General features: G+C 68.4%; 56 protein-coding genes and 2 pseudogenes (2 of these 58 cut by a window edge). 23 read left to right on the top strand and 35 right to left on the bottom strand.

Annotation, left to right across the window (positions count from 1 at the left end):
- The 3 genes in view from M4960_RS19875 to M4960_RS07430 are tightly spaced (at most 5 nt apart) and all read right to left on the bottom strand, a layout consistent with a single transcriptional unit that may run on beyond the window.
- A protein-coding gene (locus M4960_RS19875) for a DUF6527 family protein (protein ID WP_374202917.1) crosses the window boundary here: on the bottom strand, window positions 1-312 show its 5' portion. 36 nt of this gene lie to the left of the window's left edge; the window shows 312 of its 348 coding nt (coding positions 1-312); it begins with the start codon at window positions 310-312; its stop codon lies off the left edge, out of view.
- A 5-nt stretch (window positions 313-317) separates the two neighbouring features.
- Complete coding sequence (locus tag M4960_RS07435) at window positions 318-1,514, bottom strand: ThiF family adenylyltransferase (protein WP_248703905.1); 1,197 nt, start codon at window positions 1,512-1,514, stop codon at window positions 318-320.
- Window positions 1,489-2,142, bottom strand: coding sequence for a multiubiquitin domain-containing protein (locus M4960_RS07430; RefSeq protein WP_248703904.1), 654 nt, complete (start codon window positions 2,140-2,142; stop codon window positions 1,489-1,491). Before M4960_RS07430 ends, M4960_RS07435 begins: the two co-directional genes overlap by 26 nt.
- A 114-nt stretch (window positions 2,143-2,256) precedes the next feature.
- On the opposite strand from M4960_RS07430, the gene M4960_RS07425 reads away from it, so the two are divergent.
- Both M4960_RS07425 and M4960_RS07420 read left to right on the top strand, forming a co-directional pair.
- The gene (locus tag M4960_RS07425; RefSeq protein ID WP_248703903.1) at window positions 2,257-2,613 is read left to right on the top strand and encodes a hypothetical protein; all 357 of its coding nucleotides are present in this window, start codon (window positions 2,257-2,259) and stop codon (window positions 2,611-2,613) included.
- Window positions 2,614-2,623: 10 nt separating this feature from the next.
- Complete coding sequence (locus M4960_RS07420) at window positions 2,624-3,748, top strand: ImmA/IrrE family metallo-endopeptidase (protein ID WP_248703902.1); 1,125 nt, start codon at window positions 2,624-2,626, stop codon at window positions 3,746-3,748.
- Between the two features lie 487 nt (window positions 3,749-4,235).
- Here the strand turns inward: M4960_RS07420 and M4960_RS07415 are convergent, their stop codons facing one another.
- The gene (locus M4960_RS07415) at window positions 4,236-5,414 is read right to left on the bottom strand and encodes a DUF4238 domain-containing protein (protein ID WP_248703901.1); all 1,179 of its coding nucleotides are present in this window, start codon (window positions 5,412-5,414) and stop codon (window positions 4,236-4,238) included.
- Window positions 5,415-5,774: 360 nt separating this feature from the next.
- Between M4960_RS07415 and M4960_RS07410 the strand changes: the two genes are divergently transcribed.
- The 3 genes from M4960_RS07410 (at window position 5,775) to M4960_RS07400 (ending at window position 11,851) form a co-directional block, all read left to right on the top strand.
- Window positions 5,775-6,938, top strand: a complete 1,164-nt coding sequence (locus M4960_RS07410; RefSeq protein WP_248703900.1) for a hypothetical protein — start codon at window positions 5,775-5,777, stop codon at window positions 6,936-6,938.
- Between the two features lie 889 nt (window positions 6,939-7,827).
- The gene (locus M4960_RS07405) at window positions 7,828-11,310 is read left to right on the top strand and encodes an NACHT domain-containing NTPase (RefSeq protein WP_248703899.1); all 3,483 of its coding nucleotides are present in this window, start codon (window positions 7,828-7,830) and stop codon (window positions 11,308-11,310) included.
- A 76-nt stretch (window positions 11,311-11,386) separates the two neighbouring features.
- A complete protein-coding gene (locus tag M4960_RS07400) occupies window positions 11,387-11,851 on the top strand; it encodes a hypothetical protein (protein WP_248703898.1) in 465 nt (154 codons plus the stop codon).
- 165 nt (window positions 11,852-12,016) lie between these two features.
- On the opposite strand, the gene M4960_RS07395 is transcribed toward M4960_RS07400, so the two are convergent.
- From M4960_RS07395 to M4960_RS07375, 5 genes are all read right to left on the bottom strand, one after another.
- Window positions 12,017-12,178 carry a hypothetical protein gene (locus tag M4960_RS07395; RefSeq protein ID WP_248703897.1) on the bottom strand — a complete coding sequence of 54 codons (162 nt, stop codon included), beginning with the start codon at window positions 12,176-12,178 and terminating at the stop codon, window positions 12,017-12,019.
- Window positions 12,179-12,181: 3 nt separating this feature from the next.
- Window positions 12,182-12,991 carry a carboxypeptidase-like regulatory domain-containing protein gene (locus M4960_RS07390; RefSeq protein ID WP_248703896.1) on the bottom strand — a complete coding sequence of 270 codons (810 nt, stop codon included), beginning with the start codon at window positions 12,989-12,991 and terminating at the stop codon, window positions 12,182-12,184.
- 126 nt (window positions 12,992-13,117) lie between these two features.
- Window positions 13,118-14,353, bottom strand: coding sequence for an acyl-CoA dehydrogenase family protein (locus M4960_RS07385; RefSeq protein ID WP_248703895.1), 1,236 nt, complete (start codon window positions 14,351-14,353; stop codon window positions 13,118-13,120).
- A gap of 416 nt (window positions 14,354-14,769) precedes the next feature.
- Window positions 14,770-15,195 (bottom strand): hypothetical protein, encoded by a 426-nt coding sequence (locus M4960_RS07380; protein WP_248703894.1) that lies wholly within the window; start codon window positions 15,193-15,195, stop codon window positions 14,770-14,772.
- 125 nt (window positions 15,196-15,320) lie between these two features.
- Complete coding sequence (locus tag M4960_RS07375; protein ID WP_248703893.1) at window positions 15,321-16,232, bottom strand: CPBP family intramembrane glutamic endopeptidase; 912 nt, start codon at window positions 16,230-16,232, stop codon at window positions 15,321-15,323.
- A 505-nt stretch (window positions 16,233-16,737) separates the two neighbouring features.
- Between M4960_RS07375 and M4960_RS07370 the strand changes: the two genes are divergently transcribed.
- Window positions 16,738-18,624: an alpha/beta hydrolase gene (locus M4960_RS07370; protein WP_248703892.1), complete on the top strand. Its 1,887-nt coding sequence runs from the start codon at window positions 16,738-16,740 to the stop codon at window positions 18,622-18,624.
- A 145-nt stretch (window positions 18,625-18,769) separates the two neighbouring features.
- Entirely contained in the window at window positions 18,770-19,168 is a 399-nt protein-coding gene (locus M4960_RS07365; RefSeq protein ID WP_248703891.1) for a hypothetical protein, read from the top strand.
- 129 nt (window positions 19,169-19,297) lie between these two features.
- Here the strand turns inward: M4960_RS07365 and M4960_RS07360 are convergent, their stop codons facing one another.
- Window positions 19,298-20,347, bottom strand: coding sequence for a methionine synthase (locus M4960_RS07360; protein ID WP_248703890.1), 1,050 nt, complete (start codon window positions 20,345-20,347; stop codon window positions 19,298-19,300).
- A 32-nt stretch (window positions 20,348-20,379) separates the two neighbouring features.
- On the bottom strand, window positions 20,380-21,339 hold the full coding sequence (locus M4960_RS07355; protein ID WP_248703889.1) for a putative oxygenase MesX: 960 nt from the start codon (window positions 21,337-21,339) through the stop codon (window positions 20,380-20,382).
- Between the two features lie 119 nt (window positions 21,340-21,458).
- Between M4960_RS07355 and M4960_RS07350 the strand changes: the two genes are divergently transcribed.
- Window positions 21,459-22,400 carry a LysR family transcriptional regulator gene (locus tag M4960_RS07350; protein ID WP_248703888.1) on the top strand — a complete coding sequence of 314 codons (942 nt, stop codon included), beginning with the start codon at window positions 21,459-21,461 and terminating at the stop codon, window positions 22,398-22,400.
- A 47-nt stretch (window positions 22,401-22,447) separates the two neighbouring features.
- On the opposite strand, the gene M4960_RS07345 is transcribed toward M4960_RS07350, so the two are convergent.
- Window positions 22,448-23,941, bottom strand: coding sequence for a family 20 glycosylhydrolase (locus M4960_RS07345; protein WP_248703887.1), 1,494 nt, complete (start codon window positions 23,939-23,941; stop codon window positions 22,448-22,450).
- 90 nt (window positions 23,942-24,031) lie between these two features.
- Between M4960_RS07345 and M4960_RS19665 the strand changes: the two genes are divergently transcribed.
- Together M4960_RS19665 and M4960_RS07335 are read left to right on the top strand one after the other, a co-directional pair.
- Entirely contained in the window at window positions 24,032-25,210 is a 1,179-nt protein-coding gene (locus M4960_RS19665) for a GDSL-type esterase/lipase family protein (protein ID WP_248703886.1), read from the top strand.
- A gap of 82 nt (window positions 25,211-25,292) precedes the next feature.
- Window positions 25,293-25,727: a hypothetical protein gene (locus M4960_RS07335; RefSeq protein ID WP_248703885.1), complete on the top strand. Its 435-nt coding sequence runs from the start codon at window positions 25,293-25,295 to the stop codon at window positions 25,725-25,727.
- 122 nt (window positions 25,728-25,849) lie between these two features.
- Here M4960_RS07335 and M4960_RS07330 read toward each other — a convergent pair whose 3' ends face one another.
- The 8 genes from M4960_RS07330 to M4960_RS07295 form a co-directional block, all read right to left on the bottom strand.
- On the bottom strand, window positions 25,850-26,686 hold the full coding sequence (locus M4960_RS07330; RefSeq protein ID WP_123939359.1) for an alpha/beta fold hydrolase: 837 nt from the start codon (window positions 26,684-26,686) through the stop codon (window positions 25,850-25,852).
- A 47-nt stretch (window positions 26,687-26,733) separates the two neighbouring features.
- The gene (locus M4960_RS07325; protein WP_185094300.1) at window positions 26,734-27,450 is read right to left on the bottom strand and encodes an alpha/beta fold hydrolase; all 717 of its coding nucleotides are present in this window, start codon (window positions 27,448-27,450) and stop codon (window positions 26,734-26,736) included.
- Window positions 27,451-27,588: 138 nt separating this feature from the next.
- Window positions 27,589-30,321, bottom strand: a complete 2,733-nt coding sequence (locus M4960_RS19660; RefSeq protein ID WP_248703884.1) for an AAA family ATPase — start codon at window positions 30,319-30,321, stop codon at window positions 27,589-27,591.
- Window positions 30,322-30,376: 55 nt separating this feature from the next.
- The gene (locus M4960_RS07315; RefSeq protein WP_131847126.1) at window positions 30,377-31,843 is read right to left on the bottom strand and encodes an SDR family NAD(P)-dependent oxidoreductase; all 1,467 of its coding nucleotides are present in this window, start codon (window positions 31,841-31,843) and stop codon (window positions 30,377-30,379) included.
- An 18-nt stretch (window positions 31,844-31,861) separates the two neighbouring features.
- Window positions 31,862-32,935, bottom strand: a complete 1,074-nt coding sequence (locus tag M4960_RS07310) for a low specificity L-threonine aldolase (RefSeq protein WP_123341210.1) — start codon at window positions 32,933-32,935, stop codon at window positions 31,862-31,864.
- A gap of 4 nt (window positions 32,936-32,939) precedes the next feature.
- On the bottom strand, window positions 32,940-33,629 hold the full coding sequence (locus M4960_RS07305) for an SDR family oxidoreductase (RefSeq protein ID WP_248703883.1): 690 nt from the start codon (window positions 33,627-33,629) through the stop codon (window positions 32,940-32,942).
- Entirely contained in the window at window positions 33,626-35,107 is a 1,482-nt protein-coding gene (locus tag M4960_RS07300; RefSeq protein ID WP_248703882.1) for a DUF6421 family protein, read from the bottom strand. The genes M4960_RS07305 and M4960_RS07300 overlap by 4 nt, the downstream gene beginning before the upstream one ends.
- A gap of 166 nt (window positions 35,108-35,273) precedes the next feature.
- Complete coding sequence (locus M4960_RS07295; protein WP_131880313.1) at window positions 35,274-35,525, bottom strand: hypothetical protein; 252 nt, start codon at window positions 35,523-35,525, stop codon at window positions 35,274-35,276.
- Window positions 35,526-35,597: 72 nt separating this feature from the next.
- Between M4960_RS07295 and M4960_RS07290 the strand changes: the two genes are divergently transcribed.
- From M4960_RS07290 to M4960_RS07280, 3 genes are all read left to right on the top strand, one after another.
- Entirely contained in the window at window positions 35,598-36,137 is a 540-nt protein-coding gene (locus M4960_RS07290; RefSeq protein ID WP_248703881.1) for a hypothetical protein, read from the top strand.
- 61 nt (window positions 36,138-36,198) lie between these two features.
- On the top strand, window positions 36,199-36,774 hold the full coding sequence (locus M4960_RS07285; RefSeq protein WP_248703880.1) for a TetR family transcriptional regulator: 576 nt from the start codon (window positions 36,199-36,201) through the stop codon (window positions 36,772-36,774).
- A gap of 32 nt (window positions 36,775-36,806) precedes the next feature.
- On the top strand, window positions 36,807-37,028 hold the full coding sequence (locus M4960_RS07280; RefSeq protein ID WP_131880319.1) for a hypothetical protein: 222 nt from the start codon (window positions 36,807-36,809) through the stop codon (window positions 37,026-37,028).
- A 46-nt stretch (window positions 37,029-37,074) separates the two neighbouring features.
- Here the strand turns inward: M4960_RS07280 and M4960_RS07275 are convergent, their stop codons facing one another.
- Entirely contained in the window at window positions 37,075-37,719 is a 645-nt protein-coding gene (locus tag M4960_RS07275; protein WP_248703879.1) for a GntR family transcriptional regulator, read from the bottom strand.
- 120 nt (window positions 37,720-37,839) lie between these two features.
- Between M4960_RS07275 and M4960_RS07270 the strand changes: the two genes are divergently transcribed.
- The 4 genes from M4960_RS07270 to M4960_RS07255 all read left to right on the top strand — a co-directional run bounded on the left by M4960_RS07270 (window position 37,840) and on the right by M4960_RS07255 (window position 41,565).
- Window positions 37,840-38,547: a DUF969 domain-containing protein gene (locus tag M4960_RS07270; RefSeq protein ID WP_123291728.1), complete on the top strand. Its 708-nt coding sequence runs from the start codon at window positions 37,840-37,842 to the stop codon at window positions 38,545-38,547.
- Window positions 38,544-39,614: a DUF979 domain-containing protein gene (locus M4960_RS07265; RefSeq protein WP_123291729.1), complete on the top strand. Its 1,071-nt coding sequence runs from the start codon at window positions 38,544-38,546 to the stop codon at window positions 39,612-39,614. Before M4960_RS07270 ends, M4960_RS07265 begins: the two co-directional genes overlap by 4 nt.
- Window positions 39,601-40,656, top strand: coding sequence for a DUF2891 family protein (locus tag M4960_RS07260; protein ID WP_248703878.1), 1,056 nt, complete (start codon window positions 39,601-39,603; stop codon window positions 40,654-40,656). The genes M4960_RS07265 and M4960_RS07260 overlap by 14 nt, the downstream gene beginning before the upstream one ends.
- Window positions 40,657-40,806: 150 nt before the next feature.
- A complete protein-coding gene (locus M4960_RS07255; RefSeq protein WP_123939350.1) occupies window positions 40,807-41,565 on the top strand; it encodes a glycoside hydrolase family 16 protein in 759 nt (252 codons plus the stop codon).
- Between the two features lie 11 nt (window positions 41,566-41,576).
- Here the strand turns inward: M4960_RS07255 and M4960_RS07250 are convergent, their stop codons facing one another.
- From M4960_RS07250 to M4960_RS07235, 4 genes are all read right to left on the bottom strand, one after another.
- Window positions 41,577-41,879 carry a putative quinol monooxygenase gene (locus M4960_RS07250; RefSeq protein ID WP_111086660.1) on the bottom strand — a complete coding sequence of 101 codons (303 nt, stop codon included), beginning with the start codon at window positions 41,877-41,879 and terminating at the stop codon, window positions 41,577-41,579.
- A gap of 80 nt (window positions 41,880-41,959) precedes the next feature.
- Complete coding sequence (locus tag M4960_RS07245; RefSeq protein WP_248703877.1) at window positions 41,960-42,844, bottom strand: biotin-dependent carboxyltransferase family protein; 885 nt, start codon at window positions 42,842-42,844, stop codon at window positions 41,960-41,962.
- Window positions 42,841-43,473 (bottom strand): allophanate hydrolase subunit 1, encoded by a 633-nt coding sequence (locus M4960_RS07240; RefSeq protein WP_248703876.1) that lies wholly within the window; start codon window positions 43,471-43,473, stop codon window positions 42,841-42,843. The genes M4960_RS07245 and M4960_RS07240 overlap by 4 nt, the downstream gene beginning before the upstream one ends.
- Window positions 43,470-44,231 (bottom strand): LamB/YcsF family protein, encoded by a 762-nt coding sequence (locus tag M4960_RS07235; protein ID WP_248703875.1) that lies wholly within the window; start codon window positions 44,229-44,231, stop codon window positions 43,470-43,472. The genes M4960_RS07240 and M4960_RS07235 overlap by 4 nt, the downstream gene beginning before the upstream one ends.
- Window positions 44,232-44,403: 172 nt before the next feature.
- Here M4960_RS07235 and M4960_RS07230 point away from each other — a divergent pair, with 172 nt between their 5' ends.
- Window positions 44,404-44,586 (top strand): hypothetical protein, encoded by a 183-nt coding sequence (locus M4960_RS07230; protein WP_123673659.1) that lies wholly within the window; start codon window positions 44,404-44,406, stop codon window positions 44,584-44,586.
- A 134-nt stretch (window positions 44,587-44,720) separates the two neighbouring features.
- Here the strand turns inward: M4960_RS07230 and M4960_RS07225 are convergent, their stop codons facing one another.
- On the bottom strand, window positions 44,721-45,305 hold the full coding sequence (locus M4960_RS07225; protein WP_248703874.1) for a TetR/AcrR family transcriptional regulator: 585 nt from the start codon (window positions 45,303-45,305) through the stop codon (window positions 44,721-44,723).
- Between the two features lie 132 nt (window positions 45,306-45,437).
- Here M4960_RS07225 and M4960_RS07220 point away from each other — a divergent pair, with 132 nt between their 5' ends.
- The 3 genes from M4960_RS07220 to M4960_RS07210 all read left to right on the top strand — a co-directional run bounded on the left by M4960_RS07220 (window position 45,438) and on the right by M4960_RS07210 (window position 48,883).
- Window positions 45,438-46,802, top strand: coding sequence for an MFS transporter (locus M4960_RS07220; RefSeq protein WP_248703873.1), 1,365 nt, complete (start codon window positions 45,438-45,440; stop codon window positions 46,800-46,802).
- Between the two features lie 99 nt (window positions 46,803-46,901).
- Complete coding sequence (locus tag M4960_RS07215) at window positions 46,902-47,735, top strand: sugar phosphate isomerase/epimerase (protein WP_248703872.1); 834 nt, start codon at window positions 46,902-46,904, stop codon at window positions 47,733-47,735.
- The gene (locus tag M4960_RS07210; protein WP_132099814.1) at window positions 47,732-48,883 is read left to right on the top strand and encodes a Gfo/Idh/MocA family protein; all 1,152 of its coding nucleotides are present in this window, start codon (window positions 47,732-47,734) and stop codon (window positions 48,881-48,883) included. Before M4960_RS07215 ends, M4960_RS07210 begins: the two co-directional genes overlap by 4 nt.
- Window positions 48,884-48,985: 102 nt before the next feature.
- Here M4960_RS07210 and M4960_RS07205 read toward each other — a convergent pair.
- The 4 genes and pseudogenes from M4960_RS07205 to M4960_RS07190 form a co-directional block, all read right to left on the bottom strand.
- A pseudogene (locus M4960_RS07205) lies at window positions 48,986-49,108 on the bottom strand (DivIVA domain-containing protein); the annotation flags it as partial.
- 39 nt (window positions 49,109-49,147) lie between these two features.
- Window positions 49,148-49,240: pseudogene (locus M4960_RS07200) on the bottom strand (DivIVA domain-containing protein); the annotation flags it as partial.
- Between the two features lie 75 nt (window positions 49,241-49,315).
- Window positions 49,316-49,660, bottom strand: a complete 345-nt coding sequence (locus M4960_RS07195; RefSeq protein WP_123939340.1) for a hypothetical protein — start codon at window positions 49,658-49,660, stop codon at window positions 49,316-49,318.
- A 146-nt stretch (window positions 49,661-49,806) separates the two neighbouring features.
- Window positions 49,807-50,628: an alpha/beta hydrolase gene (locus M4960_RS07190; RefSeq protein WP_248703871.1), complete on the bottom strand. Its 822-nt coding sequence runs from the start codon at window positions 50,626-50,628 to the stop codon at window positions 49,807-49,809.
- Between the two features lie 64 nt (window positions 50,629-50,692).
- Here M4960_RS07190 and M4960_RS07185 point away from each other — a divergent pair, with 64 nt between their 5' ends.
- Window positions 50,693-51,298: an LppP/LprE family lipoprotein gene (locus tag M4960_RS07185; protein WP_248703870.1), complete on the top strand. Its 606-nt coding sequence runs from the start codon at window positions 50,693-50,695 to the stop codon at window positions 51,296-51,298.
- 15 nt (window positions 51,299-51,313) lie between these two features.
- Here the strand turns inward: M4960_RS07185 and M4960_RS07180 are convergent, their stop codons facing one another.
- Entirely contained in the window at window positions 51,314-51,979 is a 666-nt protein-coding gene (locus tag M4960_RS07180) for a hypothetical protein (RefSeq protein ID WP_248703869.1), read from the bottom strand.
- 57 nt (window positions 51,980-52,036) lie between these two features.
- On the opposite strand from M4960_RS07180, the gene M4960_RS07175 reads away from it, so the two are divergent.
- On the top strand, window positions 52,037-53,068 hold the full coding sequence (locus M4960_RS07175; protein WP_131846588.1) for a YeiH family protein: 1,032 nt from the start codon (window positions 52,037-52,039) through the stop codon (window positions 53,066-53,068).
- Between the two features lie 20 nt (window positions 53,069-53,088).
- On the opposite strand, the gene M4960_RS07170 is transcribed toward M4960_RS07175, so the two are convergent.
- The 4 genes in view from M4960_RS07170 to M4960_RS07155 are tightly spaced (at most 46 nt apart) and all read right to left on the bottom strand, a layout consistent with a single transcriptional unit that may run on beyond the window.
- Window positions 53,089-53,907, bottom strand: coding sequence for a GntR family transcriptional regulator (locus tag M4960_RS07170; RefSeq protein ID WP_131846589.1), 819 nt, complete (start codon window positions 53,905-53,907; stop codon window positions 53,089-53,091).
- Window positions 53,904-54,560, bottom strand: a complete 657-nt coding sequence (locus M4960_RS07165) for a TetR-like C-terminal domain-containing protein (protein ID WP_131846590.1) — start codon at window positions 54,558-54,560, stop codon at window positions 53,904-53,906. The genes M4960_RS07170 and M4960_RS07165 overlap by 4 nt, the downstream gene beginning before the upstream one ends.
- Window positions 54,557-55,180: an isochorismatase family protein gene (locus M4960_RS07160; RefSeq protein WP_248703868.1), complete on the bottom strand. Its 624-nt coding sequence runs from the start codon at window positions 55,178-55,180 to the stop codon at window positions 54,557-54,559. Before M4960_RS07160 ends, M4960_RS07165 begins: the two co-directional genes overlap by 4 nt.
- A 46-nt stretch (window positions 55,181-55,226) precedes the next feature.
- On the bottom strand, window positions 55,227-55,714 hold the end of the coding sequence (locus M4960_RS07155; RefSeq protein ID WP_165932389.1) for an MFS transporter. It continues 970 nt past the right edge of the window; 488 of the gene's 1,458 nt are visible here — the last part of the coding sequence; its start codon lies beyond the right edge, outside the window; the stop codon is at window positions 55,227-55,229.

Below are 55,714 nucleotides of genomic sequence, written 5' to 3'. Positions count from 1 at the left end.
AGTGCGCCGGTCGGCACGCTTCGTCCTGGGCTTGATCGTCGAACCGAAGGGTGGGAGCCATTCCACGCTGTTTTGCGTGACGTAGTAATGGGATCGGCAGGGAAAGTTCCCGTTGCCTACCGAGGGGTGGAGCGACGCTGTCCCGTCGTAGGTTAGTGACCAGCCGGGCCGACCCAGCGGTGTAACCACTTCAACGCCGCAGCCACACGCGCAGAGATGTATCGCTGTTGAGTACCCCAGGCTGATGTAGAGGACTCCTGTGTCGAGTGATTCCGGGATCTCGTCTACGGGCTGTGGCCGTAGCCGTTGCATACGGGTCATTCGGAGCTCTCCATCGGCCCAGTGTTCAAGATGCGGTTTGAGTCGAGCGCGAACGTGGAGGAATCGTGGTTGTCCAGGTCGATATAGAACCCGAGGGTACGTTTGAACTGGATCACCGCGAGGGCGGCGTTGAAAGCGTTGAGTTCTGCGATCTGGATGTTCGTTCCGTATTGACCGGCGTCGTCGTTGCCCGTGGTGCTGATGTTGGCACGGGCGCGTTCACGGCTGCCAGGACGGTCCGTGCTTAGGGTGGTGCGAACCAGGCCGGTTAGTGCCTTCTCGTCCGTCTGCTCGATGCCCATACCGACGTCGATAAACGGGATCTGCTGCTCCTCGAGGTGGTCGAGGATCGGCGTCTTCGCGGCGCTGTCGTCGATGGCGATGAATACAAACGCCATGTTGTTCAGTTCCGTTAGCGTCTCGGAGGTCATTGGCGCGGGATGCGTGACGATGCCGCGATGCATCCGGCTGTACTGCTCGGCGAGGTACCCCACCTTCGTCGGCCGCTCGTGCAGTTGCTCGACGCTGGCCGCGCCCGGTGAACGGAACGCGTTGTGCTGCAGGAAAGCGTCACCGTCCCACAGGTGGATGGAACGGATCGGGGTCTTAGCGAGGAAGTCGAGGATGTACCCGCCAGTTCCACCCAGGCCGATGATGGCGACGGCGTCGAGGCGGAGGGTGTTGGTAGCGGCTTCGACGCCTGCTCGGGAGGTAGCGGTGTTGCGGAACTGGAAGATGTCCTCGGGTTCCCCCACGACGGGCCTGAACGTGCGGGCAGTCGCTGTGGGGTCGATGGCTTGCGCGTGCCCGCCGAGGATGGCGATGTAGGCGGTGAACAGTTCGTAGTAGTCGGGATAGCCGTCGGGGGTCGGTTTGCTCGAGAACTGCCACCAACGCTCAGGCGCGTCGAGAATCTGACGATCCACCGAGCCGATCACTACGGCGGTCAGGGGTCGACCAGTGGCATCGCAGGGCTCCTCCCCGGCGAACAAGCCCACATGTGAGGCGGGCTTGATCGCCATATCTCCGGCGGCGGTGAGATCTGCGGCGAGGGTTCCGAACCGCACCTCCTTGTCCTTGGTCACGTACGGGACGTGGCCAACCACGACGCACCCTCCGACGACGCGGACCTCGTAGCCGTCGTTCTCGAGCTGCTGCAGGTCGGGGCTACGATCGAGTAGTTCGCGTGACATTGAGCCGAGTCCCTTCCTTGATGGTGACCGATCCGCCCGGCGCGAGGATGCCTTCAGGTCGCTCGTGTGCGGCGTGCGTGAACGTCACCGTGAAGGTGACAGCCTCGTCTTGGGTGTCATCCGGGAATGCAAGTTCGACGACGTCCTCGAACCGCATGCGGGAGGTCGTCACGGTCCGCTTCCGACCGTTGACGAAGATGTGCAGCTGCACTGCTCGGCTGAAGAACCGCACCCCGTCGGTGACGTGGAGGTACGAACCGGGGCGGAGGGGTTCGTCCATCTTGTCGGCGAGGTCGATCCAGATCCGCACTTCCCGTCCGAGAGGCGGTGTCGGCAGGGACCGGATTTCCGCTTCGCTCATGGACCCGGTCGTCACCGTGTAGGGCGCGCTGTCGAGGAACACGGTGCGTGCCTTGTCCGTGTAGAACCGCATCTGTGCGGTCAGGCGGAGTTCGTCATCCAAGCCGACGAGTCGGTCGGATCCGTCCGCGACGTCGATCCACACGTGCGCTGCAGGAGGCGTCGATGCTGCGGCTGCGAGATCGTGACCGGTGACCTGCATCGGCAGCTCGACCGGTTCGCCGTCGAGGTGCACGATGACCGTGCGCTGGCGACCTTGAGTACTCATGTGGTGCTCCTTCCGAGCTGGCTCGAGCGCGCTCGAACCTGTTAGGCTTTACCCGTTCGGTAAAGCTCCCGTCTCATCAGCGTAGCACGGAACGGCTTTACCTATGAGGTAAAGATGAAACTGGCTTGGTCGGATGAGCGACTCCGCGAACGGTGTGTGACCGGCGCGGTGCTCGACGATGCGCGAACGGAGGCCGAGCGCGCCGCAATCAGTACCTTGGTCGGCCTCGTCGTGCACTCGGCAACCCTCGGCGCACTCCGGAGATTTCAGGTGGTGCGGGCGTCCTTGACGCCGGAGGAGCTGCACCTGTCGGCGCGCGAAGCGAACATGCGCGCCCAATTACTGAGCCACGACGGGGAGATCGTCGTACCCTCAAGCAACGCCACTCCCGCCGCCTTCGATCAGGCGGCCGCGCTCCTCGTACACGACCTGACCATCAACGGCCGCTCCCTCCATCGAGCGGCGAAGTGACCGGACGCAGATGACGATTTACACTCCGCTCGACACCGAACTGACTTGGGCGCCCTCGCCGGGGCAGACGCTGCAGCTCGAACTAGAAGACCGCGGCGTCACGCAGGCGGATCTTGCAGCGCGCACGAACCTCAGTACGAAGCATGTGAACCTCGTGATCAAGGGACACGCACCGCTCTCTCCCGAGATGGCAGTCGCATTAGAAGGGGTGCTCGGCGGGCCTGCGGAGACTTGGCTTCGGCTGGAAGCGGCGTACCGCGCGAGAGCTGCGCGCAACGACTGGCTCGCTCAACTTGCCGACTACGCCCCATGGCTGAGGAACTTCCCGCGAAGGGCGCTAGTCGACTACAACGTCGTCGAGCCCTCGGATTCCGACCTGACCAAGGTCGAAAAAGTGCTCCGGTTCTTCCAGGTTGCGTCACCGGAAGCATTCGAGAAGGCGTGGCTGCGGCCACAAGCGTCGTACCGTCGGAGCCAGATTTTTGAGATCGACTCCTACGCCACCGCGCTGTGGTTGCGGCTGACCGAACGGGCAGCCGAGCGTCTAAACGTTGCGGCTTCATACGATCCGGGGATGCTCCGCGAAGTGGCGGGTGAGATCCCCGGCCTCACGCGCGTGCCGATTCGAGATGGGTTCGTGCGGGCTCAAGCGCTGCTGCGGCGGACGGGGGTGGCGCTTGTATTCGTGGAGGAGGTCGGAGATACCCGTATCTCGGGAGCCACACGTTTTGTCGCCGGCCGACCGATCATCGCTCTGACCGGGAGATACAAGAGGTTCGACAGCTTTTGGTTCACCCTGCTTCACGAAATCGGACACCTTGTTCTGCATCCGAGACGAGCGACGTTCCTCGAAGTCGGTCGAGCTTCCGCGCAAGATGACGAGGACGCGATGGAGACGGCAGCCGACAGCTTTGCCGCGGAAGCTATCGTCCCGCGTAAGCGCCGAAAGGAGCTGCTCGCGGCTACCACCGAAGCTGCAATGCGATCGCTGGCGGACGACCTAGGGGTATCAGTCGGCATGGTCGCCGGCCAGCGCGGAGCGCTGACCAATACCTGGAACGGAGCGATCGGCCGCCTCCGCGAGCGAGGGGACCTCGACCAGCTCCTACGACCAGTCTCAGATTCAGTCGACTAATCGCGTCTCGGTCGGCGGCGAAGGTCGCGCTTGAGAGCCTCAGTTCCTCATCGAGGCGGCGCGCAGTGAGCGTCTTCGTCGGTGACCGCTCGTACTTGCCAATTCTGCACGTCCTCGAATCCCGAACGCCGTGGCTGAGCGGCCGCTCGGACATCGGAGATGGTCGCCGTGAGGCGTGGCAGACCTACTCCGCTGACTCTACTTGCGATCCGTTCCGCGGGTCGTCGTCGTTCTGATCGCCGGGTGCCGCGGCAGCGTGAGCGCCTGCCGGGGGCATGCACGATGCAGACCTGCGCCGTTCGCACATGCGCGAGCTCGACCCCGCTGCAGCTCCATGTTGGGACGCCGCGTCGGTTCGGCGTCGACGATTCGTGCTCGCCGGGTAGCTGGGGTGGTTGGAGATATCGGGGTCGTCGCAACCATCCACTGGTGCTGCTCCTCGCAACGGGCGTGACCGTGATCGCGCGCCGATGGACGCTAGTCAACATCACCCTTTGTAGTACAACCGACGCTCGGTCTCCCACTGCTCTGATGTGCTTGGCGGTGCCGGGGCAGCGGGCAACACGGACGGCCACCAGAACGCGACCGGCCGTCGGGGAGCATCCAATTCCTCAGACCAACGTCGAAGCGGTGTTGCGTGACGGAACGTCTGACCGTCGCTCGTGCGGATAGTCCGTACCCGCATCGGCGGCTTGATGTCTGGGACGTACAGCCGGGCAGCGAGCCGGTTGCCGGGAAGCGACACGACGTGGCGGTGGGCGTTCCCAATCAGTGCTCGGTTGAGCTCGAGAGTGTCCCATCGGCTGAGCGGACGGGACTTATCAACGGCTGGCATGTCACGGCGGAACAGCGCAAGTACGTGGTGCGGCCCCAGCGGCATGGCGATGATGGGCGCTGCATGCCAACCGGAATGCGGTGAGTCCAGATCTCCGTGATTTTCAGCGAGCAACGTCACCGGCTCGTCCGTTGTGAGCAGCGGCGTCTCCGTACAAAACGTCACGGGAGTTCGCTCGGCGAGGGTACGAACGAGCGCATTCGCAGCATGCATCGACGCATACATGTCCAATTCAGGGCTGAACGCCGCCGACCACGGATCTTCAACCGACCGCTGAAAGTAGGCCCCCAACGCCGAAACTTGCTCTAGGGTCGCCGCCGCGCCGTTGCGTTCGAGGTGAGCGGCGATCGCGCCAGGCCTATCCAGCTCCCACAACTGGTAATAGCCAGCACCAAGCATCCATCGCCCCTGCAGCCGGTAGTTGCGGGACCGCGTCACTTGCACGGCAATGAACTGCAGGAACTGGCCCTGCTCTTCGGGTGGCAACGCTTCCAGACCGTCCGCGCAAACGGCGGGCAGCAGCGGCGCAGCGGCGCCCTCAACAGCGGACAGCCACGATTCCCAGGCGACAGGGGAACCACCGCCGACCATGCCTTCGTGGATGCGGTAGTAGTCCGTTTCAATCAGCGCCTGCTCCGGTCGTACCGTGAACGTATGGCGACGCTTCTGAAGGTCCGTAACTTGCACACGACCAGCGACCGTCCACTGGTCTAGGTAGAAGCGGGGCACCAGATGATGCCGTCGTGGCTCCTGCCTGGCCGCGGTCATCGACGCCGCGTTGTTCAGAACGGTCTGCAACTGTGCCCGCTGCTGTTGCTTGATCCTCTTCATCCGGCGTTTCACAGACCCGAACTTAGAACATGCGGTGAGATCGAAGCGCTCGCGATCGGATGGTCGCGCTGTTTGCTACCGGCAAGTGATTCCGGTACACCGCGTCGTTGAACGCTCAACTTAGAGGCTGACCGTCCATCGACGTCATCCGCCGGTCGCCCTTCCGTCAAGCCCGGCGGCCGGTTCCCTCGTCGCTATCGCGAGACGAGGGTGAACTGTCGCTGCTCGTGAGCGCGCCGCGCAGAGGTACAACGCTGGGAGCTGCACCTGTGGAACAGTTACGTGGTGGGATCAGTAGAGCAAGATTGGCGACGGGCGCGACCGTGGCGGCGGCGGGTCGGCAGCGCGACGGTCGGGCCGATGTTCACGACCGCGCTGGTGACAGCGGGACTGTGGCTAACCTTCGTTCCAGTCTCGATCATCAGCGGCGTCCGGAATGAAGATGTTTGGACGGCAATCGGACGATTTGCGACCGACACTCTCGGCGGAACGATGAGCACCCAGGAAGCGATCCTGGCGGTACTCGCGGCTATCTTCATCGTTCGCGTCATCGACCGCTCCGCAGGAGCGAGCCTCGCCGAGGTAGCTGGTGTCTGGGCAGTAGCTCTCGTGCACTGTCTCGCGGCGCTTGTCGTCGACGCTGGCATCTTGAACATCATCGGAATTTCACAGCAAGGTAAGGGCTACGGGCAAATTTGGGGAGCAGCAGTTCTGTCGATCGTCGCCGTCGTCCTGGCCTGGTGGGTGGACGCCGGCGTGACGCTTCGACGTGAAGAACAGCTCAGGCGCACGGAGGCGGAACTGCTGACCGTGTCAGAGTCACTGCATCAGCGTGCTGCACTGCTGCAACCGACCCGTCGGATTCACCGCGGGTCTCGTCGCCGCTTGATAGTGATCGTCGTTGCGATATGGGTCTTGGCAGTCGCGACGGCGATGGCCGTCGCACTTATCGGGCTGAGGCCCATCACATGGCCAGATTCTCTGCTGCTGTCGTCGTTCTTTGGGGTGACTGCGCTGTGGGCGACGTTCTGGGCTGTGTTCGTAACTGCTGCCTTCGCATACCCGACCGCCGTTCGTTCGACAGTATGGTCGATGTGGGCAGTGACCGTTTTTGTTGTCGGATATCCGACGGTCATCATCTTTACGGTCGACACTCCCGCCGGAGCTATTCTGTTCAGAATTGCCGTGCTCACCTGTGTATTGGTGCCGTTTGCGCACACACTGTCTGCGCTTCGGAATCGGTGGGAGCTTCGGTCTGCGCTCGTCGCCGTCGAACTGCGCCGTTACCGCCGCCGACGCTGGTTGCTACTTCGCGACTACTACGTCCTACGAGGCATTCCTTCGGAGGCGCAGGCGTCGAAGGCTGGGCTGCGAACAAGGGTGCGACGCTGGCTCCAGCGAATAGTCACGGGCCGAAGCGGACGCGGCTCATGGGTACCCCTGCAGACGCAGCGTCCCGCAGACGGCGTCGGATCCCGAGCGTGGTGGGCCAGCGCTGGAAAGCCACCCATGTACCTCCCCTGAGCGCGTTTCAGTAGATCCTTCGACCTCGTTCGTGTTCTCCGTGAGGCTGCGCCTCGGCTACACCCTCGAGGTGTCTGCGCGGGCATGGAGTCGGCTGCTCAGCGCCTCTCAGCGATTGTTCGACACTAGCGCCGAACCCGCTTCGCTTTGCGCTGATATATGAGCAAGTACGGCAGCGGATCGGCGCGGGCGCTGCCGTGGAGGAGTGTCAGCACCCGAGCCGAACTCTCGGCGTAAGTCGACGCAAGTAGGCGAGTTGCGGGTCAGCTTCGGCTGGCGGGGCGTCTTCACGTCGGTGGTCCTCCCAATCCGGACTACGTCGGTCAGGACGGCGTGGGCTACGCTCCCGACGACCTACGAGCTGGCAGTTAGCGCGAGATGATCCTGGGAACCTTGGCGGGGAGTGCCCTTCGCCCTTCGGCTGGCAGGAAGTGCTGCTCGTTGTCGTAGTCCTCGCCGGTTGTAGCAGAGGGCCCGGAGGAGCGCAGACGATGCGGAGCAGCCCGCCGTCACCTTTGGCTAGGGTCGACCAGCGGGGTGGGGGTCGACTGAGATATCAGCGACGGTTCGAACCGAGCCGAATGCGATCGCGGCCTGACCAGAGCGGCGTTTCGCGCCGGGCACACCTCGAACCTCTCTGGATTGTGCCCTGACTCGCCACTAAGTCATCGCATGCGAATGCATGAGGGTTGCTAAGCTTCCGAAGCATCAGACGAAGCTCGGGGGCCTCATGGTCGACTACTTATACGAACAGCTGGGAGCGGAAGACTTTCAGAGGTTCTGCCAGGCACTCCTACTCAAGGAGTACCCGCATCTGCAGTGCTTTCCAGTGGGTCAGCCCGACGGAGGCCGCGACGCGCTCAGTCGAGGTGATGGAAACCTTCCAACCATGGTTGCCCAAGTCAAGTTCAAGCGCGAGGACGAAGAGGATAACGCTGACTGGATGATCCAGGCTCTCGAGGGTGAGAAGCCGAAGATTGAGTCGCTCAGCAAGCGCGGAGTCGAACGCTATCTCATGGTGACCAATGCGTCGGGCACTGCGCATCTGGACAAGGGTCGTATCGATCGCGCGCAGGCCTGGCTGGAAGATAACTCTCCAATCCCTGCCGAGGTGCTGTGGCGCGACGATCTGAGTCGGCGTCTGGACGGCGACAATGCGATTAAACTTGCATATCCTGGACTCCTGACCGGTGAGAATGCGCTGAGTATCGTCTACGATGCAATGTTTGCGCCACAAAAGAAGCACCTTGCTGGTGTGATCAGAAGCTTTGTGGCGGAGCAATATCGGATTGACTCGAATGTCAAGTTCCGCCAAGTGGATCTTCAAAATTCACTGACCGCGTTATTCGTCGATGTGCCAGCGAATCTTGAGATGCTGATGGCGAAAGTCCAGCGATCAGGACGAGCGGACCAAAAAAAGATTCGAATCATGTACGAACTAATTTCGACCGGCGGTCTCCGCGGGCGGTACGATGATTCCTTAGCTTTTCAAGTTGCAGGGACCGCCGATCTCCTGCTTTCCGCGAGTCTGCAAAGCGTGGCTCCGAACCTAGTACTGCAGGGTGCCCCAGGCCAAGGCAAGTCCACGCTAGCTCAGTACGTCTGTCAGGTGCATCGGGCCCGCCTCCTTGAGAAGATCGAGTTCCTGGATGGAATTGATCGATCGCACAAGGAAGCGCCATTTCGCTTGCCAATGAAAGTGGATCTCCGCGATCTAGCTGCATACCTCGATGGTCAAGAATATATGCGGCATCCCGCAGAGCCCATCGACAGTAACCGAACGTTGGAGCGATTCCTCGCTTCCCTGGTGGCGATTCAAGGGTCGTCCGACTCCTTCACCACTGATGACCTCCGGCTCGTTCTTACGGATGCACCAGGCCTTCTATTCCTCGATGGTCTTGACGAAGTGGCTGACCTCCCACTCAGGCAGAGGTTGCTCGAGAAAGTCGGGGCAGGACTCGGTCGACTTGGGGATGCGGGAGCCGATCTCCAAGTCGTGATAACGAGTCGCCCGGCTCAACTTGGTCAAGGGATGAAGCTACCGGAAGGCTTTTTCCGGCTGAATTTGGCCCCCCTTGGGCCCGACACGGTGCAGCAGTACGCAGGAAAGTGGACGCGCGCCCGCTCTCTAGACGAGAACCGAGCTAGCGAGGTCATCTCAATCCTAACTGGAAAACTGGGTCTTGAGCACATTCGCGAACTGACGAAGAATCCGATGCAGCTAACAATTCTGCTGACACTTATCAACCGCTTTGGTCAGTCTCTACCCGACGAGCGGACCGGGCTTTATCGCGAGTATGTCAGTCTCTTCATGATGCGCGAAGCGGAGAAAGACGAGGTAGTCGCCCGCCACAAGGGGCTGCTCTTGGATGTCGTGGAATACTTAGCGTGGGAGCTCCAGAGTTCAGCGGAAGCCAATGCTAGCGCTGGAAGCATCAGCGAAGCGGATCTGCGGCGTCTGGTCGCGGAGTTCATAGATCGAACGGGACGGGATCGCTCGATCCTTGCTGAGTTGTTCGAGCAGGGCCTCGAGCGGATATATGTTTTAGTCACTCGCATCGAGGGTCTTTACGAATTCGAAGTGCAGCCTCTCCGAGAGTATTTTGCGGCGAGGTACTTGTACTCAACGGCTCCCAGTCCGACATTCCGCACGCAGGTTGTTCACGGCGACAGGCTGCAGCGCTTTGAAGCAATTGCGGCCAATCCATATTGGGCAAACGTGACGAGGTTTTACGCCGGTTTCTGGGAGCAGGGTGAGGTGGTTGCTCTCTCGGCAAGCCTCCGCGAGCTCATCAGCAACGCGGACATGGAGTCTGGCATCAACGCTCGCGCTGTGGGCACCGCCTTGCTCGCAGATCGAGCGTTCGCCGCCCGTCCGTTTGTCCAGGACGAGGTAGTCGATGCGATTTTTGACCCTATCGGTGTGCATTTGGCAGCCCTTACAAGATTGAATGGCTACGAATTGATTGCTCTCGCCCGTGAATGTGGACGAGATCGATTGGCCAAGATTATTTTCCACGATCATCTCACGGAGGACCACCAGCCGGGGTACGGTGCTATCTGTAGCCTCCTATGGCGAAATGGTGGTGCGGCGCTTTCGGATGATTTCCGAGCCTGGATTGTTGAAGCTAAGGGGTCTGAGCGAACGAGGCGAATGGCGATTGCGGCTGCCTCAAATGGCTTATCTAAGCTCTCATTGGAGGCGATCGGCGACATCATCGATGGCGACGGCGAGAGTGATGCCTTCAATCTGTACCGGCGTCGGAGTTACGCACTGGAGAACCCGTCCGACTCCGTTCTCACTGCGCCAGGAGTCGTGGAACAGGCTTTCCAGGAAATGCTCGATTGGGGCGGCTATCCCGTTCCATTGCCCCGTACCGATGTGCAAGCTGTTGCTTCCTTGCTTGCGTCTCCGTACTCCTGGGCGCATAACGACTACTCCGAGCTGAAGCCGGTATTGCCTGCGCCCCACGGCGCTGTTGTCGCGAGTGTTCTCGACCGTCTGCAGCGGGAGCGTCACACCGTGATGGACATTGGGGAGCTTGTGGGGGTAACGGCGGACGTTCTTCTGGAGTCCTTCGGGGACCGTTGGGGTGTTCTCCGCTTCGCTCTCGAATTCGAAGGGATGCTTGATGCGAAGCGCCCGCGAGCGGGCGGTGCATTGGACGATTTGCCGATAATGGGCCAGATCTCGCGAGCTCGGCAGTGGCGGGGCCGTCCGAGTTGGTGGGCGGAGCGCATTCAGGGTCAAGACGGTCCGCGCCGACTTTTCTGGCTAGCGGTGCTACTTGGTTGGGGGCCATCGTCGCAGGTGGCCGCGGCGCTCGGAACGGTAGAGACAGAGGTTGCTGCTCTTGGTCGTGAAGATGCTGAACGCCTGGAAGAGGTGCTGAAGGCCATCTATCAAGGGCGGCGAGCAAGGGCCGGACGGCGGCGGTCGCCGGTGCCGTTGCCGTTAGCGGCTAGCGATTTACTAGCGCGACTGTTGGTTGTGGCGTTCGGAGTTGACGGAGTCGTCGGGCTGCCAGCTCGTGCTGCCGAGAATGAAGCACTGGGTGAGTTCATTTCAGGGAGCCGAGTGGCCGCGGACCTAGAGAAGTTCACCAGCTGGTCCGATGTTGCTCCCCGTGCTCACAACCGTTGGTTGGCGCTACTTCAAAAAGCTCACGACCTTCGGGTGACGGTCAGCGCCGACACTCATCGAGCGTTGCTCGACCGGAATTCGATGCCGCCTCGGTGCGCCTCCCGAATCGTGGCGGACGCAACTCGCTACGACCACGAGTACGTCTCTGCTGCGGTAGGCGCGCTTCAGATTGCGCATGTCCCTGATTCTGTTCGCGCCATTGCCAAGCGGGAGTCTTGGACGTTCTAGCCATCGTCAGCGGTAGGAGTGGCGGCCGTGGCTCAAGATCACTTCTGTCGCCTACGAGCACGTGGAGTAGCCCGCCTTGATCATCATGAAGTCCAACGGGTCAGTCAGCAGTGTGCTGAACGACACGTTCCGCCCGCTCCCGGACCAGGTGCGACGCAGCCTCGGCCTTCTCGACAACGACGACCACTTCGCGTGGCTCGTCTTCTCCGCGCCGATCGACGACCAGACCTGGCGCGCCGGCCCGCAGTCGGTCATCGACGAGTACGGCGACTCCTACCTGCAGGCCGGTGGCGCCGCGGAGAAGATGAGCGTGGAGCTGCGCCGCCGCGAGGACGACGGCGAGTACCGGTTCTACATCGTCGGCCGTGACCACGACCTCACCGAACCGCTCACGGAGACCATCGACGTGCAGGCTGCGCACGAGCCTCGGCATCCTGCCGAGCTGTTCACTGCCGACCAGGCTGCGCCGGTGTTCATGCACTACGTCGAACACCAGACGGTCCCCGACGGCTACACGCTCCGTCTCATCGACGACATGTAGAAGGTGGCGACGCCACCGTCGCGTGTCCGCGACCGTGTGCCGGACAGGAGGCGCGGTGCCAGCTGGTACCGCGCCGCCTGTCCGTTGCTGCTCACGTGACCGCGTGCAGTCGCGCAGCCAACCGCGTTCGGCCAGCCCTGGGCAGGGGATGGTGCTGGGTCCGGATCACCCGAGGGCGCCGCCCCAGAAGTTGTGATCGCTGAAGACGACCGTCACCGGGACGGCCTGCGCCCGGTCGGTCACGTACCGGTACACGCTGCCCGGACGTCCGAGCCACAGCACCTGCGGGGTCGTTGCGGTCGTCGCCACGGTCCGGAGTTCGACCATGTACTACCCGGAGGGGATCTGGAACTGCGCCGTCTGCTTGCTGTCGAGCAGCGTCGAGAACCGGGTCGAGAACGACGCACCGGTCGTCGCGTTCGTCACCGTGACGGTCGCGCCGCTCAGTTGCGCCGACGGGCTGCGGGACGCCGAGGCGGCGTAGACGACCAGGTCGTAGTCGCTGTGTGCGTAGTGCCGTGACAAGGTGACTCGGGAAGCCGGGAGCGTTCCTCGCTGCTGGTACACCCGGGTCTTCCAGACGGCGGGCGACGCCGTTCCACTGGCGTAGGCCTCGATGCGGTACTTCCCGGTGCTCAACCCCACGAACCGGTAATGGCCCGTGCTGTCCGAGGTCGTCCGGAACACCTGCGAGGTGTCCTCGTTCCAGGCGTACATCAGGCGACCGGCGGCGGGTCCCGTCGGGCCGACCACACCGCCCTGCACGGTGGCGCCGATCACGAGCGGCACGGTGACCGCGACTGTCGAACCGCCGCGGACGGCGATGCCCGAGCGGAGTCCAGGGGCATAGGTCTCCGTTCCGTGCGGCGGGAGCTGCCGCGTCGTCACCGTGACGGTGTCCGGTGCGGGGATGCCGGTGAACGTCGCGGCACCGTCATCGTCGGTGGTGGCGTTCCCGACGACGACGTCGGTGCCGATCGCTGCGAGTTCGACGTCCGCCAGCCGGATCGCGGTGCCGTCCGGCGTTGCGAGCTGCACGGTGATCGTTCCGGATCCGGCCGCAGTCGCTGGTGGTGCGAGGCCGATCAGCGCGCCTGCTGCCAGCGCGACGGCCAGTGTCATCCCCGTGATCAGTCGCATCGCGTTCCCCGGTCGTTGGCCAGCCGTGCGTTGCCAGGGACTGTACGCGCACGGCGGGCGGGCGGGCGGTGGGGCAGGCACATCGCAGCAGCGGTCACGCGGAAGCCGTCCCGGCTTCGACAAGCGTCACGAGGTCCGGGTCGCGCCGATCGCCCAGACGCGGGGCGGTTCTGCACCGTTGACCGCATGGTCACCGATGATCCGTGCCTTGAACACCCACGGGTTGTGGCTGCCGGCGGTGCGAGCGTTCCGCCAGTGCCGGTCGAGGTTCTTCGTCGTGCTCACCCCGGACGCGGCGAGCGCGTCGAACAGGTGCGAGGTCGCCGTCGTCGCCAGGGTGGTCAGCGCCACCTGCGCCTGCGCGGTCGCGAGTTCGGCGCGGTCGTTGCGGCGCTCGTCCTCGGCGGTGTCGAGCCCGGCTCCCTCGTACGCACCCTGCAGGGCTGCGGCAGCCCGGTCGACGATGGCGGTGGCGGCGAACCCGGCCGCCGACACCTCGCCGACGACCTGGAGGATCTGCGGGTCCGACGCGAACGTGTCGGCGTTGCCGTGGGAGAAGACGCGGGTGCGGTTGCGGACCGCGCGCGCGATCTCCCGCTCGGCTGCGAGGACGGACCCGGCGAGGACGCTCAACAGCACGCCCTGGTAGAACGCCGTCTGGTACTTGAACCGCTCGTCGAAGGGGATCACCGCGTCGGCCTGCACGACGGCGTCGTCGAAGGTGCTGGTACCGGAGCCGGTGGTGCGCTGCCCGAACCCGTCCCAGTCATCGGTGTGCGTGACCCCGGGCTGGTGCGCGTCGACGATCGCAATGACTCGCTCGCCGGTGTCCGTGCGCTCAGCGTAGGTGTCGATCCAGTCGGCGAAGATGCTGCCGGTCGAGTAGTACTTCTGCCCGGTGATCCGGAACGTCCCGTCCGCCTGCGGGGTCACCTTCGTGATCACGTCGCCGACCTGCACCGACCCGACCTCGGTCCACGAGTTGCCGGCGATCTCACCGCGGCCGAAGCGGTCCAGCCACCCCTCGCGTTCCCCGGTCCTCGCGACCAGCCGGTCCTCCACCAGCGCGAAGTGGCCGCGGAGCGCCTGGGGGATGTTGCTGTCAGCGGCGGCGAGTTCGGTCAGCAGGCGGAACAGCTGGGGCAGGGTCGCCCCGGCTCCGCCGTGGGCGACGGGGACGCGGACGGCGCCCAATCCTGCGGCGGCGAGTTCGCGGATCTCCTCGAACGGGAGGCGGTGGTCGCGTTCGCGCTCGGAGGCGCCGGCAGCGATGCGGTCGAAGATCGGACGGAAGCGGGCGAGGAGCTCGTCGTCGGCGCCCTCGTCGATCGTGCTGTCGGCGGTCTGGTTGCTGATGGTCACGAGGACTCCTTCGTGGTCTGGGTTGCTACCTGTCGCGTGGTGTGGCGCCGTGTGGTGTCGATTCGTCCGGTGTGAGCGGACAGCCCGACCAGATGTGCGCCATCGCGAGACTGTGGCATCGCCGAACGCCCGCGAGAAGGGTTGTGTCGATGTGTGTCGGAGGGTGACTTCCCATGAAACGTGACCACGCTGCGACGCCGTGAGCGTTCGCAGCAGCGCCTTCGCGGTGCTGCGCGTGTGCGACGGCCGCGGAGCCCGTCGGACGAAGACAGGCATGCTCCTCCGAGAAGCCCGCGTATGCCGGGCTCACAGAAGCGCGCGTCAATGAGGGAGCACGCACCCGCCAGAGGACCGGCCGCTGCCTGGCTTGGTGTGGGCGAAAGCCGTGGTCTCGGCGCTGTTCACCCCGGTGAGGTTCAGGCCGGCGGGGTCGTCCCTGCGCCCTCGGTGTCGTCGGCACCCGCAAGACCTGTCCCGGCCTGATCGAGGTTCTCGTGGGGGTCACCCATGTCTCCGGTCGCAGCGCCGGTGCGGGACAGCCCGAAGTGTTTGCGGACGGCGTTCGCCTCGGCGGGATACAAGGTACTTCCGGCTCCGAGGGACGGCGCGCCCTTGATCGCGTCCTTCGTGTACCCGACGTGCACGTCCGTGCCGTCGAACGTGGCGTCGTCGGCGGGGACGAGCGCCTGGTGTCGCCCGAGCAGTCCCGTCGCGACACAGACGTAGGCCGCACTGCCGTCCTCGTCGGAGGGGAACACCTGCACGACCTTGCCGACTGACACGCCGTTGCGATCCCGGACAGTCGCACTCTCGACCTGGTGGATGACGCCCTTGGTGATCATGAACGTAGTCAACGCCCTCGAGTCTGACGCTTCGCAGGCGCCGTCCTCCAGGCCGGGGGTGAGGACCTGTCCTTCGGGGTCCGAGGCCGCGGTGGTCCGATCAGTTCCCTTCGGCGTTCGGCCGGCTACTGGGAAAGCTGGGTGTTGCGGACCTCGGGGCTGCCCAGTTGCGACCCGTGTCGCTGGCGAAGTCGAGTTGCCCGCAACACGCACGCCGCGATCAAGAGCGCCATGACGACCCATCCGGTGATGGCGAGCGGCCCGACAAGGCGTTCGTCAAAAAGCGGGAAGAGGATGGACTGGTACGAGGCGAAGCTGTTGAGTGCCGCATGGGCGAGCACGCAGGGCAGAAGCGATCCACTCGCAAGCCGGAGCCAGCCGATCAGCACGCCCGCGCCGACACAGCCGATCATCATCATGAGGATCCCGAGGGGATTGCGTTCCTCGTAGTTCAGGCCGAGCAGGATCGCGGGAGCGTGCCAGAGACCCCAGATCGCGCCGCTCACGCACAGCGCCCATCCAGTGCCGAGCGGCAGCAGTTTCGGGAGGAGCCAGCCGCGCCAACCGACTTCTTCGCCGGTCGCAGCGATCGCGGTGATGGCAATCCCGATCGGGAGGTTCAGCAGTTGCAGCAGTGCCAGGAGTGCCATCGGCATCGGCGGTTGCTCGCCCGTGACTCGAACGATGAGTTCCTTCGCCACGGAGTGCTCAGGGTCGAGCTGCACCCACCCGAACAGCATCCCGAGGCCCCAGCTGCCGGAGATCAGCACAACAGCTCCGGTGATGCCGGCGAGAGCGAAGCGCCAGCCTTGACGCGTGAAGAATCCCTTCAGCCCAAGCTCAACCAGGATCGCTCTTCCACGGCGACGTTGGAGCGTGACCGCGACCAGCAGTGCTGCGAGACCCGGTGTGAACATCATCGCCACGGTCGCGATGTACGCACCGGGGCTCCCGATGGGGTCCGAGAGGTCCGCGCTCGCCTGGATAGCTGGCCAGAGCAGCACCCACGGGGCACCGTACGCCAGCAGGACGAACATGCCGACCGCACTCCAGCGGACACCCCGCGGGCTTCCCAACATGTTCTCCCCCGTTCGCTTGAGTGCGCCGCGCATCACGGCAATCGGCTCCCTTGCCTTGGCGGAGGAGCCTGAGCGCCTGCGGATCAACTTACTGAAACAGTCACCTGGAAGGCAACATATCAAGCTTCAGACGCCCCTGGGGGTGGTGCGAGACGCGGTGTCGTTATCCGCCCCCTGGCGTCAATGGTGGGGTCGAGGGCCGCGCACGCGGAGGGCGCAACATGGCCGGGGGCTCTCCTTCACTCGGAAGAGGTCCGCCGGGGTGTACCGCGGTGATCAGTGGGCCGACGGGAGCGCCGTGTCGACGAGTTCGGCTCCCACGATGTCTGCTTCCGCAGATGGCGCGGGTGCGCCTGGAATTTCAACGATGCCCCCGAAGTCCCACTGTTGTGTGAAATACACGCTTTGGCCCTGCTTCGGGTAGAGTCAGCGTTCGGACCGGGGTGGGCCTGAGGGGGACGTCATGGGGAAGATCGAGTTCGACGCAGCGGCGGCAGACGCCGTCGTCAGAGCGGCCACGTCGGCGAAGGACGAGCTCCGCGCTCAGTCGGGGGCTCGTCGGTCCGCCGTCGAGGAAGCAGCGGCTGACTTTTCCGGGTCCTACGCGGACCGGTTCACCGAGTCCGCCTCGACTGAGTCGACCGACCGGGGCAAGTTGGCGTCCGTCCTGGATGACCTCGTCGGTCAGGTGCGCGACGCCAAGTCCTCCGCGCAGGCTGAGGAGGAACGGCTGGACGCACTCGATGCTTGGAACGAAGCCGAACGCGAACGCCAGCACGCCGCAGCGACCTCCCTGCTCGCCACCACCACTGTGCCCCCAGTCGCGATCCGTGCGCCGAAACCGTCGGAGGTTGCGGTCCGACCACCGTCGATCCATGCGGCGTTCGCGCCTCGGGAACGCAGGCGGTCCGGAGGTGGCACGGGACACGGTCGAAGCTCGGCGGACCCGGCACGACTGCGCGACTTCAGTATCGTCAGCCGGGCGAACGACGCGGCTGCCGAGTCAAAGGCCGCAACGCTCGCCAGTGCATGGACTGCGTTCACCGCTTCGTGTTCCTGGGTGCCGATCGAGGGGTGCACCTTCGTGACTGGATTCGATCGCTTCCTCGAGGAGAACAGAGCCGATGCCGCATGGATTGACCGCATCGCGGACGCGTTCGAGCAAGCCGGGAGTGGCGGATCGCTGGCGAACGCCAGGATCGACAAGGCGACCGACGACGAGCTCGTCCGCGATGTTCAGCGGCTCTTCGCCGACGACTTGACCCCGACCCAGGTCGCGGCGATGTGGGCGGATCTCGGTCTGACGAGGGCGGACGCTGCGGACCTCGCACTCCTCCCGACCTCGGTGCTGACCGCTCTGGGGAATCTCGAAGGGGCGCCGTACTGGGCGCGCGGAGCTGCGAACGTCGCTGTACTCGACCGCCGGATCGCCTCCGCGAAGAAGTTCCTGGACGACCTTGGCCGCCCGGACCGCATCTACAGCGCGGAGGCGCGCAAGAACGCCGAAGACCTTTCCGCACTCGAATCGATCAAGGCATCACTCAACCCCAACGGCCGCAAGGGCCAGCGAAGCCTCACGGTACTCAGCGCAGACCATCCGCCCCTGGCTGCGGTGTCCATCGGAGATCTCGACGAAGCCACGAACGTCACCTGGGCGGTGCCGGGGATGGGATCGAGCACGGGCAGCATGACCGATTGGGCGGATGCCGCTCAGAACGTCTACGGCGAGCAGGCAAAGGCCGCTCCCGCAGGACGCGGCACCACGAATGCCGTCGTCGCGTGGATGGGGTACGAAGCACCGCCCGTCCCGCCGGCGAGCACCGCCGTGTTCGGCAGCGACTACGCGAAGGCCGGCGGCGAGAAGCTGGCCGCGTCGATCAAGGGCCTCGACGCGACGAGAGCCGGTACCATGCCGACGGTCAACGTCCTCGGACACTCCTACGGCACCACGACCGCGTCCTACGCGCTCACGACCGAGGGCGTGCACGTGGATTCGTTCACCACCATCGCTTCGGCTGGGATCCCGGACAGCATCCACGAAGCAGACGAAATCCACGCGGATGCGGTGTACGCGGGGCAGGCAGAAGTGGTGAAGCCGATCATCGAACACTGGAGTGGCGACGAATGGGCGGCGGTCGGGCGTGACTTCAGCTCTGACCATCATCAGGATCCGACTGCTCCGGAGTTCGGCGCGACGAGCTTTGGCGCTGACGGGGCGCCCGGCCTCAAGCCCGTCCGCGACCACGGCGTGCACACCTGGTACGGCGGCGGTTACCTCGATGAAGACACGCAGTCGTTGCAGAACGTCGCGTACGCCACGACCGGACAGCCCGAACGATTGACGAACTGATCATGCCGATTTCGCGGAAGCAAAGTGATCTGGAAGGAACTCCCAGATGAAACCACCACGGGCGAAAGCCGTCTCCGTCCTCCGGGCGACAGGAGCCGTGCTGCTCGCTGTCGCCGTTCTCACTGGTTGCAGCGAAGGGTCTGGCATGAACACGAAAGAAGCGAAGCAGTCCATCGTCACGTTCGTCGAGGGTTCGACCGACGTGGTCGGTGTTGGCTGGGAAATCAGCGACGGTCCGGGGCTCGGGAAGTGCGGCCGGGGTCTTGGGCAAGGGGGCATCCAGTACGTCTACGCCATGGTCCGCTCCGCGAGCGCTAACCCGAAGGCTGACGTCGAGGCGGTGGAGCAGCACTGGAAGGAGCTCGGGGTCACGACCGAGCGGTACCAGACCGGCGGCGAGGACCCGATCCTCGGCGTCCGGGGCAGGGGCGGCCCGGTGAGCTCCTCCGACTTCCGTGCGGATCCCCGCGGGTACACGATCGACGGCAGCTCGCAGTGCATCGCTGGGGACTTCGAGAAGATGAGCCTCGACAGTCAGGAGTGACGGCCGCGACCTGACCACCGGAACCGAGCCGCGCCTCCAAACCGGCCCGAGACGCGAGCCTCTACCGGGCGCGACATGGAAGACGGCCCGCCCCGTAGCCGAGGCGAGCCGTCCGGTCGGACCTGGACGCTAGCGCGCAGCCGGCACCGCCGTGCCGACGAGCTCGGCCCGCACGATGTCCGCCCCAGCGGACAGCGCACCGAGCTTGTCCAGCGCGGCCCCACGAGCGAGGGGAGCCATCCCGCAGTTCGAGCTCGGGATGAGCTTGTCGGCATCAACGAACTCGAGCGCCCGCCGCAGCACCTCCGCGACCTCTTCCGGGGTCTCCACGGTCTCGGTCGCGACGTCGATCGCCCCGAGCATGACCTTCTTCCCGCGGATGAGCTCGACGAGGTCGAGGGGAACGTGGGAGTGGATGCACTCCAGCGAGACGATGTCGATCGATGACTGCTGCAGGAGCGGGAACGACTGCTCGTACTGCCGCCACTCGGCCCCGAGCGTCTCCTTCCACTTGTTGTTCGCCTCGATGCCGTAGCCGTAACAGATGTGCACGGCGGTCTCGGCGCGCAGGCCCGCGGTGGCGCGTTCGAGTGCGGCCACGCCCCAGTCCTGCACCTCGTCGTGGAAGACGGTGAAGGCGGGTTCGTCGAACTGGATGATGTCGACGCCGGCGTCCTGGAGCTCGCGGGCCTCTTGGTTGAGGATCGTGGCGAACTCCCACGCCAGCTTCTCGCGGCTCTTGTAGTGCTGGTCGGAGAGGGTGTCGATCATGGTCATCGGGCCGGGGAGCGCCCACTTGATCGGCCGGTCGGTCTGCGCGCGCAGGAACTTCGCGTCCTCGACGAACACCGGCTTCCGGCGACTCACGGCGCCGACGACGGTCGGCACGGCTGCGTCGTACCGGTCACGGATCCGGACGGTCTCCTTGCGCTCCAGGTCGACGCCGTCCAGGTGCTCGATGAACGTCGTGACGAAGTGCTGGCGGGTCTGCTCGCCGTCGCTGACGATGTCGATGCCGCGGCGCTCCTGCTCGTGCACGGCGGAACGGAGTGCGTCCTGCTTGCCCTCGGTGAGTGCTGCGCCCTGCAGGTTCCAGGGGGACCAGAGCTTTTCGGGCTCGGCGAGCCAGGACGGCTTCGGCAGGCTGCCGACGATCGAGGTGGGGAGGAGGGACGTCATGCGGGTGCGGGTCCTGTCAGGAGGGAACGAGGTCAGAGGGAAACGGCGGCGTCGGCAGCGAAACGCGAGAGGAGCGCGTGGTGCGGCGTCACGAGGTGCTCCTCGGTCCACCGACCCTGGGTGATCCCGAGGCGGCTGCGCTCCTCACGGTCGTAGGTGACCGGGATGGGCGTGAAGTCGGTGTGGTCGAGGGTGGGGCGGTAGGTGCTGCCGGCCGGGGTGTTCGCGGCGTAGATCTCCGGGCGGTAGATCTTCTGGAACGTCTCCATGGTGGCGATCGTGCCGATGAGCTGGAGGTCCGTGTAGTCCCCGGTCAGGTCGCCGCGCGTGTAGAACGCGAGCGGGGCCGATGCTCCGGCGGGCTGGAAGTACCGGACCCGCATGCCCATCCGGCCGAAGTAGTCGTCGGTGAGCGAGGAGTGCTCGTGGTCGTACTCGGCGCCGAGGACGGGGTGGACGTACCCGGTCTGGCGGTAGGTCTGGCTCGTCGAGACGCTGATGCAGACGACGGGCTCGGCGCTGAAGTCCGAGCGGAACGCGGACGACTCCAGGAAGCGCTGGAAGAGGGCCCCGTGCAACGCCCCGAAGTCAGACGGCAAGCCCGGCGATGACGGCAGCAGCACCGAGAAGTCGTAGTCGCGCAGGTACGACGAGAAGTTGTTGCCGAGGATGCCGTGGTGGTGCTCGCCGGTGTGCTGGTCGACGATCGTGACGTCGAGCATCTCGAGCAGCGGGAACTCGGCGTCCGCTCCACCGTCGGAGAACGCCAGTGCGGCCGAGACGATGTCGAGCTGCAGTCGGTATCGGTCCCCGGCAGCCAAGAGGTCGTTCGTACGCCCGTCGATCATCGCGAGCGCAGCACGGAGGTTCTGCTGACGGTGCTCGCCGCGCGCCAGGTTGGCGAAGTTCGTGGTCAGCCGGGAGCTGTCGGCGGGGGAGTAGTCCTCGTCGAACCGGGTCCGGGTGATGCTGAAGGTGAGGTCGTTCGCCATGGTCGGCAATCTGTTCGTCGAGCGCCCGAGGGCACTGGGGAAGGGGTACGTCGATCATGACGGGAACCGCAGGCCATCAGGTAATACCGAGACGCTATGCAGCGGTATAGCCTCGGCCTATGGCTCGTGTCTCGAACGACATCACCCTGCAGCAGCTCCGGTACTTCATCGAGGTCGCGACCGAGGGCTCGATCAGCGCCGCCGCCGATCTGCTCTACGTGTCGCAGCCGACGATGTCCGCGGCGATGAAGGACCTCGAGACCCGGATCGGGCGCCCCCTCTTCGTCCGCTCGGCCCGAGGGGTCGTCCTCACCGTCGACGGTGTCGAGTTCCTCGGGTACGCCCGGCAGGTCGTCGAGCAGGTCTCCCTGCTCGAGCAGCGCTACGTCGGCCGGCAGCGGTCGCGTCGGCTGCTCGGGGTGTCCTCCCAGCACTACTCGTTCGCCGTGGAGGCCTTCGTCCGCATGGTCGAGGGCGCGGCGGCAGACGAGTACGAGTTCTCGCTGCGCGAGACACGCACCTGGGACATCATCGAGGACGTCCGCACGCTGCGGAGCGAGGTGGGCATCCTCTACCGCAACGACTTCAACAAGCAGGTGCTCGGCAAGCTGCTGCGGGACGCCGGGGTCGTCTTCACGCCGCTGTTCGTCGCCGAGCCGCACATCTTCGTGGCCCGGCGGAACCCGATCGCGTCACGGGAGCGTGCGACGCTCGAGGACCTCGCCGACCTGCCTCGGCTGACGTTCGACCAGGGCGCGAACAACTCCTTCTACCTGGCGGAGGAGATCCTGTCGACGATGTCGAGCAAGCGGGAGATCCGTGTGTCGGACCGGGCGACGATCTTCAACCTCATGATCGGCCTCGGCGGGTACACGATCTCGACCGGGCTCATCAGCGACGACCTCGATCCCGAGATCGTCGCCATCCCCCTCGATGTCGACGAACGCATCGAGATCGGCTGGATCGCGCACGCCTCGGTTCCGCTCACCGTGCAGGCGCAGACGTACCTGGACGAGTTGCGCGCGGTGGTCACCAGTTACGGCGTGGAGCCGCTGGGGTAGGCAGGCGGCGGTTCCGGCGGTCGGCCTGGAGGCACGACATGCGTCCGTCAGGAGGCTGCGGTCTCGATCATCGCCTTCACGTGCGGCGCGCTCCACCGCAGGAGCGCGTCAGCGGGTGGGCTGTCGAGGTCCTCGCCCCAGATCGCGACGGCCGCGCCCGACATCGGAGCAGCGAGACGGGCCCCGGAGTCGCCGTCCCACGTCCGGAGCGACCAGTGCTCGCGGAGATCGGCGACGGTGTACTCGCTGTCGGCCGGGTCGAGGTCGGTCGGCACCTCGTACAGGTAGTACGAGTTGTAGTTGAGCAGGTCGATCCCGGCCTGCTGCAGGTCGACCGCACTGGCCCGTTGCGCTCGGCGTTCGCGACGCTCGGCTGCGTCCTCGGTGTCACCGTCGAAGCTCCAGTACGTGACGTGGATGCGCGGATCCAGTCGCCCGACCGCAGCGCGATCGATCCCGTCGTTCCAGGCCCACACCTCGCGGTTGCCGAGCGCGGCCGCCATCGCGTTCATCCACGCGACGCGTTGGGCGGCGGTGACGTCGCCGCCCCATTCGTCCCCACCGATGTGCACGGTGCGGCTGGACGGGAACGTCCGCTGCACCTCGGCGTACAGCTTCGTCGCCAGCGCGAGACTGCCGGGCGCCGACGGGTCGAGCTCGCTCTCGCCGGAACGGATGCGATCGACCCACTTCGTGCCGTGTTGCGCCTCGAGCAGGGCGAAGGCGGCCGCCATGTGGCCGGGAGTGTCGATCTCGGGCACGATCGCAATGCGCCGTTTCGCCGCGTAGTCGGCGATCGTGCGTGCCTGTGCGGCGCTGAGGAACGGACGGCCGGTCACGCGGCTCGTGTAGACGCCGTGGTCGAGATCGGCGTTCGCGAGGGTCTGGCCGAGAACCTTGCTCTCGATCCCGACGTTCTGGTCATCGGTGAGGTGCAGGTGCAGGAAGCGGCCGCCGTCGTCGGCGAGCAGGTCGATGTACCGCTTGATCAGTGCCACGGGGTAGTAGGCGCGAGCGACGTCGAGCATCACGCCGGTCTGGGGACGTGGTCGGGACGTCGGCTTGGTGGTGACGGTCGAAGCAGACGTGCGGCAGTGCTGCCCGGAGTACGCACCCACGCAGGCGAGCACCGAGTACTTCCCGGCCGCGGCACGGGAAGGCGTCGTGCGGACCGCGCTGACCGTCGTGCTCGAGCCCGGGGCGAGTGGCTTCACCGCGACCCGGCCGAGCGAGTACTTCTTGGTGCCGGTCGACAGGGAGAGCCAGGCGGACGAAGCCGGCTTCCGCACCGAGGTGGTGTTCGTGACCTTGAGGGTGGTCCGGACGGCGCTGCCGGTCGAGGTGGCGGTGGACGCTGCGGTGACCTTGGTGACCGTCACCGGCGACGCTGCGGTGTTCGCTGATCCGACGACCGCATCGATGCCGACCAGCGCTGCTGCCGACACGGCGATCGCCAGACCGACCGCGATGGTCCGTCTGACGGAGTGCGGCGCGGTCGTTGGACCGGCAGTCGGGTCCGGAGTCCCGGTGGAGGAGGGCACGGAGACGACGGTAGTTCACCAGGGTTGCGCGGTTAGCATTGCCCGACCCGGCGCCCGGTCGCGGACCACATCCCACCCAGGGGAGACAACGTGAACGGCCACGAGCGCACCACCGATCGCGGTCGGCGTCGAGGGGCGCCGCGGCTCGTCGCCGGCCTGGTCGTCGCACTCGTGTCGATCGTCGCGACGGGGTGCTCCGCGGAAAAGACCCCGGAGGTCGCCGAGCCGCTCGCGACCTGGAACGCCGCCGTGGCCGACCGGACCGAGGCGCCCGCGAACTGGGTCGCCCTGGGGGACTCGATCACCGAGGGGCAGGGCGCCTCGTCACGCTCCACCCGGTGGATGGACCTCACGCTCGACCAGCTGCGCACGGAGCACCCGACGGACGGGGTCACCGGAGGGGCCGGGTACCTCCCGGCGCAGTTCGCCGTGTACGCACCGGACTCGACCTGGGGTGACTGGGCGACGGCGCGCACGGGGGAGAGCCAGTTCGACATCACCACCCCCGACCTCGGCTACCGATCGGTCGGCATGCAGGCGGGCGCCTCGCGGAGCTACGGCTTCACGGGCACCGGGGTCGACATCTGGTGGGCGCGCTACCCCGGGTCCGGTGACTTCACCTACAGCGTCGACGGAGCTGCACCGACGACCGTCGCCACGACCGGGACTGCCAGTACCGGGACGATCACGAAGGTGGACGGACTGTCGAGCGGGGAGCACACGGTGACCGTCACCGCCGTCGCGCCGTTCTCCTTGCTGGGGTTCACGATCTACGACGGTGACCGGGACGCGGGCATCCACCGCTACGACTCCGCGCACTCGGGATCGACGATCGCGACGTTCACGAAGGACAAAGAGGGCTTCCTGACGGCGATGCGTCGTGCTGCTCCGGACCTCATCACCATCACTCTGGGTGGCAACGACGCGGCGAACCTCACACCCGACGAGCTCGGCGCCCAGTACGTGGCGTTCCTCGAGACGCTCGCGGCGCTGCCCACGAAGCCCTCGCTGCTCGTGATCGGCGAGTTCACGCCGGCTTCGAGCATGACGGACGGCATGGCGGAGCCGTGGTCGAGCTACCTCGCCGAGATCAAGCGTGCCGCGGCGAAGGGCGGTGCCGCGTACGTCAGCATGGCTGACACCTTCCCCGAGGCCGACACGTCCGGGACGGGGATCTACTCGACGGACGGCATCCACCCGAACGACGAGGGGCAGCGTCGGATCACGAAGCTCGTACTCGCCACCCTGGCTGCGCACGAGGGCGGCTGAGGGGCGGAGCTGCTCCGTGCGGCCGTCGAGCCCTGGACCGAGGCATCCCCGGAGTGGTGCGACGATCCACTACCGTGAGCGCATGGGGGAGCAGCGCAACCAGTGGTTCGGCCCCGATGAGGACGCGTACCTCCGCCCGGCGCGAGCGCAGCCTCGGACACCGCGCGTCCCGACGAAGCCCGGCGCGATCGACCTCGTCGTGACCGCTGTCACGCTGGCCGTCACCTACGTCGCCGCGCCCCTCGCCTGGTTCTGGGTCGTGCTCAGCCAGATGGCCTTCGTCGGGTGCACGGGCACCGCGAGGAACTGCAACTACGACGCGAGTTCGATCGTCCTCATCGCGTATCCGCTCGTGTCGGGTGTCATCGCCGTCGTCGGGACGTGCTGGGTCGTCGCCCGTCGGCGCCGGTGGCAGCCGGGGTCCTTCGCCGCTCTGGGCACGCTCGCCGGCCTCCTGGCGGCCTTCGTCGTCGCTGAGTTCGTCACGGACGTCGCGTCCGGCGGCTACCTGTTCTGAACCGCCGGCCGGTCCGCTGACGCACGGTGGGCAACGGACTGGAGGCGCGGTGCAGGTGAGTCGATCGACTCACCTGTACCGCGCCTCCAGTCCGGGTCGCTGCGAACGCAGCGTCAGCGACGTCAGCCGCGGATGAACGCGAGGATGTCGGGGTTGATGACGTCCGCGTGGGTCGTCAGCATGCCGTGCGGGTAGCCCTCGTAGACCTTCAAGGTCGAGTCGCCGAGGAGTTCGGCCTGCTTCAGCGAGGCGTCCGCGTAGGGCACGACCTGGTCGTCGTCGCCCTGCAGGACGAGGACGGGCACGGTGATCGCGCGCAGGTCCTCGGTCTGGTCCGTCTCCGAGAACGCTTTGATGCCCTCGTAGTGCGCGACGGCACTGCCCGTCATGCCCTGACGCCACCAGTTGGCGATGACCGGCTCGGACGGCGTCACGCCGTCTCGGTTGAAGCCGTAGAACGGGCCGGAGGCGACGGCCTGGAAGAACTCGGCGCGGTTGGCGGCGAGTGCCTGGCGGAACCCGTCGAAGACCGCGATGTCCGTGCCCTCGGGGTTCGCGTCGGTCTTCACCATCAGGGGCGGCACGGCGGACACGAGGACGGCCTTGGCGACCCGGCCCTGCGGCTGACCGTACTTCGCGACGTAGCGGGCGACCTGGCCACCACCGGTGGAGTGTCCGATGTGGATCGCGTCGTGCAGATCGAGGTGCTCGACGACGGCGGACACGTCGCTGGCGTAGTGGTCCATGTCGTGGCCGGTGCCGATCTGCGAGGAGCGCCCGTGACCCCGTCGGTCGCTCGCGATCACGCGGAAGCCCTCGGCCAGGAAGTACAGCATCTGCGCGTCCCAGTCGTCGGAGGACAGCGGCCAGCCGTGGTGGAACACGATCGGCTGCGCATCGGCGTTGCCCCAGTCCTTGAAGTAGATCTCTGCACCGTCGTCGGTGGTCACGTAACCCATGGTCGGTCTCCTGTGGCTGGTGTTCGGTTGTGGTGGTCGGTGGGTGGTCAGCCGAGTTCGGCGATGGCGTCCGTGATGAAGGCCGCGACCTCGGCGGGGTGCGTCTGCATCACCAGGTGTGGTCCGTCGATCTCGACCACCTTGCGGACCCCGGCGCGCTGGTAGCCGAAACGCTCGACGTCCGGGTTGATGGTGTGGTCGGCGCTGGAGACGATGCCCCAGGACGGCTTGGTCTTCCACGCCGCGACGGATGCGGGTTCGCCGAACGCAACCGCGGACAGCGGGCGCTGCGACACTGCGAGGACCTTGGCCTTCTCGAGGTCGAGGCCGCCCGCGAAGACCGCGGGGAAGGCGTCGATGGCCACCGAGACGTCGGTGCCGGGCTCGGCGCCGTCGACGGGGTAGGGCGCGTAGACGAGGTTCGCCGCGAGGTCGCTGTCGGGGAACCCGCCCTGGAGGGCGCCGAGGCTCTCGCCCTCCTCGAGCGCGTAGGCGGCGACGAACACGAGCCCGACGACGTTCTCGGCGATGCCTGCGACGGTGAGGATCGCGCCGCCGTAGGAGTGCCCGGCGAGCAGGACCGGTCCGTCGATCTGCTCGACGAACGACTTGATGTAGGCCGCGTCGCCGGACAGGCTGCGGTTGAACACGGGCGGAACGAGGACCTCGTGCCCCTGATCGAGGAGGAGCTTCGTGACGGGCGCCCAGCTGGCGGCGTCGGCGAAGGCTCCGTGGATGAGCACGATGGTGGGCGATTCGGTCACGGTGCGGTCCGTCCCGGTCCGCAGCCGGTGCCGTGGACCTCCGTCGGTGGTGGAAGCGTCTGCTTCCGTCCGTGACGCTAGGGCCGCGGGCCGGCGGTGCACATCGGTCACGATGACCGAGATGTGGCGTCGTGTGACTTAGCCGTCCGCCGCGGTCGCCCCGGGTGCCAGGACCGACGGCAGCTGCTGCCTGGTCGAGACGCCGAGCTTCTGGAACGCCGCGTACAGGTGGGCGCCCACCGTCCTGGGGGAGACGAAGAGGTGTTCGCCGATGGCGCGGTTGCTCAGGCCCTGGGCTGCGAGCGTGCAGACCCGGAGCTCCTGCGGGGTGAGCAGGTCGATGCTGCGTTGCCCCGTCGTCGGCAGGCGCTCGCCCGTGGCCCGGATGGCGTCTCGTGTCCGCTCTGCCCAGATCGGTGCGGGCATCGCCTCGAACAGGTCGAGGGCTGCGTGCAGGACTGCTCGGGCGGTGGTGCTCCGCCCTGCGCGACGCAGACGGCGACCGAGTCGGAGGAGCGCTCGCGCTTGCACGTACGGGACCGGCCAGCGATCGTGCTGCAGGGTCGCCCACGCCGACTCGAGGTCGTCGTCCGACAGGAGCGCGGTCCGGGCGGAGTGGACGGCCGTGCGCACCAGGGGAGCGTGCCACCGCTCGTGGAGCCGCTCGAGGTCCGCCAACCGCTGCTCGGCGTCCGGTCGGTTGCCGGACTCCAACGCGGCATCGACGTAGTCGTGGGAGGTCAGCACGGCGAAGGTCGGGTTGAACGCGTCGTCGTCGGGGTCGAAGAGACGTCGCAGGGGCTCGAGTGCGTCCGCTGCCCGGCCGGAGACCAGGTGCGCCAATCCGGTCGCGCCGAGCAGCGTTGCGCGCATCGCACTCGAGCGGAGCACCTGCGCGCCCGCCTCGGTCCCGCCGGCGATCCGCTCGGTGTCGGGCTGTTCGCCCTCGAGGGCGTCGAACCAGGCGAGCGCGCACCGCGCCGCGGCGGAGAACCCGGCGTCGCCCAAGTCCCGTCCGAGCAACGCGGCCTGCTGCGCGAGGGCGCGCGCCCGGGCGACGTCTCCGGCGAGGTACGTGGTCATCGAGGTCCCCATGAGGGCCTGCGGGAACGTCCGCAACTCGCCACGCGTCTGCATGCTCGCGAGGGCACGGTCGAGCAGGACACGAGCCGTGTCGATCTCGCCCACGAGGTTGAGCGCGTACCCGAGGAGCCACGCTGTCTCTTCGTCCAGGGCCGCGGGCGCCGCCGCCAACGCGAGCTCCAGCACACGATCGCCCCGGGCCAGCGGCTCGGTCCGGGCGGCAAGCAGGATCGACCGCGGGTCGTCCTCTGGAAGCGCGAGGGCTTCGACGACGACGAGCATCGGGTCGCCCGGGTCCGCCTCGGCAGTGTGGTCCCAGGCGATCGCGGCCAGGTGGAGCAGTGCGGCGGTGGCGTGTTCGACCCCGCCTGCCAGCTGCATCTCGGAGACGGCGTGGAGCGCCGGTCCGAGGTCGCCGACTGCCAGGCCCGTCCGACCAGTGGGCAGGGTCTCGGCGACCCACGCTGCGCGCGCCGCGAGCAACCCGGGAGGCGCCTCGTCGCGAGCCTGTTGCACCAAGAGCGACGCGTCTGAGGTCCTGCCGGACAGCCCGGCGAGTTCCGCCGCGACGATGCGTCGCTCGACGCGTCGGGCCACGTCCGACGTCAGCTCGGCGGCACGCTCGTACGCCCGGCTCGCGACGAAGGTGTCGGACATCGCGGTCCGTTCGTCGCCGAGCGCGGCGATCTCGTCCGCGAGGGGATCGTCGTGACCGGTGGCGAGCTCGGCGCGCCACCAGATGGTCCGTGCCGGGTCGTCCTGGTGCTCGAGCACGAGCGACCGGAGGACAGCGGTGCGCTCCGGCGGTGACGCCACCGACAGGACCGCCGACTGCACGAGCGGGTGCCGGAACCGGATTGCACGGGGTGCGACCCACTCGAGGAGCGAGGCCGCTGATGCCTGCTCGGTCCAGGTCGGCGTCGGGAACCTGCCGATTGCGCGTGCGGCGACTCGGGCGGCTTCCTCGGCGACGGTGCCGCCGGACAGTGCCACGGCGAGGATCGCCAACCGGACCCCTTGGTCGAGCTCCGTGTACCGATCCGCGAACTCCTGCTCAACCCGTCCGACGACGGGTCGTTCCCGCGTGCGCTCGGCCGCCGCAGTTGACCGGCCGAGCTCGTGCAGTGCCAGGGGGTTGCCCTCGGCGCGGAGCACGAGGTCGCGTCGCGCTTGCCCCGTCGGTGCTCCAGGCACTCCGTCGAGCAGTTCGTCGGCAGCGGACTGGTCGAGTGGACGGAGGTGCAGGCGTCGGATGCCCGGGTTCTCCACTGCATCGGTGTTCCGCGTGGTCATGACGATGACGACCGGGTCCTCGCCGACGCGACGGGCCATCATGCGGAGCGCCCACTCGGAGGGTGCATCCATCCAGTGCAGGTCCTCGGCGACGATCAGGAGCGGACGTTCGGCCGCCGCGTCCGAGAGCAGGGTCAGCGCGGCGAGTCCGGCGAGGAGCGGCGACGGCTGGATTCCCGTGGCGACCCCGAACGCGACGTCCAACGCCCGTCGCTGCGGCGACGGCAGGTTCGCGATGCCGCCGCGCAACGGGTACAGGAGCATGTGGAGCGCTGAGTACGGCTCCGCCGACTCAGCGAGGGTGCCGGTCGTCGTGAGTGTCCGCAGGCCGCGGCGGCTCGCGTGCTCGAGCACGTCGGCGACCAGCGACGACTTGCCGATGCCCGCTTCGCCGTCGATCACGAACGCGGAACCACCGCTGCTCACGTGACCGACCGCGTCTCGGAGAGCCGAGGTCTCCCGCTCACGCCCGATGACGGGCTGCGCCTTCGTCACGTCGTCAGTATGGCAGCGCTGCTGGACCGGAGTGAAGCGGCTCCGGCCGCCGAGCTCACCAGGAACTCGGCTTGTAGTCCTTCAGGAACACGCCGAACACGTCCTCGCCCGCCTCGCCCCGCACGATCGGGTCGTACACGCGAGCAGCCCCGTCGACGAGGTCGAGCGGCGCGTGGAAGCCCTCCTCCGCCAGCCGGACCTTCGTCGGGTGCGGTCGCTCGTCGGTGATCCACCCGGTGTCGACGCTCGTCATCAGGATGCGGTCGGTCTCGAACATCTCCTGCGCACTCGTGCGGGTGAGCATGTTCACGGCAGCCTTCGCCATGTTCGTGTGCGGGTGCCCCGGTCCCTTGTAGGCGCGGCCGAACACACCCTCCATCGCGCTGACGTTCACCACGTAGGTGCGGTGCGCCTCGCTCGCCGCCATCGCGGGACGGAGCTTCGAGATCAGGATGAACGGCGCGGTGGTGTTCGCGAGCTGGACCTCGAGCATCTCGAGCGGGTCGACCTCGTCGACGGCCTGCGTCCACGAGTTCACGTCGTGCAGGTCGGGCACGAGGCCACCAGCGTCGATCGCGGTGCCCATGGCCAGACGCTCGAGCGAGCTCGACCCCGGAGCCATGGCCTGCTCGGTCAGTTCGTCGGCCCTGGCTGCGGCGGCCGCGAGGATCGGGTGCGCCGTGACCGACCGGGCGAGCGCCTGCGGGTGCTGGTCGTTCGTGTGCCCGAAGGTCACGAGCTCGGGCAGCGGGCCGTCCGGCAGCGGCGCGAGTTCGGCGTCGACGAGGGGCTGGTACGCGCCGGGCGACCGGCGGACGGTCTGCGTCGCGTTGTTGATCAGGATGTCGAGCGGGCCGGCAGCGGCGACGTCCTCGGCGAGACCGATGACCTGGGCCGGGTCACGCAGGTCGATGCCGACGACCTTGAGGCGCGAGATCCAGTCGGCGGAGTCCGGCAGGCTCGTGAACCGGCGCACGGCGTCGCGGGGGAACCGCGTCGTGATGGTCGTGTGGGCGCCGTCGCGCAGCAGGCGGAGCGCGATGTACATGCCGATCTTCGCGCGGCCACCGGTCAGCAGCGCCCGCTTGCCGGTCAGGTCGGTCCGGGCATCACGCTTCGCGTGGCTCATCGCCGCGCACGAGGGGCACAGCTGGTGGTAGAACGCGTCCACGACCGTGTACTGCTGCTTGCACATGTAGCAGGGGCGGGACTTCAGCAGGGTGCCGGCGGTGGACGCCGTCGTCGAGGTGCTGATCGGGACCCCGCGGGTCTCGTCGTCGATCCGGTCGGCGGCTCCGGTCGCGGTGGCGGCGATCACGAGGCGGTCGGCCTCGGCGATGACCGCGCGCTTCTCGAGCCGGTGCGCCCGCTTCACGGCCTTGAACATCTTCGCCGTGGCCTGGCGCACCCGCACGAAGTCGGGGTGCGTCTCGTCGATGTCGCTCATCTGCTCGAGCACCCGGAGTGTGGCGTCGAGGTCCTCGGGGAGGATGCCGCTGGGTTCGGGGTGCTCGGAGATCACACGGGATTCTACGTTGGATCAGGCTGCGTCGAGCTCCCGCGTCAACGCCGCCACGAAGTCGTCGATGTCCTGCTCCGACGTGTCGTACGCGCACATCCACCGCACCTCGTTGCGGCTGGCGTCCCAGTCGTAGAACCGGAAGTGCTTGCGCAGCCGCTCGGCCACCCCCGCGGGCAGGGTCGCGAACACCCCGTTGGCCTGGGTCTCCTGGCTGAACCCGACGCCCTGGATGCTGCCGTCGGCGATCCGGGCCTCGAGTGCGCCGCGGAGTCGGGCGGCCATGGCGTTGGCGTGCCCGGCGGAGCGCAGGTACAGGTCGTCGGACAGCAGCGCGATGAGCTGCGCGGAGACGAACCGCATCTTCGACGACAGCTGCATGTTCATCTTGCGCAGGTAGTGCAGCCCCTCTGACGCCGCGGGGTTGAGCACGACGATCGCCTCGCCGTAGAGCATGCCGTTCTTCGTGCCGCCGAAGCTCAGCACGTCCACGCCGGCATCGGTGGTGAAGTCGCGCAGGGGCAGGCCGAGGGTCGCGGCGGCGTTGGAGATGCGTGCGCCGTCCATGTGCAGCGTCATGCCGAGCGGGTGGACGTGGTCCGCGATCGCCCGGATCTCGTCGACCGTGTAGGCGGTGCCGAGCTCGGTGGTCTGCGTGATCGACACCACGAGCGGCTGGGCACGGTGCTCGTCACCCCATCCCCAGGCCTCCTTGTCGATGAGCTCGGGGGTGAGCTTGCCGTCGGGGGTCTCGACCGGCAGCAGCTTGATCCCGCCGATGCGCTCGGGAGCGCCTGCTTCGTCGGTGTGGATGTGCGCGGTCGTGGTGCACACGACGGCGCCCCACCGCGGCAGCATCGACTGCAGCCCGACGACGTTCGCGCCGGTCCCGTTGAACACCGGGAACGCCTGCGCCTGCGAACCGAAGTGGTCGCCGATCACCTCGTTGAGACGGGCCGTGTAGACGTCCTCGCCGTACGCGATCTGGTGGCCGTCGTTGGCCGCGGCGATCGCGTCGAGGATCTCGGGGTGGACGCCGGCGTAGTTGTCCGAGGCGAAGCCCCGCAGGTCCAGGTCGTGGAGTCGAAGGGTCACTGGTTCATCCTAGGTTCGAGGCCGCAGCTGGAGCGGCCGGGAGCGGGAGACGGGCGCCGTTCACGTCGGCTGGCGGTGCCGTCCAGAGCCGCACGACCTCGTCGCCGAGCCGCTCCTCGAGACCGGCGAGGGCGCCGACGACGAACACGGTGGCTGCCGCCGAGTCCGGTGCGTCCTTCCGGAGGCCCTGGGCGACGGCACGGACCCACGCGTCGGAGGCGGCCTTGGCTGCTGCGTAGTTCGCGGCGCCCGCCGTGGGGGAGTCGACGGTGGTGGACGAGACGAACGCGAGCCGTCCGGCCGGCGACGCCACCAGGTCGTCGTAGAAGACGCGTGTGGTGTTCCGCAGGGTGCGGAACGCCCGGTCGAAGAAGTCCCAGTCGTCGTCCGACTGGCCGGCGATGCCGCCGCCCCCGCGCCACCCACCGACCAGGTGGACCAGCCCGTCGACCGGTCCCTCCGTCTCGTGGACCGCAGCCGCGAGCGCGGTGACCGCGCCGAGGTCTGCGAGGTCGCACGTGTGGGTCGTGACGCCCGGGACGGAAGCGAGAAGGGCCTCCAGTGCGTCTGGTCTGGTGCCGACCGCGACGACGGCCGCCCCGGCGGAGGTGAGTGCGCGCGCGACGGCCGCGCCGCTGGTGCTGGTCGCGCCCGCGACCAGCACCGTGCGGCCGGACAGGGACCCAGCGCTCACGCGGCGACGTCCGGAACGGACGGAGCAGCGGGCGGAGCAACCGACGACGAGCCGGTGATGCCGGCCGTCGAAGCGATGACCGCAGCCATCTTCTTGTTCAGTGCCTCGTAGAACATCGACAGCGGGAATTCGTCGTCGAGCACCGCGTCGGTGTAGCCCTTGGGCATTCCGGCGAGCGTTTCCTCCGGCAGTCCCCGCGCCCATCTCGACGCCGGGTGCGGCGTGAGCGTCCGGGTCAGCATCTCGTACGCGGCGAGCCAGTGCGCCGATTTCGGTCGGTCGATCGACCGCCGGTACAACTCGTTGATCTGATCACTGAGCGCGATGATCACGTCGGGAACGGCATCCCAGTCGATCGTGAGTTGCGTGTCCGTCCAGTGCAGGACATCGTGCTGGTGCATCCACGCGAACAACAGTTGCCCGCCGAGCCCGTCGTAGTTCCGGACGCGGCTGCCGGTGATCGCGAACCGGAAGATGCGGTCGAAGACGACGGCGTACTGCACCAGGTGGGCGTGGTCGCGGATTGCGCGTTGCGCCTCGTCGAGATCTGCATCCGGCACCGCGGAGATCGCGCGTTCGAGCCGCACGGATTCCCGGAACGCCGTCAGGTCGCAGCGGAGTTCTTCCAGCGAGTAGAGGAAGAACGGCATCCGCTGCTTGATCATGAACGGATCGAACGGCAGGTCCCCGCGCATGTGCGATCGGTCGTGGATGATGTCCCACATCACGAAGACCTGTTCCGTCAGCTCCTGGTCGTCGAGCATTGCTGCAGCGTCGTCCGGCAACTCCAGTTTGGTGATCTCCGCAGCGGCGCGGACGACTCGGCGGTAGCGAGCGGCTTCGCGGTCCTGGAAGATCGCACCCCACGTGAACGTCGGGATCTCGCGCATCGCGACCGTCTCGGGGAACAGCACCGCAGAATTCGTGTCGTAGCCGGGCGTGAAGTCGACGAACCGCAACGCGACGAAGAGCGTGTTGCTGTAGTCGCCCGCTTCGAGTTCCGCGATGAACTCCGGCCAGATGACCTCGACCAGGACGGCTTCGACGAACCGCGAGGAACTGCCGTTCTGCGTCACCATCGGGAAGACGACCAGGTGGCCGATTCCGTCGATGCGGTGCTGTTGCGGCTGGAACTCGTTCAGGGCGTCGAGGAAGTCGGGAACGCCGAAACCGTCGCGTTCCCAGCGTGCGAAATCGCGCTGCAGTGCAGCGAGGTACGCCGCATCGTGCGGAAAGAACGGGGCCAGTTCGGCAACGGCCGGGAGGATCGTGGCCAGCTGCTCGGAAGCGGTCGCGTGATCCGCGTGGTCGGGTACAGAGCCGTCGGCCGTCTGCAGCGCACGGAACGACACGACAGCGGCTTTCAGCCGCGTCCACGCGGGATGCTCGGCGACCTCGCGCACCGACGGGCGGTCCTCGACGACCTCGGGTTCTCCGACGATGGCGCCCTGCGTGAACTCCTGGACGAACTGTGACATGTCGAACCTCCCGTCATTGGGCCGGCCGCGGATCTGCGGCATGGTGGTGCGCTTGTCATGAGCCTAGGGAGGATCGGGGGACGCATTCTTGCCCATTTGCGGGGGATTCGTGCGCGGCGCCGTTCTCCGCGCGGGAAAGTCGATCCCCTGCGCAACGCATCACCGCTCAGGCGCGGATCTGGTGCAGGAGCAGCGCCAGGCCGATCGCTGCGACGCAGATCAAGAAGGCGGCCGGGGCGGCCTTGCCCTTCGGGTCGACGGTGCCGGCGAAGCCCGACGCGGACAGTCCGGCTGCTCCGGCTGCGACGGCAAGTGGCCAGCCACCAGCGACGAGTACGACGCAGGTTGTGGCGAGCAGGACTGAGCCGACCGCGAGCCCAGTGCTGACGATGCGGCGGACACGAGACTTCTCGGACATGGGCCTCCCTTGCTTGCTACAGTACTGATGTGTCACACGCCGCATGGTCGGATTCGGCGGTATGTTCGTCGGGTGGAAGAAAAGGAACCGCGCGACCGCACGATCGGCGAATCGTGGGTGTCACTCGCGTGCCTCGGTGCCCTCGGCCTCGGAGTCACGATCGTCGGCGGCCCGGACCTTGCCTGGTGGGACGTGGGCTCGACGTTGCTCGTCCTGGGAGTGTTCGGGCTCCTCGCCCTCCTGCTCGCGTCGCGCAGGAGCGCTGTTCCAACGACCCTCCGCGTGCGCCGGGCGAACTGGCTGGGTGCAGCGATCGGACTCGGCGCGGGCGCCCTCGTGGGAACCGCGGTGTCCGGAGGATCGACTGCCCTCGCCGCGCTGCTCCCCGTCCCGCTCGTGGCGATCGACGCCGTTGTCAGTCGTTCCGGCGGGGGACTGCGCGCCCGGTCGATCGTGCTCGGCCTGACCGCAGCTCTCATCGCCGTGGTCCTCTTCTGGAACTCCGACGTGCGCCAGGGCTTCTCCGACCTGGTCCAGGGATCGGTGGTCGCCGGCGTCCTGCTGGCGGTGGGGCTGGTCCTGAGGGGTCTCGTTCGGCGGCAGCGCGCCTGACCGGCCCGGCATCACGGCCGTTCGGCTCCGCGGTGCTGACTCGGTCGATACGGTTGTCTGCATGGCACGCTTCACGCCCCCAGCCGCCGACGCGATGCGCGCACGACTCCTGCTCGCAGCACGCGACGAGTTCGCCGCGGCTGGGCTCGTCGGCGCCAAGATCGAGCGGATCGCCGCGGCGTCGTCGAGCAACAAGGCGCAGATCTTCCACTACTTCGGCAGCAAGGAGGGGCTCTTCGACGCCCTCCTCGCCCAGACCGTCGCCGAGACGTTCGACGAGGTCCCCGTCGACACCGACGACCTCGCCGAGTGGGCTGCTCGCCTGCACGACTCGTACGTTCAGCGTCCGTGGGCCGAACGGCTCGCGACGTGGCACCGCCTCGAGCGGGGGAGTGACGGTGCGCTCGAAGCGGTCATCGCCAGCAATGCCGAGGCCGTCGCCGCGGTCGAGCACGCCCAGCGCGCCGGGGTCCTGCCGCGTAGCTACCGGCCGGCGGTGCTGCTGGGGCTGGTGATGCACCTCGCCGCGTTCTGGAGCTCGGCCTCTCCCGAGTACGGCTCGTTGGTCGCGGCGGTCGCACCTGCGCGGCGTCGGCAGATCGTGATCGACGCGGTGAAGGCGCTCGTCGGGGGCTGACGTGGCACACGGCCGGGCGTAGGGTTCGGCCCATGAGCAGCGACAACCGGTTCCTCCGCGCGACCTTCGGGCGGCCGTTGGTCTGGGTCGGCGTGGTGTGGCTCGCGGTCGGGGTGCTCTGGAGCGTCCTGGCGATCATCGATCCGAGTGTCTTCCGCACGATCATGGCCGTCCTGTGGCTCGTGCTCGGCGGCAGCATGCTCGCCGTCGCGCTCCGCGACAGGAAGCGCGGCCTCGGCCGGTACCAGCGCTAGTCGAGGCGATCCGAGCGCGCAGGCAGGACCCGCACCGGGCCTCCCGTCAGCCTGCCGCGTCCGCGGCCACCCGCAGCGTCCGCTCCGCATCGTCGAGGTAGTCCGCCAACAGCGCCGACGCTCCCGCCTGGTCGCCGGCGCGCAACGCCGCGACGATCGCGTCGTTCCGGTCCACGAACTCGGCGTGGAACGACCCCGGGTCGTCGGTCGTCAGGAAGGCCAGCCGCATCTCGGCGAGCAGCCCGTCCATCAGGCCGTGGATGCGCGCGCTCGGGACCGCTCGGACGAGCTCGGAGTGGAACCGGATGTCGGCGGTCCCCACCGCACTCCAGTCGCCCGCGGTGGCAGCGTCCCGTGCGGCCGTGACGGCCGCCGCCGCTGCGTCGAGGGCCGGTGACGTCGGTGAGCACGCGCGGACCGCGGCTTCCTCGAGCACCCGTCGGGCGGCGTACAGGTCGGCGACGTCCTCGGCGGAGAGGCGTCGCACGAAGACCCCGCGGTTGAACACGTGCTCGACCAGCCGGTCCCGCGCGAGCAGCCGGAAGGCCTCGCGCAGGGTGTTCCGCGACACCCCGAGCTGGTCGCTCAACCGCTCCTCGGACAGCTGCGCCCCGGGTGAGAACTCGCCGGCCGCGATCATGGTGCGCAGCCGGTCGGCCGTCGAGTCGGCACCACTGACTATTCGGGTCATGTCCCGATCCTGACACGGCCTCGGGCATCGCAGGTGCGAACCCCGCACCGTGTGACCGTCGTGTTACAGAGCAGAACACCCCCTTGCGATTGTTGAACAATGCGGTCCAGACTGTCCCGCATGTTCGTCCTCATCGGCGTCGCCGTCGTCATCATCGGGTTCGCGTTGCGCATCAACGCGCTGCTCGTCGTGACCGTCGCGGGCATCGTCACCGCGGCCATCGGCGGGATCGGTCCCGTCGGCATCCTCACCGCGTTCGGCGACGGCTTCGCGTCGAGCCGGTCCGTCACGACCTTCGCGCTCGTCCTGCCGGTGATCGGCCTGATCGAGCGCTACGGGCTGCAGGACCAGGCCAAACGCCTGATCGCGAAGCTCGACAAGCTCACGACGGGTCGTCTGCTGGCGGGCTACCTGGCCATCCGGCAGGTGACGGCCGCGGTCGGCCTGACCAGCATCGGCGGGCCGGCGCAGACCGTGCGGCCCCTCGTGCACCCGATGGCCGAAGGTGCGGCGATCAAGAAGTACGGCCGGATCGACGAGCGGATGCGCGAGAAGATCAAGGGCTACTCGGCGTCGTCCGACACCGTCGGGGTCTTCTTCGGCGAGGACGTGTTCGTCGCCGTCGGCTCGATCCTGCTCATCACCACCTTCGTCGACGCCACCTACGGTCTGTCGCTCGAGCCCATCGACCTGGCGCTGTGGGCGATCCCGACGGGCATCGCCGCGCTCCTGGTCCACGGCACGCGACTGCTGCTGTTCGACCGCACGCTCGACAAGATGGCCGCCGACGCCCGCGTCGACGCCCCGACGCAGGGAGCTGCAGCGTGATCACCAGCGAATGGCTCTACTGGCTCATCGGCGCGTTCTTCATCGCGGTGGCCGTCCTCATCGTCACGGACACCTCGCACGCCAAGCGACTCGGCAACGCGGCGTTCTGGGGGATCCTCGGGGTCTCGTTCTTCTACGGCACGTTCGTCGCCGCGAAGACCGCGCCGTCGTGGGTGCTCGGCATCGCCGTCCTGGTGATGGTCGCGCTCGCCGGACTCGGGTTCACCGGGACGACCAGTCGAACGCGGGTCGCCAGCATCCCCGGTGCCGGCACGGGGGCGGAGACCGGCCCGGCCGAGCCCACCGCTGCCGCCACGAAGCCGTCCGCCAGCACGAGCGTCCTCGCGACGACCAGCCCCGACGAGCGCGCGGCGTTCGCCACCCGGTTCGGCAACAAGCTCTTCATCCCGGCCCTGGTCGTGCCCGTGGTCGCCGTGCTCGTCGCGACGCTCGGGCCGCTCGTCTCGATCGGCGGTGCGCCCCTGCTCGCCGAAGGCAGTGCGACGCTGACCGGCCTGGGCATCGGTTCGGTGCTCGCCGTCGTCGTCGCGGTGTTCGTCCTGCGTCCGCCGAGGATCGCGACGCCCATCCGTGAGGGCGGTCGACTGCTGCAGGCCATCGGGTGGGCAGCGCTCCTGCCGCAGATGCTCTCCACCCTCGGCATCGTGTTCACCCAGGCCGGGGTCGGCGACGCCGTCGGCACCATCATCAAGTCGATCCTGCCCGGCGGTTCCCTGATCGCCGCGGTGGTCGTCTACTGCCTCGGCATGGCGCTGTTCACGATCATCATGGGCAACGCGTTCGCCGCCTTCCCGATCATGACGGCCGCGATCGGCTGGCCCGTCCTGGTGCAGGGCTTCGACGGCAACCCCGCCGCGATCTTCGCCATCGGCATGCTCGCTGGCTTCTGCGGCACGCTCGTCACGCCGATGGCCGCGAACTTCAACCTGGTGCCGGCTGCCCTGCTCGAGATGCGGGACAAGTACGGTCCGATCAAGGCGCAGATCCCGACCGCCGCCATCCTGCTCGTCGTCAACATGGGAGTCATGTACCTTGTCGCTTTCTGATGCTGCCCCGCTCGACCTGACCCGGGCCGCGTGGGCCGACCGCTTCGCGGCCGTCGCCGCCGAGAACACCTCGCGCGAGTACCCGTACGCGGCGCACCACACGACGTCCGGCCCGGACGACCGGGCGCTGCCGGTCGAGCTGCACCCCGCCTTCGCCACGTCGTACGACTGGCACTCGTCCGTACACATGCACTGGCTCGCAGCGCGTCTGGTCGCGCACGGTCTGCCGGCCGACCTGGAGGCCCGGCTCACCGCGATCCTGCAGGCCCACCTGAGTGCGGATCACCTGGCCACGGAAGCCGCCTACTTCCACACGACGCCGCACTACGAGCGCCCCTACGGGTGGGCCTGGCTCGCGAAGCTCGCCGCCGAGGTCTCCGCGTCCGAAGTGCCGGCCATCCGGCAGCTCGCCCCCGGGTTCGCGCCCGTCGTCGACGTGCTCGAGGACCTCGTCACCCGCTGGGTCGACGGCGCCGCCCACCCGGTGCGGCACGGGGTGCACTCGAACTCGGCGTTCGGGCTGCTGCTCGTGCTCGACGCCGCACGGGCGCTCGGCCGCGACGAGCTCGCCGCGACGGTGGAGCAGGCGGCGCGCGAGTGGTTCGGCGAGGACGCCGGGTGGCCGTTCGCCTGGGAGCGCAGCGGACACGACTTCCTGTCCGCCGGACTGGCCGAGGCCGACCTGATGCGCGCCGTGCTGACCCCGGCCGAGTTCGCGACGTGGTCGGACGGCTTCTTCGCCCAGGTGCGGTCGGGCGACGCGATCCTGCAGTCGACGGTGGTCCGCGACGAGAACGACCCGCAGCAGGTGCATCTGTTCGGGCTCGACCTGTCGCGAGCGGGATCGGCCCGGCGCATCGCGGACGCCCTGCGCGCCGGTGAGCTCGACGACGACGGGCTCGCGAGCCTGCTCGACGAGGCGGCGGACCGGCTGCTGGCCTCGGGCCTGGCCGCCAGTGTCGGCGAGGAGTACTACTCCACGCACTGGCTCGCGAGCTTCGCCTGGGACGCCATGGAAGCACGCGAGCACGCCGCGCGCTGACCCTCGAACGAGGGGCATGGTCGCCGGTCCGGCGTGCTGCTGTCAACCCCCTGCATCGGTTGCAGAATGCACCTACCCTCGGTGCGCAGCCGAGATCCGGCTGGGTGCCCGAGGGGAACGGGTGCCACCAGTCACACCAGGGAGTGACACATGCAGCACCGCAGGATCAGGCGGACCGCACTCATCGCCGCACTCATCGGAGCCGTCGTCGTGGCGGCACCGCTCGGAGCGGGAACCGCTGCCTACGCGGGGGTCACCGCCCCGGTCGGCAACGTCGGCAAGTTCAAGCAGACCTTCGTCGAGAACTTCAGCACGACGGCCTCGGCCAACGGCCAGTTCGCGAAGACCTACGCGAACTCGTGGCAGCCCTACCCGGACGGGACGGGCGGCACGTACTACTCGGGCTCGCAGGTCAGCGCCCGCAACGGCTACATGGACGTCACGCTCGACGGCAAGCACGGAGCCGCGGGGACCTTCGGGACCCCGAACGGCGCGTGGTCGCACGTGGGCGGCAAGTTCAGCGTCCGTGCGAAGGCCACCGGCGGCGACGGGAACGGTGCAGCGTTCATGCTGTGGCCGTCGTCGAACGTCTGGTCGGACGGCGAGATCGACTACCCGGAGGCCAACTTCGAGGGGTCGCCGATGCTCCACCACCACTCGATGGTCGCCGGGCAGGAAGCGAACTCGACGAGCATGAGCACCGGGGTGACCTGGCGCAGCTGGCACGTCTACTCGGTCGAGTGGATCCCCGGCAAGTCGGTGCAGTACCTGCTCGACGGCAAGGTCATCAAGACGGTCACGTCGAACGTGCCGAAGACCGCGCACCGGTACATGTTCCAGGTCGGCAACTGGGGTGCCGCCGGGCACCTCGACATCGACTGGGTCAGCACCTACGAGTACACGGGCTGACCCACAGCAGGTCAGCTGATCGCGATCGTCCGGGCGAACGTCCGAGCGACGGGCGGTGCGGCGACGATCGGTCCGATCGCTGCGGCACCGTCCGGGGTCGCCCGCCATGCCTCGTAGGCGTCGTGGGCGGCCCCGCTCGTCCAGGACTCGACGACGACCATGCGCGTCGGGTCGGCGTCGTCGACCAGCACCTCGAGGGACTCGCAGCCGTCGAAGGCCCGGGTCTGCGCGAGCGTCTCGCGGATCGCCGCCTCGACGGTGTCGGCGGGGACGTCGCTCCGGAACTGGACCTCGAGCAGGACGGTGATCGACATGTGGTGCACCTTTCGTCGGCAGTGTCCGACTCAACCCGCAGCGGCGCCGACCTGTTCCGGATCGGTCAGCGAGCCGGTCGTCAGTGGACGATCCGGAAGCGGATGGTGTCGCCCGGGCGGAGCTGCGCGGCACGGTCGACCGACTCCGGCGTGAGGACCGCCACGACGGGGTAGCCGCCGGTCACCGGGTGGTCGGCGAGGAACAGCACCGGGAAGCCCTCCGGCGGGACCTGCAGCGAACCGGTCTCCACCCCTTCGCTCGGCAGCTCGTGCGTCACGGCGCGGACGAGCGGCTGCGGAGCCGTGGTGCGGACCCCCACGCGGTCGCTGTCCGACCCGACGGTGAAGTCCTGAGCGGTCAGGGTGTCGCGCCAGTCCAGCGTGAACCAGTCTCCGCGGGGGCCGGCGGTGACGTCGAGGACGACCGGGTCGTCCGGCCAGTGCTCGTCGGGTTGCGGCACTGCGTCGACGATCGGCCACGAAGCGCGCGCATCGCCGATCGGCAGGACGTCACCCGGCGACGACGGCGGAGGCCCGAGGCGTGCGAGCGAGTCCCACGAGCGACTACCCAGTACGGGCTCGACCGCGAACCCGCCGAGGACCGCGATGTAGGAGCGCAGCCCGGCGGTGGCCGTACCGATCCGGAGCGTGTCACCCGGTGCGAGCATCAGGACCTCGTGCGAGGCCGCACCGCGGACCCGGCCGTCCGCCCGCTCGATCTCGACCGGGCAGGCGGCCCCGGCGGTTGCGATGACCACGTACGCGTCGGTCCGCAGCGTGACGGAGCCGAGCAGGGCCTCCAGGACGGCCGCGTCGGGACGGTTGCCGACCAGCCGGTTGGCCAGTGCTGCGGAACCACGGTCGGCGGCGCCCGCCGCGCCGAGGCCCATGTCACTGAAGCCCGGCCGCCCCAGGTCCTGCGTTGCCGCGCCGTAGCCGACCTGCAGGACGGTCAGCGCGCTCATGCCGCACCCGCGTCGACGAACCGGATCCGTGTGCCGGCGGGTGCCAGCGCCGGCGGTTCCCGGTCGAGCGACCACATCGGCACGTCGGTGCGGCCGATGAGCTGCCAGCCGCCGGGGGAGACGCGCGGGTAGACGGCGCTGAACTCGCCCGCCAGTGCGACGGCACCGCTCGGCACGGCGGTGCGCGACGTGCTCCGGCGCGGCAGGTCGAGTGACGGCTCGGTGCCGGTGAGGTAGCTGAAGCCCGGGGCGAAGCCGCAGAACGCGCTCGTCCAGAGTTGGCCGGTGTGCCACGCGATCACGCGGTCGCGGCGCATGCCCGTCAGGGCGACGACCTGGTCGAGGTCCTCGCCGTCGTAGACCACCTGGATGACGAGCGGGTCTGCGGCGCTCGCCGCATCGGCGTCGGCGGACGGGACGACCCGTTCGAGTGCACCGCGGAGTCTCACGGCGTCGGTCGTCGCTGGGTCGTAGCGGAGCAGCAGGGTCCGCGCGCCGGACACGACCTCGGTGAGGCCGGGCAGCCGAGCCGCGGTCAGCCCGGCTCGGAACGCGGCGACCTGCGGCAGGGAGTCGAAGGTGGCGAGCAAGGCGGTGCGCCCAGCTGGTCGGAGGTCGAGGACGGTCACGGTGCGAACGGCGCGATCGTGACGCCGTGCTCGGTCAGCAGTGATCGGATCGCGCGGGCCATCGCGACGGCACCGGGGGAGTCGCCGTGCACGCAGACGGAGTCGGCGCTGACCCGCAGCTCGGAGCCGTCGACGGCGGTCGCGACCCCGTCGGTGACCATGCGGAGGACGCGAGCCGCGACCTCGTCCGGATCGTGCAGCACCGAACCCGGCGTGCTGCGGGACACCAGGGAGCCGTCGGGTTCGTAGGCGCGGTCGGCGAAGGACTCCGCGACCGCGCGGAGCCCGTGACGTTCGGCAGCGAGCAGGAGTTCGGAACCCGGCAGCGCGAGCACCGCGAGCGAGCTGTCGACGTCGGCGATCGCCCGGACCACGGCCTCGGCCTGGACCGGGTCGGCGCACGCGGTGTTGTACAGGGCGCCGTGGGGCTTGACGTAGGTGACCGCGGTGCCGGCGACCCGCGCAGTGGCGGCCATCGCGCCGAGCTGGTGCACGACGTCGGCGTGGAGTTCGTCCGGTGTGACGTGCACCGGACGGCGCCCGAAGCCGGCGAGGTCGCGGTAGGCGACGTGCGCTCCGATGGCGACCCCGCGCTCGGCGGCAGCGCGGGCGGTGGCGAGCATGATCGTCGGATCGCCGGCGTGGAATCCGCAGGCGACGTTGGCGCTCGACACGACGTCGAGCATCGCGGCGTCGTCGCCCATCGTCCAGGCGCCGAACCCCTCGCCGAGGTCGCTGTTCAGGTCGATCGTCGTCACGGGGACTCCCTGTCGTCGCGGGTTGTTGAACAATCTACCGAGCGGCGACTCCGCTGTCGACCGGTCGGGGCACGCGGCTGGTGGGTGGATTCCGAGCAGCGGCACGTAGCGTCCGAGGTCAGCACCTGCCGGGGGCGTCGCCCTCGGTTCGACCACTGCACTGGAGCAGACCATGACCGACAGCAGCAACACGCACGACGACGACGCCAAGGCCCCCGTGAACGACTCCGAGGGCATCGAGAAGCCGGGCGGGCTCGGCGATGACAACACCATCCCCAACGACCCGGACGGCCTGGCCGCTGGGCACGTCGGGGACGACTCGCACTTCAACCCGGAAGAGGACGGCGAGAAGTAGGGGTCGTCCGTCGACTCGGAACGACGTCCTCGTTGTCGCACGACGACGGGGACGTCGTTCCGAGTCGACCCGGTGTCGTTCCGAGTCGACCCGGTGTCGTTCTGAGTCGACCCGGTGTCGTTCCGAGACGGTCCCTACAACACCCGCTCCAGCAACCGCAGCGTCCCCGCGATGTCCACGTTCCGGTCCAGCAGCCACTGCACCTGCAGCCCGTCGAACGCCGCGATGATGAGCGACGCCACCTGCTCGAGGTCGGCGTCCGAGTGCCGCCCCGACGCCGCGAGCTCGTCGTGCAGCTGGGCGACCAGGTTCCCCCGTGCCTCGTCGAACCGTGCGGCGAAGAACTCCCGCGCCGTCTCGTTGCCGGACTCCACCGACGCCCCGAGCAGGGTCGTGTAGAGCGTCACGAGTGCCGGCTCGCTGACGTTCCGGTCGGCGACGAAGGCCAGCCGGGTGAAGACCCCGGCCGTGTCGCCGAGCGCCCGGTCCGAGGCAGCATCGCGTTCCCGCAGGACCTCGACCAGCAGCGCTTCGCGGGACGAGAAGTAGTGCTTCAGTGCCGCGTGCGAGACCCCGATCGCATCGCCGATGGCGCGCAGCGAGGTGCCGTCGATCCCGCGCGAGGCGACGACGTCGAGCGTCTGGTCGAGGATCTCCCGCCGACGGTGCACGCCCTTGGCGTAGGGGCCCCTGGTGCCGATTCCATCGTTGGAGGTCACGAGTGCCAATCTACCGGCGCAACAATCGGGACAAAAACTTCCGGTCGGAGGTTTCCGGTGCTACAGTCCCGATCACCTAGCAGCACTAGGTATTCGAGGGCCCCGAAGCCCCCTATGACTCGAGGAGGAGTCATGTCGACACCGACGTCGAAGGAAGAACCCACCCGCGGCATCGCCGGGACCGCATCGCCGGCGGTCACCGCAGCCGCCGGTGCCACCGCCTCGGACGCCGCGGCGCCCCGAGCATTCTCGGTCGAGGGGATCACGCAGTCCGTCAGCACGATGCGTGTGGGCCGCGGCTACCTCTGGGGCCTCAGCTTCGCCCAGTTCGGCCTGTTCGTCGCCCTGCTCACGCCGGTCTTCGTGAGCATGTCGATCAAGGCGACCGAGCTCAACCCCTCGAGCCCCGAGACCGTGGTCGGCTCCGTCCTGCCGTTCGGTGCCCTCGGTGCACTGTTCGCCAACCCGCTGTTCGGCGCGATCTCCGACCGCACCCGCAGCCGGTGGGGACGTCGACGCCCGTGGATGCTCGGCGGCGTCATCGTCTTCGTCGGTTCGCTCGCCTGGCTCGCGTTCTCGCCGAACGTCCTGCAGCTCACGCTGGCCTGGGTCCTCGCGCAGGTCACGGCGAACGCCGTCCTCGCCACGCTGACCGCGAGCTTCGCCGACAACGTGCCGGAGTTCCAGCGCGGCAAGGCCTCGAGCGTCATCGCCCTCGCGCAGAACATCGCCATCCTCGCCGGCCTGTACCTGGCCGTGTACCTGGTCGGGAACCTGCCGGTCCTCTTCATCGCCCCCGGTGTCCTGGCGATCATCGCGATCCTCGTCTACTGCTTCGTGGCCCGCGACGACCTGCCGACGACGCCGGTCAAGCCGTTCAGCTGGATCAACCTGATCAGCTCGTTCTGGACGAACCCGTTCAAGCACCGCGACTTCGGACTCGCCTGGTGGGGTCGCTTCCTCATCACCTTCGGCACGTTCATGTTCACGACGTACCGCCTGCTCTACATGCAGGACCGCATCGGTCTGCCGCAGGCCGAGGCCGTCGGGGTCGTCGCGTTCGGTGTCCTGCTGTACACGGTCGCCCTGCTCGTCAGCGCCGCCGTCTCCGGCTGGGTGTCGGACCGCGTCCAGCGCCGCAAGGTGTTCGTCTGGGGCTCCACTGCGCTGACCGCGGTCGGCCTCGTGATCCTGGCCCACGTCGACACCGTCGGCGGCTTCTACTTCGCCGAGATCGTCCTCGGCTTCGCCTTCGGCATCTACGCTGCCATCGACACCGCCCTGATCGTCGACGTGCTGCCCGACCCGGAACGCCCCGGCAAGGACCTCGGCGTCATCAACATCGCGAACGCGCTGCCGCAGTCGCTCGCTCCGGCCGTCGGCCTGTTCCTGCTCGGCATCGGCGGTGGTCAGAACTACACGCTCATGCTCTGGGGTGCCGGCGTCGCCGTCATCCTCGGCGCCCTCGTCATCCTGCCGATCAAGTCGGTCCGGTAGGCACCGCACCAAACCAGCGGCCTGGAGGCGCGGCGTGCGTCTGCAACGCGAGTCGCGCCTCCAGGCAGTCACCTGTACCACCCCCGGAAAGGACCCGACATGGCTCCCGCCATCTCCCTGCAGCTCTACACGGTGAACGCCGCGCTGGAGCCCGACCTCGACGGCGGCGTCCGCCGCCTGGCCGAGATCGGCTTCGACACCGTCGAAGCGTTCGCGTTCGTGGACCGAGCAGCGCAGCTCAAGTCCGCGTTCGACGCCCACGGCATCACCGCGAAGACCGGCCACGCGTTCCTGGTCGAGGAGACCATCCCGCTGCCGGACGGCACCGTCATGACCGCTCCGTCGCACGCCGACACCTTCGCCGCGGCGAAGGAACTCGGCCTCGAGATCGTCATCGACCCGTTCGTCGGGCCCGAGGCGTGGACGACCCGCGAGGGCGTCGAGCGCGTCGCCGCACGGCTGAACGCCGCCGCCGTCGAGGCCGCCGAGCACGGTCTGCGCGTCGGCTACCACAACCACGACCACGAGCTCCGGCCGCAGATCGACGGCCAGCCTGCGCTGCAGGTGCTCGCGTCGCTGCTCGACCCGGCCGTGGTGCTCGAGCTCGACCTCTACTGGGCATCGGCTGCGGGCATCGACGTCGTCGCGTTCATCGAGGAGCTCGGTGACCGCATCGTCGCCGTGCACGTCAAGGACGGTCCGATGCGCGACGACATCTCCACCGCGACGATCCCCACCGACCAGACCCCGGCCGGCCAGGGCGACGTCCGGCTCGCCGAGGCGCTGCGTGCGGCGACGGCCCTCGAGTACGCCGTCATCGAGTTCGACGGGTTCGACGGGGACGTCTTCGACGGTGTGCAGCAGTCGTACGAGTGGCTCGCGGCGCAGCTCGCGCCGGCCGGTTCGTCGTCCGCATCGGAGGTGTCCGCATGACCCGCACCGGACGCGTCGGCATCGGCTTCATCGGCGCCGGCATGATCAGCGAGCAGTACCTGGCGAACCTCACGACGTTCCCCGACGTCGAGGTCGTCCGGATCGGCGACATCGACACGGAGCGCGCCGCGGCGTCGGCTTCGAAGTGGGGTGTCGCGGCCTCGGGCGACGGCGCATCCGTGCTCGCCGATCCCGACGTCGAGATCGTCATCAACCTGACGCTCCCCGCCACGCACGTCGCCGTCTCGATGGACGCACTGCGTGCCGGCAAGCACGTGTGGAGCGAGAAGCCGATCGGCGTGGACCGTGCCTCAGCCGCATCGCTCGTCGAACTCGCCGACTCCCTCGGTCTGAAGCTCGGCATCGCGCCGGACACCGTGCTTGGCCCGGGGTGGCAGACCGCCAAGCGCGCGATCGAGGCGGGCGCGATCGGCACCCCGCTCACCGCGGTCACGAGCATGCAGTGGCAGGGGCCGGACGTGTTCCACCCGAACGCGTCGTTCCTCTACGCCAAGGGCGCGGGCCCGCTGTTCGACATCGGCCCGTACTACTTCACGGCGCTCGTGCACCTGCTCGGACCGATCGACTCCGTCGTCGCGACTGGGTCTCAGTCGCGGTCGACGCGGCAGCTGGTCGTCGGACCGAACGCGGGCGACTCGTTCCCCGTCGAGGTGCCGACCCACGTCTCCGTCCTGACCTCGTTCGAGCAGGGTGGCAACGCACAGTCGCTGCTGTCGTTCGACACCCCGCTGTTCCGGCACGGCGTGTTCGAGGTCAACGGGACCGAGGGCACGATCGTCCTGCCCGACCCGAACACGTTCGGTGGCGGGCACCCGATCCGGATCGCGCGACCGCTGACCGCCGATGCGTCCTTCCCCTTCTCGCAGGAGTGGGACGTGCTGCTCGACGAGGAGCCCACCGTCGGCCGTGGGCTCGGCGTGCTCGACATGGCGCGGGCCATCCGTGGCGGCGGCTCGCACATCGCGACCGGTGAAGTCGGGTACCACGTGCTCGACACCATGGTCGCGGTCGAGGAGTCCATCGCCGCCCGCTCGTTCATCGAGGTCGAGTCGACCGTCGCACCGATCGCGTCGCTGCCCGAGGACTTCGACCCGCTCGCGGCGACGCTGGAGGGCGCGCAGGTCTGAGGGCTGGATCGACTGCCGGGATCGACCCGGAACGACATCCCCGACGTCGTGCGACGACGGGGGTGTCGTTCCGCGTCAACGTCGGTCTCAGCGCACCGCGTGCTGGCGGAGCGCGATGACGACCTCGTCGAGGAAGTCGTCGACCTGGTCCTGGTCGTAGCCCTCGCGGAACTTCGTGGGCTGGAACCGGGCGGCGGACACCTGCTCCGGTGTGAGCGGATCCACCGGTCGCCCCTGCTCGTACCCGGCGAGGGTGGTCTGGATCCGGTCGAGGAACGCATCGACCTCGCCCTGGTCGTAGCCCTCCCGCCACTTCGTCGGTCGGAACCGCTTGTCGGACACGTCCTTCGCGAGCATCTGCTCCCCCTTCTGCATGCCCGTCATGCTCTCACGGGCCTGCGAACGGGCAGGGGCAGCGGCGGTACTGGCAGCTCAGCGCTGTGGGAGCCGGCGGCCGAACACGGCGTCGAGGAACCGCGCGAAGCGGGACTCTGACGGCGGCGCGGTCGGGACCGCGCGCGTCGGCGACCGGAACGCCAGGTCGTGCAGCATGTTCCGCTTCGAGCCGTCCCAGTTCGCGAACAGGTAGGTGCCGCCGATGAACGACATGCTCCGGACCGGCGTGCGCTTCCAGGAGTCGGCAGCCACGTAGTAGCCCGTGTGTCCGGAGCGGATGTGCTGGATCACGGTGTCGACGTCGATGACGCTGGTGGTCGTCACGACGGCGGTGATGCCCGTGCGGTCACGGGCGACGTACTCGATGAGGTGTTCGGTCACGGTAGGACTCTTCGTCGCAGAGGCGGGACGCCACGACGGTGAACGTGGCGAAGGGTGTTCGGAACCGCCGTTGCTTCCGACAGCAGGATACGTCCGGTTCGTCGTGGCGTCACCGGAATGTCCGACGGTCGCACACGCTCGAACGTTCAGACGGGCCGACGGACCATCCACGAAGCGATCAGGTCGACGGCAGCCGCGAAGTCGATGCTGTCCGGTCGGTTGAGGAAGGCGTGCCGGCTGTCGGGCAGGACGTGCCGTTCGAGATCGACCCCCGCGGCACCGAGTTGCCGTGCGAACCGGTCGCCGGATGCGCGCATCGTGTCCCGCTCGGCGTCGAGCACCAGGGTGCGCGGGAACGTGCTGAGGTCCTCCGGTACTGGGAACGCTCCGGCGCCGAGCGGCCCGGCGTAGGTGCGGTTCGCGGCGTCGAGCAACAGCGGAGCGTGCGTGATCCGCCGGTGCCCGCGCACGAGACGCTGCACCGCTGGGTCGCGAGGGATCCGCGCGTGGAAGAACCCGTACGCGAGCACGGTGCCGGCCAGCGCGGGGCCGGACGGGATCGCGGTGGTGGCGAGGCACGCTCCAGCGCTCGCGCCACCGAGCACCAGACCGGCCGGACACTCCTCTGCGAGCGAGTGGAGCACCGTCACGACCTCGTCGCGTGCATGCGGTGCACGTCGGCGTGCTCGTGGACCCGTCCGCCCGATCCAGGGCATGCCGGGCAGCGGACCGAGGCGGTAGTCGACGGCGACCACCGGGATGCCGCGGGCACTGAGCACCCGGGCCACGGCGTCCGACTCGGGCAGGTCGAGGTCGCCCCGGAAGAACCCACCCCCGTGCAGCCAGACCAGGGTCGGAGCGGCTGCCGGGTACTGCGGTCGGTAGCGCCGGATCGGGACCGGTCCGTGCGGACCCACGACGTGGTCGTCCACGACGTCCACCGACGCCCCGATGCCCTCTCCCCGCATGCCAGCAGACTACGGGCCGGTAACGATGCGAGCGCCGACACCTCGGTCGGTGCACCGTGGAGTGGTGCGCACTTCGAAGACTGCTCTGTTCCTGACCGGCGCGGCCGTGGTCGCCCTGCTGACCGGCTGCTCCGGCGGCGGGGACGGTGGCGACGCGACCCCGACCGTCACCGAGACCGTGACCGCGGCGCCGACGGACACGGCAGCCACCCCGACGCCGACGAGCACGCCGAGCCAGACACCGACGCCCACCGCGACCTGTGGTCCCGCGAGCGGCTCCGAGGCAGCAGCCGCCGGGATCGCTGCGCTGCCGTCACCCGCCGGCCTCGAGGACACCAAGTGGGACGCCGCGAACGCCGACTACACCGGCTACGACGCCTGCGCCTCCCTGTCCTGGTCCGTCGTCGCGCCCGAGTTCGGCACCGCCGGGTCGCCGTACGCGATCCTGCTCTTCCACCAGGGCCGGTACCTCGGCACCGCGACCTCCGAGCAGTACGCGTTCGAGCCGGTTGTCGAACGGTTGGCCGACGCCTCGATCAAGGTCACCTACACGTACGCGAAGGCGAACGAGGCGAACGCTGACGCCTCCGGTCGCACCACCGCGACGTACATCTGGAACGACGGCACCGAGCGCGTCGACATGACCGGCGAGGTCCCGCCCGTCGGCTGATCCGGCGTCGGCGGCTCAGCGGCGCTCGCGCGCTCCGTGGTGCGGATCGAACTCCCGCCGCAGCGACCGGAGCACCTGCATCAGGATGTGGATCTTCGTCACGCTCGCGCCGAACGGCCGCCCGATGACTGCGCGCGGCAGCAGCACGAACCGACCCACCGCCTCGGTGACGATCCAGATCCCGGTGTCGGTGCGTTGTCCGCGGACGTCCGTCGAGGCCAGCTCGATCGTCCTGACGTCGTCCCACACCAGGTCGAACACGGGATCGTCGCGCTCGGGTGACCACGCGTGGAGACCCGCCGCGTCGACCGTCCACAGCTCCGGCCTCGGGTCCGGGAAGTCGTCGGCGGCGTACGGGCCCGAGCGGAGGACGGGCAGGTGGAAGCGCGTTGTGGTCCCGTTCCGGCGGATCCGGTCCAGCACCACGCGGTCGCGCCGCCCGCGCAGCCAGGACAGCACCGCGGCCACGGGCCCGAACCCGAGCAGCAGCACCGAGAACAACGGCACGGCGAAGGGGCGTCGGGCGTCCGAGTGCAGGATGCCGTCGAGGTGGGTCGCCGAGAAGTACACCCCGATCCCGCCGGCCACCGTGACGATCGTGAGGCCGACCAGGAACGGCCACCGCTTCGGCATCTCGCCGTCGCGCAGCCGCTGCACCCACCGCTCGCCCGAGTACTCCACCGCACCATCCTGCCCGGCTGGACCGCACGACGGCCGCGAGCACGAGATGCTGTTCCCATGCAGTTCGCCCGCACCACCGCACCCGGTGTCGCCGTCGCCGTCGCGATCGGCCTCGTCGCGACCCTGATCGGATCGGTCGTCCCGGTCGTGGGCGGACCCGTCCCCGCCGTCCTGATCGGCGCGGTGCTCGGTTGGCTCGTCCGTCGGCGCACCGGCGGCACCCTCGCCGTGCTCGCTCCCGGCGTGAAGTTCTCGTCGAGTCGTGTGCTGCAGTTCGCGGTGGTCCTGCTCGGCGCGCAGCTGTCGATCGGCGAGGTCCTGCGCATCGGCGGCGAGACCCTGCCGGTCATGCTGACGACCCTCGTGGTCTGCCTCGGTGCCGCCTGGGGGATCGGCCGTCTGCTGCGGGTGTCGAGCGCCCTCCGCACCCTGATCGGCGTGGGGACCGGGATCTGCGGTGCGTCCGCGATCGCGGCCGTCACGCCCGTCATCGGTGCGGTCAGCGCGGACGTCGCCTACGCGATGTCGACGATCTTCCTCTGCAACATCGCCGCGGTGTTCGCCTTCCCCCTGCTCGGCCACGCCCTCGGCCTCAGCCAGCACGCCTTCGGCGTGTTCGCGGGCACTGCGGTGAACGACACGTCGTCCGTCGTCGCCACCGCGACGGTCTACGGTCGCCAGGCGACCGACACCGCGGTCGTCGTGAAGCTGGTGCGCACCCTGATGATCATCCCGATCGTCATCGGGCTGGCCGGACTGGAGGCCCGACGCGCCTCCCGCGAGCAGCTCGCGCCCGACACGGGGTCGCGCAGCGGGTTCCGCGTGTTCCGGTTGGTCCCGTGGTTCCTGATCGGGTTCCTCGTGGTGGTGCTGCTCCGGACGGTCGGGGCCCTGCCGGCTGCGGCTGCCCCGGGGTTCTCGACGGCGGCGTCGTTCCTCATCACGGTGGCCCTGGCGGCGATCGGGTGCTCGACGGACTTCGCGGCGCTGCGACGTGCCGGCTTCCGTCCGATGCTGCTCGGCATCGCGCTCTGGGTGCTCGTGGCGGGGACGAGCCTCGGCGCGCAGGCGGTCTTCGGCCTGCTGTAGGACGCGGAGCCGCGCCGGGGTCAGATGATCCGCGAGTCGATCACCGCCCGGTCGCCGCGGTACCGCGAGAACCCGTACTCGACGGGCGTCCCGTCCGCCAGGCACATCAGCCGCTCGATGTGGAAGATCGCCTGCCCGGGGTCGATGTCCAGCAGGTCGGCCGTCCACTGGTCGGCGTTCACGGTGCTCAGCAGCAAGCGTCGAGCCTCCGGACGCGCACCGGCCTTCCGGACCAGCACGTCCGGCACGTACTCGGTGAGCGGTTCGGCGACCAGGTCGGGGAAGCGCTCGTGCGGCACCCAGCTCGTCCGGACCCGGCTCGGTTCGCCGTCGAACGAGATGAGGCTCTCGACGAAGAACGCGCTGCTGCCGGTCATCTGCAGGTTGCGTCGGACGGTCTCCGGCGCGGTCACCTGCTGCACGCACAGGTGCACGATGCTGAGCCGGGGTGACTCGAACACGCTGCCGCCGGCCGTCTCGCCGTAGATCGTGACCTCGTCGGACGTGCGGGCCAGGCTCACCGAGGCGACGGGCCGGACACCGAACGTGCCGGATCGCGGTGCACGGGTGAGCAGCCGCTGTTCCTTGAGCAACGTCAGCGCAGCCCGCAGGACGTTCCTGGTCGTGCCGTACAGGTCGAGCAGCTCCCACTCGTACGGCAGCGGGCCGGTGAACCGGCCGGCGACGATGTCGGCCCGGATCAGGTCGGACACCTGGCGCGCTGCGTCGGAACGTCGGTTGAACCCGATCCAGTGCCCCGGCGCCGACGGGGTCGTCCCGACGCCCATGTCGGTCCAGGCCGCGGTCGGGGCGAACTCCTCCGGCACGATCCCCGTCACGAGGCCACCCCCACCGTCGAGACGTCGCCGGTCCAGCCGGCCCAGCGCAGGAACTCCCGGGCCAGGCGCACCGGGTAGTCGGGCGCCTGGATGTCGAGTGAGACGAACACGCGTCGGTAGAACGTCGGTCCGCCGAGCAGGTCGACGGCGATGCCGAGGTCGACGTCCGGGCGCAGGTCGCCGGCGTCCATCGCCCGCTGCAGCATCGCGTTCACCCGCAGCCGCCGGTCCAGGTGCCACTCGGTGACGGCCTCGGCGACGCGCGGCTCGTGCGACGCGGTCTCCACGATGAGCGGGAGTGCGCGGCCGACCGGAGTCGCGACCAGGGCGTGCACCCACCCCCGGGTGAGCCCGAGGACCCCCTCGGCGATCGGGGCGTCCTGGATTGTGGGGATGTGCTCCTCCATCAACCGGATGACGGTCTCGGTGAGCAGCACCTCCTTGCTCGACCACCGCCGGTAGATCGTCGCCGCCCCGACCCCGGCAGCGTCGGCGACGGCCCGGATCGTGAACGCGCGCGGGTCGCCCTCGGCCAGGATCTCGACGCACGCCGTGTAGACGGCCTCGCCGACGGCGGCACTCCGGGGCCGACCGCGGACCGGCGCCGCGGTGCTCGTCACCGTGCTCGCCGCGGTGCTCGTCGCGGGGCTCATGCCGCGTCCCAGTGCTCGAGGACCCGGTCCATGCTCCAGACCTCGCCGATCTTGGCGGCGATGTCGAACAGGTTCGCCTCGTGCACGCTCGGCAACCGGTCGCCCACCGCCTCGCGCACGACGATCGGGACGAACCCGTGCTGCATGGCGTCCGTGGCTGTCGCGCGGATGCACCCGCTCGTCGACAGCCCCGCGATGAACAGGGTGTCCACACCGCGGGCGACGAGGTCGGCAGCCAGCGAGGTGCCGAAGAACGCACTCGGGTATTGCTTGGGCACCAGGGTGTCCCCGCCCTGGGGCTCGAGCCCGTCGACGAACGCCCCCGTGGACGCCCCCGGCAGGTACGCGGCGAGCGCCGGCACCTTGCGGAAGAACACCCCGGCGTTCGACCCGTCGGCGGACAGCGCCATGGTGGTGATCGCCACGTGCACCCCGGCGGCGCGGGCAGCGGTCGTGAGCTCCCGCATCCGCTCGACGGGTTCCTCGACCCCGGCGTAGAGCCCGCAGTCGGGGTCGACGTAGGCGCGGACCGGGTCGACGACGACGAGCGCAGCGCGTCGTCCTGGCTGCAGCGCGCCGGTGAACCCGGCCGCCGCGTAGTCCTGGTGGTCGTCGGTCATGGGGTCCTGCTTCCGTCGTGGGTGGTCGTTGCCAGGGTGGGGACGGTCACGTGGACGCCCCCGGCTCGGGGACCGGACCCGACCTGTCGGGCCGGAGTGGTGCCTCCCGGTCGGGTGGTCCGAACGGACCGAACGCGACGATGAGCGCACCGAGGGCCGCGCAGCCGGCGAAGGTGAGCGCTGCGGCGCGGACGCCGTCGACGAACACCTGGACGTCGCCGGCCGGCAGGCCGAGCAGGCTGCCGTCGTAGGCGGCTGCCGCCTGGGAGGCGGACAGGCCGCCCGTCGCGATCGCGAGTCCGAGGGCCGTCGAGAACAGGAAGCCGGCGTTCTGCAGGGCGGAGCGGATGGCGTTGGCGATGCCGCGTCGGTGTTCCGGGACCCGGGTCATCAGTGCGGACGTGCTCGGCGTCATGAACACGCCTGTCCCGACCCCGACCGCGCCGAGGCCGGTGGCGGTGACGACGTAGGCGCTGCCGTCGGCGAGGGAGACCGCGAGCACCGCGGCGCCGAGGGCGATGAGGAGCATGCCGA

This window comes from Curtobacterium sp. MWU13-2055 (assembly GCF_023242305.1).
In the GTDB taxonomy this organism is placed as follows: Bacteria; Actinomycetota; Actinomycetes; order Actinomycetales; family Microbacteriaceae; genus Curtobacterium.
This window is presented reverse-complemented; position numbering and strand designations above follow the sequence as displayed.

What these genes read in the sequence shown, in the direction of transcription:
- M4960_RS07435 (WP_248703905.1), bottom strand. Translation starts at nt 1,514, where the DNA reads ATGTCACGCGAACTACTCGATCGTAGCCCCGACCTGCAGCAGCTCGAG.
- M4960_RS07430 (WP_248703904.1), bottom strand. Translation starts at nt 2,142, where the DNA reads ATGAGTACTCAAGGTCGCCAGCGCACGGTCATCGTGCACCTCGACGGC.
- M4960_RS07425 (WP_248703903.1), top strand. Translation starts at nt 2,257, where the DNA reads ATGAAACTGGCTTGGTCGGATGAGCGACTCCGCGAACGGTGTGTGACC.
- M4960_RS07420 (WP_248703902.1), top strand. Translation starts at nt 2,624, where the DNA reads ATGACGATTTACACTCCGCTCGACACCGAACTGACTTGGGCGCCCTCG.
- M4960_RS07415 (WP_248703901.1), bottom strand. Translation starts at nt 5,414, where the DNA reads ATGAAGAGGATCAAGCAACAGCAGCGGGCACAGTTGCAGACCGTTCTG.
- M4960_RS07410 (WP_248703900.1), top strand. Translation starts at nt 5,775, where the DNA reads ATGTTCACGACCGCGCTGGTGACAGCGGGACTGTGGCTAACCTTCGTT.
- M4960_RS07405 (WP_248703899.1), top strand. Translation starts at nt 7,828, where the DNA reads ATGGTTGCCCAAGTCAAGTTCAAGCGCGAGGACGAAGAGGATAACGCT.
- M4960_RS07395 (WP_248703897.1), bottom strand. Translation starts at nt 12,178, where the DNA reads ATGGTCGAACTCCGGACCGTGGCGACGACCGCAACGACCCCGCAGGTG.
- M4960_RS07390 (WP_248703896.1), bottom strand. Translation starts at nt 12,991, where the DNA reads ATGCGACTGATCACGGGGATGACACTGGCCGTCGCGCTGGCAGCAGGC.
- M4960_RS07380 (WP_248703894.1), bottom strand. Translation starts at nt 15,195, where the DNA reads ATGATCACCAAGGGCGTCATCCACCAGGTCGAGAGTGCGACTGTCCGG.
- M4960_RS07375 (WP_248703893.1), bottom strand. Translation starts at nt 16,232, where the DNA reads ATGTTCGTCCTGCTGGCGTACGGTGCCCCGTGGGTGCTGCTCTGGCCA.
- M4960_RS07370 (WP_248703892.1), top strand. Translation starts at nt 16,738, where the DNA reads ATGGGGAAGATCGAGTTCGACGCAGCGGCGGCAGACGCCGTCGTCAGA.
- M4960_RS07365 (WP_248703891.1), top strand. Translation starts at nt 18,770, where the DNA reads ATGAACACGAAAGAAGCGAAGCAGTCCATCGTCACGTTCGTCGAGGGT.
- M4960_RS07360 (WP_248703890.1), bottom strand. Translation starts at nt 20,347, where the DNA reads ATGACGTCCCTCCTCCCCACCTCGATCGTCGGCAGCCTGCCGAAGCCG.
- M4960_RS07355 (WP_248703889.1), bottom strand. Translation starts at nt 21,339, where the DNA reads ATGGCGAACGACCTCACCTTCAGCATCACCCGGACCCGGTTCGACGAG.
- M4960_RS07350 (WP_248703888.1), top strand. Translation starts at nt 21,459, where the DNA reads ATGGCTCGTGTCTCGAACGACATCACCCTGCAGCAGCTCCGGTACTTC.
- M4960_RS07335 (WP_248703885.1), top strand. Translation starts at nt 25,293, where the DNA reads ATGGGGGAGCAGCGCAACCAGTGGTTCGGCCCCGATGAGGACGCGTAC.
- M4960_RS07330 (WP_123939359.1), bottom strand. Translation starts at nt 26,686, where the DNA reads ATGGGTTACGTGACCACCGACGACGGTGCAGAGATCTACTTCAAGGAC.
- M4960_RS07300 (WP_248703882.1), bottom strand. Translation starts at nt 35,107, where the DNA reads ATGTCACAGTTCGTCCAGGAGTTCACGCAGGGCGCCATCGTCGGAGAA.
- M4960_RS07295 (WP_131880313.1), bottom strand. Translation starts at nt 35,525, where the DNA reads ATGTCCGAGAAGTCTCGTGTCCGCCGCATCGTCAGCACTGGGCTCGCG.
- M4960_RS07285 (WP_248703880.1), top strand. Translation starts at nt 36,199, where the DNA reads ATGGCACGCTTCACGCCCCCAGCCGCCGACGCGATGCGCGCACGACTC.
- M4960_RS07280 (WP_131880319.1), top strand. Translation starts at nt 36,807, where the DNA reads ATGAGCAGCGACAACCGGTTCCTCCGCGCGACCTTCGGGCGGCCGTTG.
- M4960_RS07275 (WP_248703879.1), bottom strand. Translation starts at nt 37,719, where the DNA reads ATGACCCGAATAGTCAGTGGTGCCGACTCGACGGCCGACCGGCTGCGC.
- M4960_RS07270 (WP_123291728.1), top strand. Translation starts at nt 37,840, where the DNA reads ATGTTCGTCCTCATCGGCGTCGCCGTCGTCATCATCGGGTTCGCGTTG.
- M4960_RS07255 (WP_123939350.1), top strand. Translation starts at nt 40,807, where the DNA reads ATGCAGCACCGCAGGATCAGGCGGACCGCACTCATCGCCGCACTCATC.
- M4960_RS07250 (WP_111086660.1), bottom strand. Translation starts at nt 41,879, where the DNA reads ATGTCGATCACCGTCCTGCTCGAGGTCCAGTTCCGGAGCGACGTCCCC.
- M4960_RS07245 (WP_248703877.1), bottom strand. Translation starts at nt 42,844, where the DNA reads ATGAGCGCGCTGACCGTCCTGCAGGTCGGCTACGGCGCGGCAACGCAG.
- M4960_RS07230 (WP_123673659.1), top strand. Translation starts at nt 44,404, where the DNA reads ATGACCGACAGCAGCAACACGCACGACGACGACGCCAAGGCCCCCGTG.
- M4960_RS07220 (WP_248703873.1), top strand. Translation starts at nt 45,438, where the DNA reads ATGTCGACACCGACGTCGAAGGAAGAACCCACCCGCGGCATCGCCGGG.
- M4960_RS07215 (WP_248703872.1), top strand. Translation starts at nt 46,902, where the DNA reads ATGGCTCCCGCCATCTCCCTGCAGCTCTACACGGTGAACGCCGCGCTG.
- M4960_RS07210 (WP_132099814.1), top strand. Translation starts at nt 47,732, where the DNA reads ATGACCCGCACCGGACGCGTCGGCATCGGCTTCATCGGCGCCGGCATG.
- M4960_RS07190 (WP_248703871.1), bottom strand. Translation starts at nt 50,628, where the DNA reads ATGCGGGGAGAGGGCATCGGGGCGTCGGTGGACGTCGTGGACGACCAC.
- M4960_RS07175 (WP_131846588.1), top strand. Translation starts at nt 52,037, where the DNA reads ATGCAGTTCGCCCGCACCACCGCACCCGGTGTCGCCGTCGCCGTCGCG.
- M4960_RS07165 (WP_131846590.1), bottom strand. Translation starts at nt 54,560, where the DNA reads ATGAGCCCCGCGACGAGCACCGCGGCGAGCACGGTGACGAGCACCGCG.
- M4960_RS07160 (WP_248703868.1), bottom strand. Translation starts at nt 55,180, where the DNA reads ATGACCGACGACCACCAGGACTACGCGGCGGCCGGGTTCACCGGCGCG.